This window comes from Ureibacillus sp. FSL E2-3493, assembly GCF_038077515.1.
Taxonomy (GTDB): Bacteria; Bacillota; Bacilli; order Bacillales_A; family Planococcaceae; genus Ureibacillus; species Ureibacillus halotolerans.
Genome location: NZ_JBBOPK010000001.1, coordinates 1 through 57,671, shown reverse-complemented (window position 1 = coordinate 57,671; position 57,671 = coordinate 1). Strand labels below are relative to the sequence as shown.

The following is a 57,671-nucleotide window of genomic DNA, read 5'->3' as shown; positions in this document are numbered from 1 at the left end:
AATAAGTATTGTTTTACGGAAAATCGTTTTCACTTCAATTTGTGATAACTGGGCTCCAAGGGTAATAAGGGCCAACGCTACAAAGCCATCTGATATATGATCAAGAGGTATCCGGATAGATTGGGGAATTTCAATATTTAGGACATTCAAAAGGATACCAATCACAAGAGCATGGACAATCGGCATTTTAAGAAAATCTTTTACAATTGCAACACCTGATTTTGTTGTAGAAATTAAATTATATAATCCATATGTATAGGTCGCCATATTTTGGAAAATGACTAGTATTACTTGTATAGCAACTCCTATTGGTTGGGTGGCAAAGACCATCTGAGCAACAGGAATACCATAATTTCCTGAGTTTATTAAGACAACACTATTTTTAAATACGGCTGACTCCATTCGATTTAACTTCAATAATTTCGCTATAAAATGACTTAAAAGCATCTGACTTCCAATGAAAAGACAAATAAACAATGCCACATGTCCTAATACCGACATTTGAATAGAAGTTTCATAGATATTAAGAAAAACGGCTATAGGCATAAAACAATAGGTAATTAACTGGGACATTGCTTTTAAATTAAAATTAAATTTCTTCTGTAATCCTACCCCTACCCCTAACAAGACAAGAATAGGGGCTACAATTTGGAAGAATATCATGGATAAGTAATTCATCGTTCTTCAAATCCTCTCGGTTTACTCTATTCAATTTACTTTTAAAAGTTCAAAAATGAATTTTAAATTAAAATACTACATTCAAAATTAAATAGTGAGAGATTGACCATTGATCAAATCCCTCACTATGATTATAAACCTAAAAACCCCTATATCCAATTTTTTCATTTTAGCTCTACTTTTTGTATTTTTACGTCCGATTGTAAATTGAATTTAAACTTTTGAATAAATTTATTTCTCCATGAAATGAATAATGCGGCTGCTGATTATTAGACTTATTATTGCATAAAATCGAATACAGATATTCCGTATTGAATATGGAATTCGTTAATTTAAAATAATTCGCCATTAAATATGCTATGCAGCCTGTTACATGGGCAGCAGCTATACTCGTCCCGTAACTAATACAATATCCTTTAGGAATACCTAAGTTATTATTTAAAGGGTCCATTGTTGTAAGATGAGTTGGGTAACAAGTGAGTATAGGGTCGTCTAGACTAAATTCACTTTGGTTCCAATCTCCACCTGGAGCAATAAAATCAACGGCTCCAAAATTAGAATAACTACTTTTTAAACCGTTACTATTGCTAGCTCCTATAAGGAAAACATTTTTATATTTAGTCGTAAAGTTTTTCGAAAGTTTTTTATTTTGATTGCCTGCTGCGATAACAATGATAACATTGTTTTTATTTGCTCTATCAAATACTTCACAAAAAAGTTCAATAAGTTCTTCACTTAATTTATCAAAAGGAATTGAGAGACTTAGATTAATCAAATTTACTTTACTTTTAATAGAGTGATTCATCGCCCTTAACAATTTGGAAACATCGTATGATAGATTATCCGTAATTTTATATACAATTAGTTCTACATTTGAATAACAACCCTGGATCACATTTTCTGCACATATAATTCCCGCTACCATCGTACCATGCCCTAAATTATCTGTTATATCTTGATTACCATTTGCAAAATTATATGAATCATTTAGATTTATTTTCCCATTAAATTCTGTATGCTTATAATCAATTCCACTATCAATTAAAGCAATTTTCGGCTTAAATGAATTGTTCTCTAAATGCAGGTTCTTTTTAATTTGTAATCGTTCAATATTCCATTGAAAACGTTCCATATTAAAGTTACTCTCCATTAGCAACTCCCTGTTTATAATTAGTGAAAAATTGCTCAATCTTTTTAGCTAATTGTTCTTTGTCTTCCGCCCTTTTAATAGGATGCTCTAAAATCAATTTTGACAGTTTTTCGTTGCCTTCGAAAAGTTCCTTATGCTCTTCATATAGCTTGTAAACTTCCGGATATTTCTTCGATAACTTATCCATTTTTGTATTTATTTTATGTTGAGGTGTTCCGAAACCTAAAGATGTATAAATTGAAAATGCAATATCAAAAAGTAAATCTAAAATAAACATTCTATCACCTCATAAATTAATCAAAAGATTGAGTTTGAACAAAATAGGAATATTTTTCATGACTACTCATCAGTTCATCATGGGTTCCAATACCCGTTATTACCCCATTATCTAAAAATATAATTTGATCTGCGTTTTTTACTGTCGACAAGCGATGGGCAATGATAAGCGTAGTTCGATCCTTTATTAAATTATTAATGGCTTCTTGCACGTACACTTCACTTTCACTGTCTAAACTTGAAGTAGCTTCATCTAAAAGGAGAATTTTAGGATCTCTAAATAATGCACGACCTATTGAAATTCTTTGTTTCTGTCCTCCCGATAGTTTCACACCACGTTCGCCAACTAATGTTTGATATTTATCTTTAAATTTTGCAATAAACTCTTCTGAATTTGAAATTTTTGCAATACGATGTAAATCCGCTTCTGTATAATTATTATCTATTCCATAAACTAAATTTTCTTCAATCGTTCCACCCATCAATGAACTTTCTTGCATTACATAACCAATCTGTTTTCTCCATTCATGTAATGGATATTCATTAATATTTACATTATGAAATGTTATCTCACCTTCCGACACTTGATATAGCCTTTCTAGTAAATAGAAAATGGTTGATTTTCCAGATCCAGAAGGTCCTACGATTGCGGTGATTTTTTGAGCTGGAATTTTAAAGTTTACATTTTTTAATACGATTTCCTCTTCGTTATAAGCAAAGGATACATTTTTAAATTCAATATCTCCTAAACTTTGTTCAATGTACTCATTATCATTATTTTGTTTGTTTTCAAGAAGTCGTTCTTTCTCTTCTAAATACAAATCATATAACTTCTTCGTTGCACCTTCTGTTTTCTTAAACTCAGTAAAGAAAGCAGATAATGAAGCCATTGGTGTAACCGCCTGAACTAAATAAAAAATAATAGCAACGAAGGTTCCTGCAGTTAACGTTCCGATTGAAATACGGTATACCCCATATCCAATAACTGAAAATAATACAAAAATTAAAGTAGAAGTAACAACAGGGGAAACTATCGATTGAATCTTCGCTTCCTTTAAGCTTAAATTATATAAATCTTTTAAACTCTTGTTCGCATTACTTAACTCTTTTTTTTCCGCGTTATAAACTTTCACAAGTCTTATTTCCGATAAAACTCGATTTAATAAACCAGTAAAATTCGCTAATGTGTCTTGTTTCTCCATTGCAATTTTATAAGTTAAATTACCGATTGGTATAATCACCACTAAAATAATAGGGATTGCGATAAAAATTAGCACTGTAAGTTTCCAGTCTAAAATGAATAACATCGTAATGGAGCCAACTATAATAATAACTTGAGAAATTAAATTAGTTAATTTTTCGGTTATGAAGTCATTAATCGTTTCTACATCATCAGTCATTCTGCTAATGACAACACCCGTTTCTGTTCGGTCGTAATAGGAAACGGGAAGCTTAATAATATTGGAAAAAATAGTTTCCCTTAATCCAAACATAATTTTACTTCCCAATAATTTTATTAAGTAGAACGAAGTACCACCGGCTAATCCGTTAATGGCAAAAATAACGATATATGTTATGACGTCTTTACTTGAAGCGCTATTATTCGTAAAAGCATCAATTAAATCTCTCGTTAAAATAGGTAAAGCTAAGGAGATAACCGCTGATGCAATAGAAAGGACAATGATTGTAAATAATAATGCTTTTGGCCATTTGACTAAATTTAGTAGTTTTAATAATGTCATAATATCTCCTTTACTTACTCAATCTAATCTAATAAAAATAATGCATCCCACTTTGTTTTTATTTGTTGTTGCTCAAGAAATAGTAGGGTTAAGTAAATACCCGAACTACCAGTTAGTAAACAATATTTATCCATTAAAATCACTTTTCCGTTATACTCCTCTACGTCTTTAAACCCAAATTTATACTTCGCATCATAGGAGGAAGTTAAACTATTTAACAATTGATTACTTAAAGTTGGTAAAACCTCGAAGTTTTTCATTATCTTCAGTTTTTTTATTGAAAATAATGTTCCGGCATATCCATGACAGATGCTTGGAGAAATTAGATTCATATGAATATTAGCTTCTTCATATGAATCTAAACAATTATTAGTAAATAATAATAGATTGTGATTATTTAACAATTCCGCAGCTGCTGATAAAGCATAAACAATCATTAAATCCCCATAACACCAACTTAAATTCAATTGATTTTCACTATATTGAATTTCCTTTTCTTCGAATAATTGTTCCCATTTTAATTTTTTCTCCCATACGAAACAATCGTTCCATGTAGATTTCGTATTATAGAACCATTCTGTTAATACTTTAATCGCCGGCTTTATATTCTCCTTCTTAAGCACTTTATAAAGTTTGATTAAAATTATTAATACGCCGCAAATTCCATGGGAGACACCTTGATTAAAATTACCAAGGCGATATTTTACTTTCTCCTCATTAAGAAATTGATTTTCAGCTTTAATTAACCAATTAGGGACTTTCCTGTCATTTTCAATATGATACTCGGCTAATTCGATAAAATAGTCCGTTATATCATATAGTAAAGGTAAATATTCCTTATGATCCATTTTGTAACTTAAAATATACTGAGTGATTCCTACTAGCCCCTCCATCAAGTCGAAATCAGTCATTTTCACATTATCGTTTGATAAATTTAGTTTAGCTTCATTTAATTTCTTCCGGATCTGTTCCTTTAAAACTTGATCGCAACTTTCAATAATATCACCATACATATCTTTATTCTGATTTAACGTTTCTAATACAAAACATACACCTGCTAGTCCTGACCAAAGACCAGGATTGTCAATAGATTCAATTCCTTTGCGATTAATCCCTAATTTCAAAATTTGATGGGCGTATAAAAGGTATTTCATATCCCCTGTTACTTGATACATTTCAGATAAAAATAAACAGTTCCCGATTAATCCGTTAGCAATATCGTAATATGAAAAGTTATAAAATAATTCACCAAAAGGGTGTTCAAGTTTTTGAAATTCCTCATTTGTATAATCAATGACACTTTTAATATCTCGAAAGTTTTCAGCATATGCAAACAAGCTTTCTTGTAATTTCATATCATTTTTTATCAATTATTTATCCTCATTTCTTACAGTTAGATTTACTAAAGGATTAAACCAACTTTGTAACTGTTATGTTGAGAAAAACTTTTAATATAGAAGAAAAATCAAATTTTAAAAAGCCGTGATGACGGAAATGAACTTAATGTGTAGTTAAAGCTTTATAGGACTCTTCCTTCAAATAGTAATAAATCATATTTAACATCTTTTCTTCTTCTGTATTATGGATACCTAATCTGTTTAGATGCATATGAAGAATCGATGCAATGTAATACTCGTTCATACTAAAGTTATTTAGAAAATCTTTATACTCTTTCAGCCTCTTCTTCCACATTACGCCTATATCAGAAGTGAGAAAGCTATTTAAACCTTGTTCAACTTTATCCTTTTTTCGATTCTCTTTAATTTCCTTTCGATAATCTTTATAATATTTCTTATTGATATTGAAGTTTTCACCTATCCAATTAAGTAGTTGCCCCGCTTCAATAAATTCATTTAACATCGCAGTTGAGATAATGGTTAAAATATAATATTTAATATCTTTATTAGCCTCAATTAACCTTAATAAATGTAAAACAAGGAGAGAATCTACAATAAATACATTTTCCGCTAAAGTTATTCCTTCGGGTCCACCATATCTTTCCAACTCCCTTTTATACCTTGTATAATTAGCATCATAAATTAAACGTTGTTCAAAAAGATAGTTTAAAAGTTGATGCAAATTATCTTGTACGATGTTCTTATTCCCTTCAAAAAACTTCACCCTTAGACGAATATGAGGTCTTGGATCGGCATATTTAATATAAAAAACTTCTCCTATGCCATCGATTTTCTGAATAAATTCTAATAAATTTTTCGTTAATATTTTGATATCTTTCCCTATTTGATAATAAAGCTTTACATAAAACCAATTTTCAGGATATCTATTAGTCGATAAATTTGATTCATATAAAGTTAGTTGTTTCGAAGTTTTTTGCTGTTGATTTTCATTTTTTAATTGTTTTTTAACAAAGACAGAAAACACAATTTCATTAATAAATAAATCGTTATTATTATCTTTTAAAATACTTTTATAATTTAATTCATCTGCCTCAACAATATACAGTCGCTTTTTACTGGCAAGTTCTTTAATTAAAATTTCCTTGCTATAGTTAAAGTTTAGATCAATAAGGACGAAATTATCATAATCTACAATCTTTACGAAACGAGGAACATTATATTTTGCTATAAACTGATTCACATACTCTTCAGCCTCTTTTTTGTCCTTTATTTGCAAATTCCAGCTTTTAGGTTGTATTATAAAATCCCCACATTTAATACGAGGTAAGCTAGGCTTATTATCAAGAATTCCCCAGTTAAAAGATTGCGTTGAAAAGTTATTATATAGCTCAACATCAATCATAAATCGATATATATTTGGGGTATTCATTTGATGATTTAACATATGTGAAATAGTGAATTTAAGATCTTTCCTTAACTTTTTACTATAAAACTTCAGTTTTTCACCATCTGTATAAACGTAAATATCTTCTAAATCCACTAATTCTTTTGCGGCATTATGGAATGAGGAAATGGAGATTTCATATTGATAACTTGAAGGTGCCTTCATCACATTCGAAGCCCTCGGAATAAAAGGACTCAAAGTTACATTCACTAGCTCAACATTAGAATCAATGGATAATAAATCTTCCTTTTGTTTACTTAAAAACGTTTTTACTTCTTTTTCAGGTAAACCGTATAAAAATCTTCCTGCCGTTCTTCCAGCAAATGGCGAAAAAATATTCCCTGACGGATAAATGCGGTAATGATCACCATCTTGATAAACAGATACGTAAATATCTGCACTTCCCTCTTTTAACTCTGTTGAATCAATTTCAAAATTTACTAGAAGTTCTTGTATATCAATTTCCTCAATTTTTTCATGTAGTAATAAAGTTATAAATTCATTAATAAAGTTATTTTTTTTAGGAGGTTGAAAGCTATTGGAATTGTAATATTCAAAGTCCAATACACTAGACGGATTTAAATAAGTCGGCGGCGGTCCTAATTCACTTTTATCATTAATTAATGTTTTAATAGGAACACCTACATTTATACCGTAGTTATCCATAAACTTATTTAAGTAATATTCCATTACTTTATCTCTCGAATCTAATAAAGCTCCTATTTTATACATAATTTGTGAGTACTTTATAAACTCCTTTTTTAAGGAATACGGTAAAGCTAGCTTTTTTGAATAAAAACTATCGATTTGGTAATATTCTTTTACTTCAACAAATTCTTTCATTACCTTTTCTTTTTCTAAATAACTGTCATCTAACCCCGTTACAGTAATACTATCTAAAAATAAAGTGTATGGTTTTGCAGCATCACCTAAACTGTTTAATAAATTTTTCAATTCTAAAATTTTATCTTCAACTGAGTTCGATATTCTTAGATTAGAGATTAAATACTCTTTATGTAATAAATTTTGTAAATAATTCAACGCGTCCACTTCTTCAATTTTCTGTTTACTTAAAATAGAAAGAAAACTCTCTACACGATTACCTGACTTAAAATAATTTAATGTGTATTCGAGTAAATTTGTCTTTTTCAAATTTACCTCTTTTATCGAAGTCTTTTCGTCAGCATCACTACTTGTATAATAAGCTAGATAATATGTGGAGTCCTCTTCGATTATTAAATCATTTGTTTTTAATTCTAAAGAACGAAGTATTTTAAAATCGTTTTCCAATTTTAAAATAAATCCGTTTAGCCATTCTTCGCTAATTCTTATTTGCGGGATCAAATCACTTTTTGAAATTTTCGGTAGTTCAACCTCCTGATTTTCAAAAGTTCCCAATGCAACGGATGAAAACAAACTAAAAGGAGTAGGTCTACTATAAAACCTTTTATAGTACTTTATTAGAGAATGTAATATATTATCAATTTGCTTTTTACTTTTAACCTCTAGATTTGTAAGGTTGTGGAATAAAGAGGGGCTTGCTGTTTTAATATTAAATACAAACTCATTATCTTCTAATAAAAACTTGATTAATTGGATTTTATTAAAATTATCGGAATTAAAACGATTTAAATGATCAATTAAATGATTCACAGGCCTATTTGGAAATCTAACAGTGACAAACTCACCTATTTCAAAATTTAAGGAGCTTAACATATTTTTGTATACCTCCTGATTTTCCAACGTAATTTTTTAATCATGTTTATTACTTTTAATTTTCTGAAATAATTATTATAATTAATAATTGTAGACATAAGGAGGCCTAGAATAATTTTATTTTTTTTCTTCTAAAGAATTAAATAATTTTATTTTAATTAAAAGCAGGACATAGTACAGAAACTTGTACAGTTGCATGTACAAGTAGATTTGCACGTAACTTTAGTTGCTAATTTAGTAATAACTGACCAAGTTTCTAAATCACCAGATAGCTCCATAGCGTCTGCCGTAATTTCAAAGTCTAGTGCAAAATCATCTTTACTAAATTTTAACTCAGGATTTTGTTGTAAATTCAATATAATCCGCTCCTTTTTAGTGCCTCCTTATGCCTATTTAAAATCTACCTTATTCCCTCAAAGATATAAAGATAGTTTGAAAAAAATGGTAAAAAAAGATTAGGTAGTTTCATCATTATTTACTACAAACTAAATTTAATTTTTAGAAAATTCAATTTTTAGATACACCTTATATCCTACTGTCTATTTAAATTATAAATATTGGTATTTATATAAATAAATAGACCTATTTAAAACCATTATTCCTTTTAAAAAATTATCTTCTCTCTCCCGATCTATGTATAAATCGCTATACTTGATTAAATTTTTATCATTTTTTCAATACATCTTATACTTTAATTTCAAAGTTAATGTACTTTCTCACTTTTATTTGGAAGAAAAAAATAGTAAATCAACTAATCACTTCCACCTTCCAATTTTCTTTCATGAATTAATCCAGTCTACTGAATATGATAATACTTTCGTTCTACTCAATTCCTAATAGATAAAAAAACTAAAACAATTGCCACGATTCATTTTGATTGTTACCATCAAAGTAAATCTAGAAATAAAAGAGGTCAATAAATGAAAGAACGTAAAAATAAAAGACACTTTTACATCTGTCTTTTCATCTCGGTACTGTTTACCATTAATTTGATTAGAACGTATTCAACTACTGGTGAGTTACCAGTTGGAAACGCTATTTTTACTGGTGTCATTTACATTGCAACAATTTTATCGGCCATGACATTAAAAACGAGCTCAAAAAAATAAGCCAGTGCTTAAAATGCCCCGACATCCCTGAAGTATTTAGATACTTTAGATTTTTTGTACAACGATATACAAATATTTGATATATTTTGGTTATGATTTTTCTTTGGAAGGAAGATGAGTATGCTAAAAATTGATGAGCAACTCCTCAATGAATCAAAGGGATTAATAGGACAACCTCTCGAAGATGCTATTTTCAACCTTCAGACGAAAAAATTGCATTTTGATATTTTCGGCGCTGTGCTTCCGAAAGATTTATTATTAGTTAATTTAGAAAAAGCTAGAGATCTTGTCGTATCCATTGCTCAAAAACATTGGGGAGAAGTTGATTTATTTTTACATGCAACATTACAAAAAACATCTATTGATCTTGAAAATGCAAATCAGCGGCTTATCTCCTACTTCTCTTCACCCCAAGGAACAAAAGCCCTTTTTGATTATTTGTTAGTACATCATTCAATGGAATTTGAGAACTTAATTACCCTTGTATTTGGTAAAGAAGTGAAACTATCAAAATCCGTTGGCGGATTAAGACAAATCCATCTATACAAAATCGGGAAAAAATTCTTTATACATATCATATACAACGACCATTCCTCATTTTGGAATGTATTGTTTTTGAAAAAAATTTATTCTATTTTTATACAAACACCGTTAGAGGACATCCAAAATCCGACTCAATTATTAAAACAATTTAAATTTTTGTTGGAGCAATTCTACACGCTAAATCAATCGGTTATTATTATGAATCAATTGATTTCCTATATTGATAATGAAAATATTCGTTCCTATCAATTAAAGGAATTCCATCTATTTAATTTGATCGCGCATTATAACGGAGGAAAAAGACATTTTCGCAAATTAAATGCAATGATTGAGGAAATTATTGTTAATTGGGGAAAAGGAAAATGGGCTTTATCTGAAAAGGAGTATACGCTTTTAATCTATATACAAGCCATTACGGCTTACAAACAAAGTCATGTAGACAAAGTAATTGAATATGGTAAATATTTAATTACAAAAGATCGGTTAATTAATCATGCCATTGAATTACTATTGGAATATAGTGATGTATTGCCCAACTTAAAGCCTGAGCCATCAACACTTGTAAAACGATACGATAAAAACTATTTGGAACATATCTTTTTTATATTAATCGACGCCCTTGTTCAAAATAAACAATTCAATGAAGTAATCCAACTAATTCAACAGCATGAAATGGCATCTTGTACAAGTATATATGATTATTTCAATATACTAGACATGAGACAAGAAGCATTATTTAAAATTGAAGCAACTGTTCAAAGGGATATTGCCTACATTGTCCATAACTCACCTCAATATGTATGGCAATCTATTGAAGTTTGGTTACAACAATACCAAAATGAAGAAAGTCCTTATTTCGAAATTTCAGAGATGACGTCTAAACATTTATGCAATTTGTTAAAGGCACTATTTGCAACAGAACAGTTTGAGCTTTTTGAGAAGTTAATGGAAATCTATAATAAATATTTGAAAGTAAATTCCCACTTTGACGACTTAAAAGAGTTTGTCTCTCAATATGTGAAAGTTAAGCAATAAAATAAGGAAGGGATAATTGCTTCGAATTTCTTTCATTATCACAAATATAATGTTTTATTTTTCCTTCATAAATTAACGTTAAATATGGAAAGTCCATAAAATCATTAGGTTTTATAAAAAATGGACTTCGACCACATAGGGAAAGCCCTACTTGTTCAAACAAGGTTGCAATAAACTGAGAGCAAAAAAAGGCGTTTTCCCTTTTTACTTTTAATCGACACATAACTCCAAATAATCCGATAAAATTATACTTATATGCATCTTTAAACTGTTTATAATATTGAATACTATTTTTTAACAATGTGTATTGTTCATTTGTAACAGAGCAAGCATATATAGCACAGTTTGCTTCCCCTAATAAATTCGATGAAGGATTTTCGTGAACAAATCCACCTATAAACGGATTCTTTTCCCTTTTCCTCCCAAAGCTATACATTTCTTTTAGCTCTGGATCAAGTGAAATTGAAACATGGGTAAAATGATGTTGTGTATATAAATGAATCGCCCTCGATAAAAGAGTTTTCGTTTCAGTCAAAACAATATAAACTACTTTATCCATATAATGTACCTCCTAAAAGCCAAAAACCATGTCTAGTATTAATACTAGTCAATATTTATGAAGATTTGTTACCGAAAATTATTAAGATTTCCTTAAATCGATAGACCTACTTATATGGAAATACGTTTCTAATTTGGAAAAGTTTCAAAAAAAGAGCTATCTCATAAAAATTGAGACAACTCTTTTCATGAAACCGTCAATTAATAATGTCCTGTTACCCTTTTAATTACTCCAAAACGCCCTTTTCTTTAAATCGTTGAATCTCTTCTTCTGAATATCCTAATTGAACTAAAATTTCTTCTGTATGTTCCCCAAGTTTCGCTCCTACAAATTTATAGGTTGGTTCAACTTGATTAAATTTAATTGCGGTTCCAATTTGCTTTTGCATTTTCCCATCCTTTTCTGGAACTTCTACAATCATATTACGGGCCTGAATTTGTGGGTGATGGCATGCCTCTTCGAAATTTAAAACTGGTTCTACACAGCCTTGAAAATCTTCACTGAATACCTCTAACCATTCATTAAAAGTTTTTGTTAAAAAGGCATCTTTCACCGCTTCCTTAAATCGTTTTTGTGTATAGGAGGAGTCATTGAAAGTACTTTGTATTAATTCTGGTATTTCTAACGCTTCACAAAGTAACTTTCTAAACTGCGGTTCTAAACTTCCGACCGAAAAATATCGACCATCCTTTGTTTGATAATAGTCATAGAAAGTTCCTCCATTTAATATTTCTTCCTCCGGTTTAGGTAAATGTCCACCAGCTAAAAAGGAAGTCCCGTATAGTGCATTAAAGGTAAATGCAGCATCGGTCATTGAAACATCTACATATTTTCCTTCTCCCGTTTGTTCTCGGTGAAAAGCTGCAGCTAGCACCCCTACCGCTGCATGTAAAGTTCCTCCAGCAATATCTGCAATTTGTATCCCCATAGCTACAGGTTTTTTCCCCTTCAACCGAGAATGATCAAGAACACCTGCGATAGATAAATAGTTATTATCGTGTCCTGGGCGGTGTCTATAAGGCCCAGTCTGACCATATCCAGTTATCGAGCAATAAATAATTTTCGGATTTACTGCCTTAAGTGATTCGTAATCTAAACCAAGTCGTTTCATAACACCAGGTCGGAACCCTTCAATTATAATGTCATATTCCTGAATTAAAGATTTAACAATTTTAACCGCTTCTTCCGTCTTTAAATTTAATGTAAGCGATTTCTTAGAACGGTTTAAATGTTGGTGAATATAAGATTCCTTATGCTCATCGTAGGGGGGCATTATACGCATTAAATCCACCCTTCGTGATGATTCAACGTGAATAATATCCGCTCCATAATCGGCAAACATCATCGTAGTAAATGAGCCTGGTAACATTGGTGAAAAATCGAGAATTTTTAAACCCTTCAAAAGCGTCATTTTCCCATCCCCTTTAATGTACAAATCGCTAAAAATACACCGCCTAAATTTCCATCCAATTTTTTAACAAAACGAATCTGTTTTAATACAGATTAAATAATTAATAACAGTATTATAACAGTATTTTTTTCAAATTTATACATTTTCATTGTATTTATAAAAATTATCTGAGAATTATCTGGGGTTAAATTAGGGAATATGCTAAACTCCTGAAAAAGCATTACGAAAAAAGGAGGCACAAGTTATCTTGTGCCTCCTTCTGCTTATTCGACATCTTCCTTTAGCAATTGTTCCTTACAGAAATCCAAGATGAATGCTTCTTCATCATCTTCTAATGCAAAATCTAAATAGTCGTTTTTCCCTTTATCCTTGATAAAATAATTTAGTAAATACGTTTCGCCCTCTGGCTTTTGTCCAATTAAAACACGAACCTCAATACCTGCTTCAGAATAAAGCTCATCTTCCTCATCTACTTCGACGTCCAGTAAAAATTCAAAACGTTTTCCTTCTATGATATTGGTTGGATCCTTTATTTCTTCCATTGAGAATTGTGTAATTTCCATAAACGTTACTCCCTTACTATTTAAAGCTCCTAAAGCATTATGTAACCTGCTTCCTTGGCTAGTTTATTTTATCATACACGTACTCTCGTTAAATTGTAAATTTAGATAACTGCTTTTGTAGCTCTTCTGCAAGATGGGCTAGAGAAACGGCAGCTCCAGTAATTTCTTCCATCGATGCCAATTGTTCTTCGGACGTTGCCGCTACTGAAGAAGAATTATCTGAAGTTGCTTTCGATACTTCTGACATTGCTTTCGAATGATCCGACACTTTAGAAACATCCTGTTCGATTTCATTTGTGACGACTGTAATATGATTTACTTGCGTTTGAACGTCTTGTACTGCTGCTAAAATTTCATCAAAGGTAGTTTGCGTATCTGAAGCAATTTTTAACCCTGTATTTACTCTTTCTTTCACATCATTAATAGAGCTTACGGTTTTCTCTGTATCAACATCAATTTGTTTTGCAATTTCTGTAATACTAGATACTAAACTTCTTGTTTGTTCTGCCAACTTTTTCACTTCATCTGCTACAACCGCAAAACCTTTTCCTGCTTCCCCGGCTCTAGCTGCTTCAATCGATGCATTTAAAGATAGTAAGTTTGTTTGGTCAGCTACTTCTGTAATTTTAGACAATACTTGTACAATTTCTTTTGTTTGATTGTTTAACGTAACTAAAGCACCATCCGTCTCTTCAACAGATTGATTAATTCTTTCCATTTGTAAAACAGTCTCTTTTACGTAATTCGATCCTTGTTTTGTTCTTTCACCTGTTGAAATAGATAATTCCTGTGCTAAAGTTGCTTTTTGCGAAATTTCTTTCACTGCCACTAAGCTGTCTTCCGCCGATTGAGTAGATTCAATGGACATCATTGATTGCTTTTCTGCCCCGCTAGATACTTCTTGAATCGATGTAGAAATTAATTCGGCACCTTTCATCGTTTCGTCTGCGCTGGCCATCAATTCTTCTGCAGAAGCTGCAACTTGACTAGAACTATCTTGCACATGGGTTAAGAATTCTCTCAAGTTGTTTGTCATTTTCTTAAATGCCGTTTGTAAAAAATCAATCTCATCTTTATTTTTATTGTCTTCTATTTCAATCCCTAAATTACCATTTGCAATTTCTTCTGCATTATGAATAACTTTGTAAATACGTTTCACTAGTCGATTAACCGCTATGTATGAACCAACAATTGTTTCAATTAAAAGTAAAGTCAATAGAATAACGGAAATCCAAATAATTTGGTTAATATTTTGTTGCAAATCCGCTTGCATATTTGCATATTGGGTAGAAATATTTCGTTTCAATTCAATAACATCATTAATTAAACCTTTTGTTCGAATCGATTGTCTTTTAATTTCTGCTTGGTTGTCTTCATTGACCGCTTTTGTCGATTCATCTAAAACTTCCTCATATTTCTTTTTAATTTTTTCAGCATATACTTGTTGTTCTTCATTTAATGTAGGTACTAATTCATTAAATATCGTTTGAATCGATTCCAAGTCTTGATTAATATCATTTTTGTTACTTTCAGATACATTTAGAGCATATCCACTTAAAGATTTTTGAAGACCTTTAGCAGAACTATTTAACTCTTCAACTGTAATAAGCGACTCAACAACTTCTTCAGTAGAAGACTTCAACATAATTAACTGACTAATATTAAACCCAATAATACATGTAGAAAACACTAAAGGAACAATAGCTAATAGTAATATTTTTGGTTTCAACTTCATCTTTTTATCGCTCCTACTCTAAAACGGTAATCGTACCGTTTGAAATGTCTTCAATAAATTGATCAATTTTCGTTTGCTCCGAAGGGATAAGTTCGATGGCGCGAATCGGTGCAATAGCTACTCCATTTTCCTTTAGCCCTAGTTGTTTATTTTTTTCTGCAATTTTGCCTGTTTCTACTAACTCTTTAACCGTATCATAAATAGCTACATCTACTTGTTTAACCATGGAAGAAACAACGGATTTTTCAGCTAGATAAAACTGGTCACTATCGACACCGAAGGAATAAACTCCTTGGCGTTGGGCTTCTAGTATGACCCCTACTCCCGTAAATCCTGCAGCTGGATAAATGTAATCTGCTCCAGCAGCAATCATCTCTCTCGCTATACTTTCTCCTAATTTATCATCACCAAAGGTACCGGAATATTTTGAGAGGATTTTTGCATCGGGATTGACAGCTTTTACGCCTTCAACAAATCCTTTTTCAAACTTCCGAATAAGTTCAGCCTCTTCACCGCCTACAAATCCAACCGTATCACTTTTTGTTTTCATACCTGCTACTACACCAATTAAAAATGAACCTTCCTCTTCCTTAAAAGTAATTGAATTCACATTTGGTAACTCTGATTGGGCGTCGATGATTAAGAAAGAACTATCTGGATATTTCTTTGCAACCTTTTCCATGTCTTCTTGAATGGAAAAGCCTAGTCCAATAATAAGATCATTTCCTTCTTCAACTAATTGTTCTAGCCCTTTCTCATACGTTTCCGTATCTTTTAACTCACGATAATCAAATGAAATGCCAAGTTCATCTCGAGCTTTTTCAAGTCCCATAAAGCCCATATCTGAAAAGGATTGATCACCTAACCCTGCATCAGATAACATAATTCCAACCTTTAACTGGTCGTTTTCAGTAGTTTCTTCATCATTTGAACAAGCAGATAGAACTACTATACAAATAATAAAAGTTACTAAAAAGATAACTCTCTTCATTATAAACACCCCTACTTTTGTACCTTGTTTAATATTTGATTTTCAACTAAATTCGTATAAATTTACTATTTTATGTTCTATTAGTTTACAATACTATACTCACAATGAAAACATTGAAAATGTAAAAATAGTAATAAAAAAGATAAAATTCGCCATTAAGTGACACTTTCTAATATATATGTAAAAATAGTTTTAACTGGAAATAAAAAAGGAGCAAATGATCATGAGAGAATTATTCTATTATCAAGATTCCATGATGAAACAGTTTAAAGCTAATGTTGTACGGACAGGAATCGATGGAGAAAGACCGTTTATTGTCCTTTCTAATACGGCGTTTTATCCAACAGGTGGAGGGCAGCCCCATGATACAGGTTATATTGATGACCTTCGAGTAGTTGATGTAGAAAAAATAGGTGATGAAATCCTTCATTATATTGAAGGCAATTTCGATTCTCTTAATAATGAGGTCACAGGCATATTAGACTGGGATAGAAGATTTGATCATATGCAGCAACATTGTGGTCAACATATTTTAACCGCCGCCTTTGTAGAATTGTTGAATATCCCAACAGTTAGTTTCCATTTAGGAAGTGAGCTTGTAACAATCGATCTAGCAACTGAACAATTAACTGACGAACAGCTTGCCCTTGTGGAAAAACGAGCAAATGAAATCATTTTAGAAAACCGTCCAATCGAAACTAAATGGATTACGAAAGAAGAACTTCCTAATTTCCCATTACGTAAAGACGTTTCCGTCGATGAAGATATACGCCTAGTCATTATCCCAGACTATGATTATAACGGATGTGGTGGCACTCACCCTACGTCTACAGGGCAAGTAAGCACCATTAAAATTATGGGGACCGAAAAAATGAAAAAGAATATTCGGGTATCCTTTGTTTGTGGGAATCGCGTGCTAAAACAACTCGCTATGCGAAAAAATGTTTTATCGGATGTGGCAAGACAATTAAGTGTACCGGAAGAGACGGCAGCAACAGCTCTTAAGAAAGTATTAAATGAGGTAAAAGCGACTGAAAAAGCTTTAGAAGAGGCTCAAAATCATTTACTGGAATATGAAGCAAAAGAGCTCGTGGCAAACAGTGTAAATAACATTGTTGCATGCACCTTCGAAAACCGTACTGTTCAAACATTACAAAAGCTTGGCCGCGCTGTAGTAAGTCAACATAGTGAATTAATTTGCCTTTTCGTTGCAAACAACGAAGATAAACTCCAATTTATTGCAGCCCGCGGAGCTGATGTAAAAAAGAATATGAAGGAAATTTCCACTGCCATTTTACCGTTAATCAATGGGAAAGGTGGCGGAAATGAAGGCTTTGTTCAAGGTGGCGGAGAAAAAGTCCTTTCAGCCCAAGAATTATTGAAAGAAATGAAACAAAATATATAAAGCAAATGGCGAGCTGTGACAGCTCGCCAATCTATATTCTTTCCTATATCGATTTAAGTTCAACTACTACAATTTCAGGTAAATTGAAAATACGGAATGGAAACCCACTATTTCCTAATCCACGACTAACATTCATAACTGTTTCGCCGCCTTCATAGGTTCCCGCTGTATATTTCGGGAAAAACCCTTGGCCAGGTGCAGCTAGTCCACCAATTCCCGGTATTCGTACTTGACCTCCATGAGCATGACCTGAAAAGACAAGATCTATATGATTCTCGACGTATGTAGTAAATTGTTCAGGGCGATGGGCTAATAAAATCATTAAATTCTCTGGATTTACCGTCGACAACGCTTCGTTTAACATACTTTGCGTATCATGTCCATTTAACGGATCTTCAATTCCGGCAACAGAAATACTCTGTTCTTCCCTTTTAAGGGTTACAGAAGAATTGGCCATAACATGAACGCCCATTTCCTCCATAACATTATAAATTTCATCTACTTTATTCGTAGCTACTTCATGATTTCCAATGACATAATAAACTTCAGCAATTTGAACAAACTGACGGACAGCATCTAAACTTTGCTCTAAATCATAACGGTTGCTATCAATGACATCACCCGTAATAAAAATGACATCTGGATTTGACTTTTGTACTTTCTTCACTAAATTTTGCTGATTATCGCCAAAGACGGCATCGTGTAAATCTGATACTTGGGTAATTCGAAAACCATCAAAGTTTTCAGGAACTTCTTCCGACTCATATACATGTTCCGTTGTCACAATCCAATGGTTATTTATATATAAAAATAAATAGATTACGATAATAAATAAAAATAATTTTACAATTCTTTTCAAAACATTTCGCTCGATTCGTTAATAAGTTAATGTGAATAACTAATTCACCTTATCAATAATAGTAACATGGTTTGGAACATTCAAGTAGAGAATCGTTAAACCAATTATAGAACTGTCATTAAAATCACCTATTAACCCTTTACTAAAATACTGTTCTACTAGTTGGATAGAGGGATTAAATTTATAAAAAGAAAACTGTCGTTCGGCTCTATCATAAATAACGAGTTTATTATTTAATAACTCCATTTTTTGCTCATCCATCATGTTTGTTACATCAATGCTCTCATAAACAGATGGAATTTGGTAAGTTTTTGCATAAATTTTATTAGAGTTTGGATCATCTCTATATTTCACTAAAACTTCCACCCCGTTATACTGTCCTGACGATGTTTCAAGAATTAGTTCACTTGTTGGTAACTCGTAGGTTTTCTCATCAATTAAAAACCCTCCTTTTAACTCCTTCGCTGAATTTTGAGCGATGATTTCCCAAAACTTATTTTCCTCTTGTACCAATCGTTCCGTCTCAGTCTTTGATAGTAATCTCTTTTGTTCGTTATCCGAAATCGATAAGTACAAGAAGGCAAGTAGTCCTAAAACTATGTAACAACTAATTCCTATAAATATTTTTTTAACTGTCCAAAAATTTTTCGTAAATTTCACTCCCTTTGAAACAACAACAAAAATAATACTAAGGGAGATGATTAGGAGAACGGGTAATAGGGCTACTAATGCTGTCATCTTCTATTTACCTCTTTTCTGCTGAGAATGAATATAGATGATACAAATAATAGGATACAAGTAAACAAAGCCTTTAACATAAACGATAAATAGCCTGTGTTAAAAAAGAAATTCACTAATAAAGCTTCTGGTTGTACATTTAATATCGCAGTAAATATTACAGCAAGTACAACCATTAAAATACCTAACCCTTTTGATAGTTTGAATATGGAACCTATTAAGTAACCAATTGAAGCTGCAAGTAATATAATAAAAAACGCCAGTCCGAAATGGACAAATTCAAAAAGTGTATATTCCTTCATTACAGCAATATTACCTACTAACTGAATTAATGCTATTAGAATATAAAGAGTCATGAAAGAAATAATTGTTGCGATGAAACTATACACAAAAAGTACTATGACATTTGCCAGACTAGCGGTATATCGAGTTGTTATTACAGCATAATCATCATGGCGATATCCATTTGTTTGCATTAATATGGCGATTACTAAAGCCCAAATACAGGAGAGAATTATGTAACTATCTAGCGTATAGTAATGAATGTTTATATTAACTTCATTAAATCCTCCCCCCATTGTAATATTTCCGCCTGAGAAGAGAATTGACACAGTAATTTGAATAAGAATTAATATAATAATAGACTGACTATACGCTTTCATTTTCCATTTAACCTGATTTAAGACGATTTGAGAAAATGAAATTTCATTTAAAGACATCATCTATTCCCCCTTTCCCTTTGCTTGTCATAAATTTGCATACCTCAGAAGCCGTTACTGGTTGAACTAGTATGTTCATCGTTTGTAATAACTTCTCATCAATTTTGTTACGCTCAACAACCACTTCATAGTGAAATAAATCTTCTTTTTCGAAAAATACTTCCATATCACTCGTGAGTTTTCTAATTAAATTTATATCTCCCCTTAAACGAACCAACATTTGCTGTACATCATCTAATGAAGCATGTAACTTAATTTGCCCATTATCGATCAATATAATTTCCTCAAGTAAATGTTCCATTTCATTTAAATGATGACTTGAGATAATCATTGTCCTTGGGTATGCAATATACTCCTTCAATATGGCCCGGTACATATCTGTACGAATAGACTCATCCATCCCGTTCATTGGTTCATCTAGTAATGTAATAGTACATCTCGAAGCAAGACCATAAATCAAATTGAACGTTGATTTTTGGCCTTTTGATAAATTATGATGAAAAGCATTTGTTGGGATATTCGCATAATCCAACAATCGTTTGGCAAATTCGTGTTGCCAATTCGGATAAAAATCTTTTGCCATTTTGAAAATATCTAACACTGTAAATAGTGGAGGAAAGGTCATCCCTTCTTCAACAAACATAATATTGGAGGCGGTTTTTAAGTTATTAAAAGGGCACTCCCCAAACACTGTAATCTCCCCATTAGTTGGTTTAAGATGTCCCGCTAATAGTTTCAGTAATGTCGATTTTCCTGCACCATTTCGTCCGATTAAGCCAATCAATTTTGCTTCATCGATCGAACAAGTAAGTGAATGGAGAACCCTTTTATTCCGATATCTTTTTTCGACTTGATGGCAAGTAACTTTAAACACTCCTATCCCTCTCCCCTTTGGATTTTTTTAATTAATTCAATTAATTCACTATCTGATACAAGCAACCGTTTCGCTTCTTCCACTATCTCTTTTGCTAGATTCGAAAGCTTTTCATTACGTCTCTTAGATAGAATTAATTCCTTTGAACCCTCTTGAACGAACATTCCAAGACCTCTTTTCTTGTATAAAATTCCATTTTCAAGAAGTATTGCTAACCCCTTCCCCGCCGTTGCAGGGTTAATATTGAACATTTCAGCAAGCTGATATTGTGAAAATACTTTTCCATTCTCCAATAACTGATCAGCTATTATTTCATTTTCAATCCATTCTGCAATTTGGATATAAATCGGTGTATTACTTTCTTGTTTTAAATTCAAGTTTGCTCCTCCTTCTGAGTAGCATTCATATGTTTATAACAATAGTACATTACTGTTGCAATGTACTATAATCTATAATGGATGTTTTTGTCAATAAATCCATTTAAATTCCATTAAAAATGAACACTCCTTCTTCACCTAAATATTTTTTATCCACAATTATTAGCCGAGCTATCCACTTATTACAGGTTCTCCACAGCTTTATCCTCAGTTACTCTATTTGTCCACATCATTATTTTTCATTTCCCCCGAAAATGAAAAAAGTTATGCACAAAATGAAAAACCATTCACTTTTTACATAAAAGTGAATGGTTCCCTATGTGGATAACTTATTTTTCATTCTCTTTATTTAATTCATCTGGGGAAACAGTTAAACCCTCTCCACCGAATAAAAGGGGCTTTAATTCATCTTCTCCCGATCCTTCCGCTAAAGGTACATTCGCACGATAAGCCGCGCGACAAATTAAATGGCCCGCAACAGGGGATGTAATAAAAACGAAAATAATTCCTAATATCAACCGGACACTTACATAGCCATCAACTGTCCAAAAGTAAATAAATGCCCCTAATAAACAAGCTAGAACAGCAAATGTAGAACTTTTCGATGCTGCATGGGACCTTGTATAAACATCCGGTAATTTAATTAACCCTAAAGCGCTAATGACACTTACAACAGCACCAAATAATATGAGTAAAACCGCAACCCACTCAAGAATCTCCTTTCCGCTCAACGATGACACCCCTTTCGATATATTTCGAAAAGGCAATCGTCCCGATAAACGCTAAAATACCTAAAATTAAAATCGCCTCTAAAAATGCCGTCGTACTTAAAATAATCGAAACAACCGCAATGGATGAAATTAAATTCACTCCAATTGTATCTAAAGCGATCGCCCGGTCTGGCATTGTAGGTCCTACAATTACACGATAAAGTAATAATGCAATGGCCACCATAAAAAGTAATAACGCTAGTAAAAGTATTGTTTCTTTCATCTATCGAGTCACCTCCATAATTGCTTTTTCAAACTTACCAATTGATCGAATAACCGATTCCTTTGACTCTTCTATATCCATCGCATGAATATAGAACACATCTCCACTTTCCGAAACTTCCATCACGACTGATCCAGGTGTAAGGGTTAGAAGAAGGGCTAACGTTGTTACTTCCCATTCTCCCTTTAAATTCGTTTTATACGTAAAAATACCCGGCTTAATTTGTAATTTTGGAAATAATATTTGTCTCATCACTGAAAAGCTGGATATGATTAATTCTTTAATAAAGAGCAATATTAAATAAAGTACTTTAAACAATTTTCTTAAGTAAAATTGAGTACCAAAGAATCTATGCATCACATACAAAATACCGATCCCAACAATAAATCCAGTAAAGAAGGTCGTTAATTGAGGGGTTGGTTCATCGACTAATAAAAGCCATAATAGTGCAATGAATAAATTTAGTAAAAACTGTCCAAACATTTACCTCACCCCTTTAAAATCGCATCAATATAAATAGAAGGATTCATTAATGTTTCTGCTGCATCCTTCACATAGACCGCCAATGATTCGGCCCCCATACCAACATAGACAATGGATATAGCAAACAAAATGAAAGACCAATAGGCGCCTTTAGGAATTGGCTTTCTATCTTCAAAACTAATAGTAGTTTCACCAAAGAAGGATGCTAGGAATATTCGTAGTAATGAGTATAAAACGATAATACTCGAGGCAAAACCAAGGGCTAGTAAGATGTACGATCCAGCTTCAATTGCCCCTTGTCCGATTAACACTTTTCCGACGAATCCACTTAATGGAGGAATACCTGCTAATGCAAGCATAACTAAAAAGAAAATCCAACCGAAAATAGGGTAGTTTTTAATAAGTCCGTTCATTTTCTTTACAACAGACTCTCCTGTTAAATAAAACATCATTCCGACCAATAAGAATAATAAAGCTTTCGCTAACATGTCGTGAATTAAATAATAGATGGCCCCAGCTATCGCCGATTCAGTTCCTACAGCTAAACCTATTAAAATAAAACCGACACCGATAATGACGTTATATGTTGCAATCGTATATATATCACGACCCGACAATGCCCCCATACAGCCTGCTATTATAGTCACACCCGCCATAATCCCAATAATGACATGGGTTACATCCTGATTTAGTGGGAACATAAGAGTAAACGTACGAATAAGAGCATATATACCAACCTTCGTTAGGAGAGCTGCAAATAAAGCTTGAACTACAGTCGGTGGCACACTGTAGGAACCTGGTAACCAAAAGAACAAAAGTAATCCTGCTTTTAAACTAAAAACAATTAAAAAGAGAATTGATACTGTCGTAAGTAATGGGTCCTGTCCTGCCTCAGCAACACGCTGTGCAATATGGGCCATATTTAACGTCTTTACTGTTCCATATAAAAAGGCAAGGGCAACAAGAAACATCCATGATGCTACAACATTGATTAATACATATTTTAAAGACTCCCTTAGTTGTCTCTTTTCTCCACCAAGGGCTATCAATACATACGAGGCAAGCAACATTACTTCAAAGCACACAAATAAGTTAAAAATATCACCTGTTAAAAAGGAGCCATTTACCCCTGCAATTAAAAATAAAACAAAGGGATAAAAGAACATTTTTTCGTGGCGATCTCCAATTGTTGAAAACGCATAAAGGAGACAAATCGTCGTTACAACACTTGCGGTTAAAACGAGGATCATTGCAAAGGAATCAGCAACAAAAAGAATGCCGAATGGTGGTAACCATCCACTGAAGTCTAATCGTAATATCCCTTCTGTCTGAACAATATTTAATAAAATGAATGACAATACAGTAACAAACAACATCGTAATGAAACTAATAATTCGCTGGAGAATAATATGGTCCTTTAAAAACACGAGAACCACCGCAGTAATGATTGGAATTATTAGCGGTAATACAAGTAAATTATTCATCAGGCATTCCTCTCAATTCTTGCAAATCGTCCGAACCATTCGTTTTATAAGTCCGATAAGCCAAAACAAGGAGAAATGCGGTTGTTGCAAAACTTATCACAATAGCTGTTAATATTAAAGCTTGTGGCAAGGCATCGGTAAAAGGTCCCTCGGATTGACTAAGTAATGGGACATCTCCCTTTTTTAATCCACCTACTGTTAAAATAAGCAAATGAACAGCATGGGATAACAAGGCAGTCCCTAAAATGATTCGAATCATATTTCGAGAGAGGACTAAATAGGTCGCAACGGCGACGAGAATACCAATTAAAATCATCATTAAAGATTCCATTCTACTCATCCTCACTAATACTTAAAATAATCGTAACAAGCGTACCAATAACGGTTAAGGCAACACCTGCTTCAAAAATTGTTACAGTCGTTAAATGTTTTTCTCCCAATATAGGAAATGTGAAATACGCATCCGTTTGCGATAAAAAAGGTGCATCAAAAAAGATTGAACCAATTGCTGATCCAGTTGCTAATAATACTCCTAAACCAGCAACTTTCTTAAAATCGAAGGGCATTTTTTTATGCACGGTTTCCAAATCATACGTAATATATAGCAAGACAAGACCTGATCCTAGGACAAGTCCGCCAATAAATCCGCCCCCTGGTGCATTATGTCCAGAAAAGAACAAATAAACACCAAGGGTCAAAATAATGAAAATAACGCCCTTTACAACCGTTCTTAAAATGACATCATTAATTTTCAATATCTACATCCCCTTTCTTCGCCTTTAGCTTAATGAGTGCGAAAACACCTAAGCCAGCTATAAAGAGAACGACTACTTCCAGCATCGTATCGAAGGCACGGAAATCCCCTAATATCGTATTAACTATATTTTTACCCCCAGCAAGGTTATATGAATCCTCGAAATAGGAGGAAATCGATTTGAACTTATCATAATTTACTACTGTTAATCCGATTAACGTAACCGTAGCTCCTACAAAAACAGAAATTAATCCATTAGATATTTTCACCCGTTTTGTAGATTGCTCAGGTTTTAACTCTGCAAGGAATTTAAAACAAATTAAATATAGTGCTGTTGTGACCGATTCAACAACAAGTTGAGTAAGCGCTAAATCCGGAGCTCTAAAAATAACAAAGAAAAAGGCTACGGAGTATCCAAGAACACCGTTTAATAAAACCGTCGTAATGCGAGACTTCGCAAACAAAATAGCTACTGCCGCAAAAATCATGACGAACACTAAAATTAATTCATAATTTTCGATGACAGCATCGTTAGTAGGATTCCATTCAAAGGTATCAAGGGCAATGAATGTGCCCGCAACAATTACGACAAAGCTCACATATATATAGACAAAGTAATGCGTTAAATGACCACTCATATATCGTTTTGTAAGACTTTCTGATACATTTTCACTCGATGTAATGACTTTTTCGTAAATCGCATTAAGTGTCCATTGTTTCGGGAATAGTCGGTAAATTTTAGACCAGTATTTTAAAAAACGGTACAAAATTATACCTAAAACTACTACTCCGAAAGTCATTAACAATTTTGTGTTAAATCCATGCCATGCAGAAATATGGGGTGTCATCTCTTCAGCAGATGGAAATGTTGGATAGACACTTAACATTGCAGGCTGTAAAATATATTCCCCTAAAAGATTTGGGAAGAAGAAAATCGCAATGACTAGACCAATTAAAATAAACGGAGGCAGTAACATTCCAAAGGGTGCTTCATGTGGATTTTTCTCTACGATATCTGGCTTCATTTTCCCTAAGAACGTTTTGCTTACGATAATGAGGCAGTAAACAAAGGTAAAAACACTAGCAAACCATGCTATAATCGGGATTAATAGACCAATATTTTGGATCGAGAAAATATTTAATTCTGTAATGTTCAGAACGGCTGCAAAGAACATCTCTTTACTTAAGAAACCATTAAACGGTGGCAATCCTGCCATAGAAAAACAACCGATTATAGCAATAGTGAACGTAAAAGGTAAAATGGTCATTAACCCACCTAAACGTCGTATATCCCTTGTACCGATTTCATGGTCAACGATTCCAACCATCATAAACAAAGCACCTTTAAAAGTTGAATGATTGATCAAGTGAAAAAGTGCAGCAAACGTTGCTTGAGTATAGATAACCGTTTCTGTAGAGTAGCCTAAATAGACCGCAACAGAACCTAACCCGAGCAAACTCATAATAAGGCCAAGCTGACTTACCGTTGAATATGCTAAAATGGCCTTTAAATCTACTTGTCGAACAGCATTAAAGGACCCCCAAAATAAGGTGAATAACCCTACACCGGTTATAGTCCAAAACCAAATCATTTCCCCACCAAATATCGGTGTAAAACGTGCTACTAAATAAATTCCCGCTTTAACCATCGTAGCGGAGTGTAGGTAGCTACTTACAGGGGTTGGCGCTTCCATCGCATCAGGGAGCCAAATATGGAATGGGAATTGGGCGGATTTTGTAAAGGCACCTAAAAGAACTAATAATAGCGCAGGAATAAACAATACATGCCCACTTATAGCATCTATACTATTTATAATTTCTCGAATACTAAATGTTCCCGACATAGCATACAACATTAAAAAACCAACCAACATGGCAACGCCGCCAGAAACAGTAATCGTCATCGATTTGCGCGCACCAGCTCTAGAAGCTTTCCGATGATGCCAGAAGGCAATTAATAAAAAGGATGAAACACTTGTTAACTCCCAAAATGCATATAAAACCATTAAATTATCTGAGAATACAACACCTAACATTGCTCCCATAAATAGTAATAAATAGCAATAAAAATGATGAAGGGATTCCTTCACTGATAAATAAAAAATGGAATACAAAATGACTAAACTTCCGACACCGGTTATTAATAAACTAAAGATTAAGCTTAAACCGTCTATGTAAGTCGTAAAATTTAGATGAAACGAGGGGATCCACTCATATGTATGTGAAAAAACTTCACCTTTTGCAACACGAGGGATATACGTAGTTAATAAAAGGAATAAACTAACAGGAATTATAAGGACGACCCAACCAATCACGTTTTTCCTCAGTCGCCTATAAAAAATGGGAATAAGTGCTGCCATAATAAACGGAGTTAGTATGATGGCAATATCAATTGTCACAAGCTAATACCTCCTACTTCTTTGTAACATAATGCAATTTAAAAAATTAGAATTAGTATATCTACTTGACTTCCAAAAATACTCACTTCATAATAATGTGTCATAAAGATAAAGCGATAATTTCCAATTTATACTATTTTGCAAAAATGTTAGTTTTAATAATTATTTGATAAAACGATAATAAACATTACTATTAAAAGTATACAGTAAGAATGGCATAAATGCACTTAATTCGCATTCACTTTAGCTTTTTTATACAGTTTTTCGCTAAAAAATAGAAAATTTTATATTTTGATAATGAACAAATTTTAAGAGGAGCAAACTACGATGAAGCATGTTAAAAGAACGGATGAAAGTATTTTAGTATGTGTATATTACGGACTTAATGGTGAGCGTCTTATTCGTAGAGGCCATAAACTTGCGACGTTACTTGATTGTCCACTCTATATATTGACAGTTGATACAAAACCCCTTGATGCGTTTGACGCTGAAAAATCTGGTTATATTGAAAGATGGACTGCGCTAGCGGAAGAACTAGAAGTAGAGAAATTTATTATTAAAGATAACGAAAAACGTCCTATTCAAAAAATCATCGCTGAAGTTGCAAGGGAAAATAATGTAACACAAATCATTGTTGGGCAAAGTGCTCAAAGTAGATGGGAAGAAATTACAAAAGGATCCTTTTTAAATGTTTTACTAAAGGAAGTACCTTTCGTTGACTTCCATATCGTAGCCGTTAAGCGCCCTATCGAAGATGAAACCTCTGGAACCTTTGAAAAAGGCGTGCGTGCTTATGTCATTCAAGATCTTGAGAACTATAAAATCGTTTTTACATGCCCTAAGTTTCCATCCATTGAAGGCATTTTCTTTAAAGAAATTGGTACAGATTTTGATAATGGTATCTTTAAATTTTCCTTTGAAAATAGAATGCATGAAGTGAAAATAAAAGAAGGATTCGTAAGTAATCCTCACCTTATCCATTCCATTTATGGCATTTCCAAAAAGTAAATAGTTAAAACAGCATCCCAATGGTTAGAAATTTGCTAACTATTGCGATGCTGTTTTTGTTCTCCTTAGAAAAGTTTGCATATAGTTATTATCTTTCGCTCATCTTAATAAAAGAACGAAAGGAGTATTTATATGCATGCTTTTGAACATATTCATTTTTTTGAAATGATTTTACGATCTACTTTTGCCTTTGCTACTATTCTTATCGTTGCTCGGGTTATTGGAAAAAAACAATTAAGCCAATTAACCTTCTTCCATTACATTACAGGTATTACTATTGGGTCAATTGCAGCTGAAGTTTCTACCCAACATCGAACAGATTTTTGGGACGGATTTACTTCTTTAATATGGTGGGCACTCCTTACCCTTTTTATTAGTTTTATTTCATTAAAATCTTCTAAAATACGCGTATTAGTAGATGACCGACCAACTATTTTAATTCAAAATGGAACGATTATTAAAAGTGGCATGAAAAAAGCTCGACTCCATATAGATGAACTTAGTATGCTTTTAAGAGAACAAGGAATTTTCTCCTTTGATGAAGTGCATTATGCTGTATTTGAAACAAACGGAGAACTTAGTGTATTGAAAAAACCTGCCAATAGTGCAGCGACAAAACAAGATGTAAAAGCAGATGTTTCACTACCCGAACATATGCCTACAGAACTTATTTCAGATGGGAAAATTAATCAGAAAAATTTAGGTGAGTTGAATTTAACGGAGGAATGGTTATTTAATAAATTAAAAAAGAAAAACGTAAAAGATATTAAAGACGTTTATTTTGCCCAATATCTTGAAAATGGTTCCCTTTATATTAGCTTAAATAAACAGGCTGAAAAAAAGGAATCATAGTACGTTCTAAAATATTCATTTACATGGGGAAATATGAAACCAAATATAATAAAAGGTCGTCTCAACAAATGAGACGACCTTTTATTATAACCATTCTTTTATATCATCAAAATGAGGAAGTGCCGTTAAAGCACCTGGCTTTGTAGCAGCTAACGCTCCTAACTTATTGCCAAATTTCACACATTTAAATAAATCTTCTTCAGTTGTCGGCAAGCCATTAAAGTGGACAAAGCGTAATACACCGGCCATAAAGGCATCTCCAGATCCAGTTGTATCTACGGCATTTACTTTATCTGTTGGAACGTGAATCGTTTCACCATTTAACACGGCATATGCTCCGTTTGCCCCTATTGTAATTAATACAATCGGTACTAAATATTGGTTTAACTTTGCAATACCCTCATGTAAATCATTCGTTTCAGTTAAAAAGAATAATTCTTCATCTGTTAATTTAAGGATGTGGGCATCCTCAAAAAATGATGTAATCGTTTCACGACAAACTTCTTCACTACTCCAACGTAACGGACGGATGTTTGCATCGATGGCAATGATGGCACCTTTTTCTTTTGCCATTTCAACGCCCTTTCTTGTCGTCGCAAGAGCTGTTGGATGAAACATTGTACCGGAACAAACATTAAATACTGAAGCTCTTTTGAAAGCCTCTTCATTTAATTGCTCAGGTGTAACTTGTAAATCAGGTGTTTCGTCAACGTAATCTTTGAAAATACGTTCACATTCCGCTGTTAAATGCACGTATACGCCACTTACTCGCTTTTCCGGTAATATGATTGCGTAATCCAAATTGACGCCTTCTTTATCAAGTTCTGATTGAACAAATTGGGATGTATGATCATCACCTGTAATGGTAATTAAAGCTGACGGCGCTCCGATTCTACTAATTCCCGCTGCAACATTGACTGTTGCTCCACCTAAATATGTTGTAAACGATTTGTTCGTTATATCATCCGCTATAAAATCAACAAAAGCATCTCCGTATACTAATACGAAATCTTTATTTGACTCAACCATGAGTTGTTAGACCTCCGAATATTTGCTTTATTAAGGTTATCATAAAATGTACCCACATCGAAACTTTAAAACTATTCAGACAGTGAAAAGGTCATATCTTCCTTCAATAATTTGTTATAATTTTTCCATAGTATAGACTAAAGTTGGAATTTACAGGATTTTTATGGAAATCCCTTAAAAGGGAGGTCTCTATCCCCTATTAGTGGTAATATAATACAAAACTATTATTTTCGAGAGGTTCTTGAAATTTCATATCGGAATTTTAGACAATTACGCTCGAATCGTTTTATCATATGATGAAATGAACTAAATTGAAATTAGAATGTAGGTTATAACAGCATGAAATTACAACTATTTTATCCATTATCTATCGTCATAGCATCTAGTAGTTATGGCATATTATCTACCATTATTAAAGTGGCAATGGGTTATGGTTTCACTTCCCCCGAAGCAGTAACAAGCCAGTATTTTATGGGATTTTTATTAGCTTTACTCTTATTTAGTGTAACGCAACGAAGTTTACCAAAGTTAAACTTCTCAGGTTTTATTACAATTCTGTTAGCTGGTATTTTTACAGCGACAACAGGAATTGTTTATGGACATGCTTTAGAATACATAACAGCATCCCTTGCAGTCGTATTATTCTTCCAGTTCACGTGGATCGGCCTATTCATCGACTGTATTTTGCATAAAAGATGGCCAAACCGTTTTGAAACTAGTTCGTTATTATTTTTATTTTCAGGTACTATTTTAGCAGCCGGCGTTATGGATACAGATCTTTCTACAATCCCTTGGCAAGGATGGGTATATGGACTAATTGCAGCTACAAGTTTTGCGATATTTATTCAAATTAATTCTAGAAAAGTAGAAGGCATTACGACTGTCACTCGTACTCTCTTTATGTCCATTGTAGCTTTCCTTATGATTTGTATTTTTTCAGCACCTGAAGTAATTTGGAGTGGAAAATTATTTAACACAGAATTATGGATTTTTGGGATTGTGTTAGGGATTTTCGGCATTATTTTACCGATTTTCCTATTTTCCATTGCCGCGCCTAAAGTAGGTGGGGCACTTTCATCAATTTTAAGTGCAATGGAATTACCTGTAGCAGTCATTGCATCCGTTATTGTATTACATGAAACACTATCTATCCTACAAATTTCCGGTATTGTATTAGTACTTATTGGAATGATACTACCAACTGTCCTAGCCCAATTAAAAAATACAGCTTAACATTTAATAAGTATAAGTCATTTTCTTCTTACCTCTTATTAAAAATCGCACCTACCCTTAGGTTAACTTTTTAATATGAAATTAAGAATGGAAAGGTATTTTTGCGGAGGCGATTCTATGATGTTTCAAGATTATAAAAGCCGAATTAAAGAAATTGAGGGCAGTCAATTTCCTTCTAATAGTTATCGTCAAATGGTACTTCAACCAGCATACGATGAAGCGAAAAAGCATTTTTTAAGAGCAATGGTACACATACATATTGCTCATTTAAAAATGCTTGAAGAACAACAACTAATTACAGAAAATGAGGCAAAACAAATCGGGCAGGCTATCGCGAAGCTTGATTTGAATTACTTTGAACATCGAGATTACAATCCACAATTTGAAGATTTGTTTTTCCGCATAGAAAATAAATTAATTGAACTTGCCGGTGATGTGGCTGGTAATTTGCATATAGGTAGAAGTCGTAATGATATGGGGATTGCTATTTATCGCATGACATTACGAAAAAAATTACTCACTCTTATGAATGAATTGCTTGCTCTTCGCTCTTCTTTAATTGTCTTTGCAGAGGAGCATATCGATACTATTATGTTAGGCTACACACATACACAACAAGCACAGCCAACAACTTTTGCCCATTATTTAAAAGCTGTCATTGATCAGCTGACCCGCGATTTCAAACGGATGCAAGCAGCCTTTCAAACGATTAATCAAAGCAGTATGGGAGCAGCAGCCCTTACAACAACAGGATTTAAAATTAATCGTGAACGGATGAAAGAGTTACTTGGATTTGATGGAATAATTGAAAATGCATGGGACGCTGTTGCAGGGGCCGATTATATAGCAGAAGCAGCCAGCGTTGTGCAACTTGCTGCCTTGAATCTTGGGCGTACATCACAAGATTTCTTACAATGGGCAACCCAAGAATTTAACGCTTTTAGCCTAGCAAGCCCCTACGTCCAAGTAAGTTCCATTATGCCGCAAAAACGAAATCCAGTATCTATCGAACATACACGCTCTTTACTATCATCGGTTGTAGGCGATGCTTCAACTGTTTTACAAATGATTCATAATACACCTTTTGGAGATATTGTGGATACCGAGGATGATATGCAACCTTATCTATGGCGAGCTGTGGAAAAACTTCGTGGTATCTATAAACTATTTGGTAGTTTAGTTGTTACGATGGATGTAAATAAAGAAAAACTTCTAAAAAGGGCCGAAAATAGCTTTGCCAACGTAACGGAGTTGGCCGATTCCCTTGTTCGTTCTGAAAACATTTCGTTCAGACAATCCCATCGCATCGTTAGTAGTTGTGTGAAAACTTTATTAGAATCAAAAAAGGATTCTCTTCAAAGTTTAACTTGGGAATTAGCTAATGAAAAATCCATTGAAGTAACAGGAAAACCTTTAAAAATATCAAAAGAACAATTTTATAATGCATTAAAGCCCGATTTCTTCGTTAAAGTTCGTACATTAAAAGGCGGTCCAGCGCCAGCAACGATGCGAAACTCCCTTTTTCAAGCTCAAGCAGTTTCGCCTTTATTAGAACATTGGGTAAAAGAAAAGGATGAACAAATAGTACAATGTGAAGAGCAACTACAAAAGTTTTTAGAAGGTTGGAATAAAGAATGAAGGAATCAATCATTTTAGCTGTCGATGGTGGTGCAACGAAAACAACTTTAACGATACGATCTGAAAAAGGGGAAAATTTTTTTGAACAAACCACAACCGGTTCCAACTACCAAACGATAGGAGAAAATGGTGCCATACAAGTATTGAGCGAGCTACTTTCTAAAGCCTACCATTCTACAAATTTAAAACAAATTCATTTGGCTGCCTTTGCCATTGCTGGAATGGATACTGAATTAGATTTTAAGATAATTAATAGGATTATACAGCATAGCATAGAAAAGTCCTCGTTTAATGTGGCGAACATGATTGTAGAAAATGATGTCCACGCCACATTACTGGGTTTAGTAGGGAATCACCCTGGGGCATTGCTTATTTCGGGAACTGGCTCTATTGCCTTTGCTACTAATGGAAATGGGAAGATTGTTCGCACAGGCGGATGGGGACACCGCGCAAGTGATGAAGGCAGTGGTTACTGGATTGGCCAAAAAATATTAAATACCCTTTTTCGTATAGAGGACGGCCTACTTGCTGGACCAACCATCTTGCAACATCTTGTTTTTGAAAAACTACAAATTACAACGATGGAAGAGCTGATGGCATGGCTCTACCACCCTCATTATACAAATGCTCAAACAGCTAGCATTAGCTCAATCTTGCCAAAGGCCGTTTCCCTAGGTGATGAGCATGCTATAACAATTGCTCAAAATGCAGCCTATGAACTCTATTTGTTAGCAAAAGCGACTTTATGTAAAATCCATTATGAAAATGAAACATTCCCATTCTATTTAAATGGTGGCGTTTTAAAACACCATCCAATGATTTTAAAGCGGTTCAAGCAATTAATTTACCAATCCTTCCCCTCTATTTCGATTGAACTATGTACCGAAGAACCGATTGAATATGTTGTAAAAAGAGCCCTTCATTATGTAAATCCTGAGTAGTGACGATACTATTCAGGATTTTTATTTTTAAATTTGATGTTAACAGTTTTAATCTATGAATCTAACTGATCAACAAATACTTCAATTTTGTAACCTGCCATACCACTGGAATCTAGTTGCTCTTTAAAGAAATTATAAGTGTCTTCTTTATGTTGAATAGTATCTATTCTTACTGTTAAAGTCCGTTCTTCAATGGCTCCCCCCATCGCATGTAAGCCAAACTTAGTTGCCGCTTCATCAAATAACGAATCATTCAAAACCTCTTCTATCCCTAGTTCTTTTACACTCGATTTCATTTCAGATTGAATAAAGATTACTAGTATCATTACTAATAAAAAACCAAATCCAATTACTTTCTTCAAAAAATCATCCCATCCTTCAGAAAATTCTCTATCATAAAATGCTCTAATATTTCCGTTTTAATAAATTATTTAAATTCTCTTTCACCCTATTCCATTCTTCATCAAGAATGCTATAAAACACATTGTCGTGCATCGTACCATCACCTTTCATACGATGTTTGCGAAAGATTCCTTCCTTTGTAGCCCCTATTCGTTTTATCGCCTTTTGCGAACGTTCATTTTGTCCGCTAACTGAAAATTGAACCCGTATGACTTGTAACTCTTCAAAACAATATTGAAGCATAAAAACTTACATTCAGTATTTGCCCCCGTTCTCCAAAATGAAGGGGAAAGCCACGTCCAACCAATTTCTACACTTCGATTAACTAAATCTATGTCTCCAATTCGAGTAGTTCCAATTACTTTTCCGCAAACTTTATCTTTAATGATGAAAGGGATTTGTTTACCTTCTTCTTTATTTTGAATAGCCGCCATAAAAATTGGCTCAAAATCATCAATTGTTTTAACTTCTCGCCAAGTATATTTCCATACTTCCGGACTTTTTAATGCTTCAAATAACGAATCTTTATATTTCATTTCAAGGGGAATAAGAACAATTGAATTACCTTCTAATAATATTTCAGTCTCTATTTTCATTTTAGTATGGATTTCCTTTATCGCGAAAATAGTCTCACATTGTACTTATTCAATTAAAAAAGAATTATCCTTCCGGATTCTTCCCCCCCTTCGATAAACCCTATATCCGAAAGGTTTTTTAGTTCTCTTATATATTTATAGTTCTTATAAAGTTTATTTCTTACTAAAATAGACAAATTTTTAGTGCAATTCTGAAAATTTCTTTGTATTATAGTAATAATTTTATATTTCTTTATTAGGAGGATTTTACTGTGAAGAATTCAATTAGATGGAGAATTATATCCATAGTCCTAGTCATCATCATTTTAGGGTTGGGGACATTGTCTACCATTAGTTCTGTTTTAATTACTTCCAAAACCGAAGATAGTATGGTAGATCAAAGTGAAGTAGTAGTTAATGGGCTTTCTTCAACTATTACAACATTTTTATCAACTTACGAGAAAAGTATATTAAAATTAGCTTCTTCTCCAGACGTACAAAATTTCCATTTCAACTCTAAGGTATATAACGACAGTGCCGATCGTCTATATCGTTCAGATTTAGCTGACTATTTATCAATCTATGATGCGGCATCAGGTATCTACTTTACTGATGGGGAATACACAATTATTGAACCCCATTTTGACGGTATAGCAGATTTAGATATTCAATCCCGTCCTTGGTATACTAATGCCGTTCAACATCCAGATCAATTTGTATGGTCATCTCCTTACATTGATAGTGTTTCTGGTGAGTATGCGATTACAGGTTCAGTTGCTGTTAAAAATGGAGATGAAGTTATAGGTGTTTTAGGTGTAGATATTTTATTATCCCAACTGACGGATATGTTATCAACTATCGAACTAGGGTATAATGGCTACCCTTTCATTCTAGATAATACTGGTGTAGCAATCGTTCACCCTACAAAAATGGGAGAAAACTTAAGCGAAGAAAAGTTTGTTCAATCGATTCAATCGGATAAAAAAGAGACAAACAATTTACATAGTTCAATTGATGGAAAAGAGTCAATTACTGTTTACAGTAAAATACCAGAGGTTGGTTGGACTGTAGCAGCAGTTTATGAAAAAGATGATATTCATGCACTATCGAATAGTCTTCAAAAAGTGATTATCATTGTGGCTGTTGCCATCGTAATCGTCACTTTAGTCGTGTTATACTTCTTCATTTCTCGTACTATAAAACCTATCCATCAATTAGGTAACCTAATGGAAGAAGTATCAAAAGGTGATCTATCTGTCAATATCGATATAAAATCGAAGGATGAAATTGGTGTCTTGTCGCAACACTTTAATTCCATGATTAAAAATATGAAAAACATTATTCAAGTGATTCAAGAGTCATCGAGCCATGTTGAAGAACAATCCCAACATTTAAGTGCCCTAGCTGAAGAAACGAGCGCTTCCAGTATGGAAGTATCAAAAGCTGTTAATGACATTGCAATCGGTGCTACGACTTCATCGGAAAATGCGGATTTAGTAACAGAAACAACAAGTCAATTAGGTGAAAAAATAAATGGTATGAAGATTCAAACAAACTCACTCCATGATATTGCAAACGAAGCTGACCAATTAAATATTATCGGTCATGAAAAAATGAGAAACTTACTCGGCTCCTTTGATCACTCGAAATCTGAATTAACGAATATGGTTTATGCAATTAATAATCTAGAAAATAAAGTGGCTGCAATCGGCACGGTGATGAACACAATCTCTGAGATTTCAGCTCAAACAAATTTACTTGCCTTAAATGCAAGTATAGAAGCTGCCCGGGCAGGTGAACATGGCAAAGGCTTTGCTGTTGTGGCAGAGGAAGTTAGAAAATTAGCCGAACAATCGGCAGCCGCAACGGAACAAGTTAAATCAACGATTCATGAATTACAATCAGAATCCCTTCAAGTAACACAACAAATGGAAGGGATTCAAAACACATTCGATAAGCAAGGAATCGTTGTAGAAGACACAGGTTCCCTATTTAAAAACCTTTCTTCTCTTATTGAGAATATGGAGAGCACCTTTAAAAATGTGATTTCTGAAATGGAAGGAATTATCAACTATAAAGATCGAGTAGTACAAACGATTGAGGAAATGTCACTGACAGCCCAATCTACTGCGGCTGCATGTGAAGAAGTAAGTGCCTCTAGCGACGAACAACTTACTGCTATTCAATCTGTTGCAAAAGCTTCTGAGCAACTAAATCACTTAAGCACCGAATTAGCGACTACAATTAGTCAATTTAAAATAGATTAGAGTTTTTTTCTGTTTAGCTAAGTAAATAAGGAAGAGGCTGGGACATAACTAGCTTCAAATAGTGAGAAAGGTGAATTTGAGGAAACTCAAATTCACCTTTCTCTTTTTTTGTGCGTAAATTCTTCTTTTTCTTTAGTTAATGGCCGTGAATTTTCTTAAATTTACAGCCATTAATGCGAGGCCCATTTCGTTTTCTACCTTCGATTTTCCTCGTACAGAAAATCGAGTGAAACGCAAATTAGCCTTCAAGAATCCAAAAACTGGTTCCACATCGATTTTGCGTCTTCGATAAATGGCACTTGTTTTCTCTTCTGAAAGCTTTGCTCTTACGTATTCTTTTTGCTGTTCCCATTTTTCATTCACCTGTAGTTTTCGATTGTTGCCTTCTTTTGCTTTGGTACAGGATAAACGGAATGGGCATCCCGAACAGTTTTCACACTCGTAAATCTTAAGCTTCCGTTGGAAGCCTGTACGGTCATTACGAACAGAATAATATTGAAATTCAAGACGTTTTTTATTTGGACAGGTATATGTATCTGTTTCTTCATCATACGTCCAGTTGTCGGGATTAAATTTGTTTTGCTTATACTTTTTCTTTTGTTCTTTCAAATACTTACTATAAGTAATAAGAGCTTCTCGTTTTCTGTTTGAAAGGATATCATGAAAGTTTTGTTCACTACCGTAACCTGCATCTGCGACAATGTGTTTTGGTAATTCAAAATAATGCTGCTCAATCTCATCTAAGAATGGAATTAACGTACGTGTATCTGTTGGATTTGTATATATACTATAAGCAAGCGTATATTGACCTTCCGTTGCGATTTGTACATTATATCCAGCTTTTAATTGTCCGTTTTGCATATAATCATCTTTCATTCGCATAAACGTCGCATCTGAATCTGTCTTAGAATAGCTATTGCGTGTACCAAAGATTTCAAAGTCTCTTTCGTATTTTTGTTTACGTAGGACAAAATCAATCAACTGCTTGCGTAATTGTTTCGGGTATTTACGTTTATTTCTTAAGGCTTTTCGTTCTAGAACATCTGATGATGTTTCAATTTGTTTATCATATTCAGTTACGACATCGTCCACTTTTTGAACTAATTGAGCGAGTTCTTCCAATGATAACTGTTTATCGCTTTCACGTTGAATTTCAGGTATGATTTCACTCTCTAGTAGCTCATTGTATAGCTGGTTTGACTTTTCAATTAAATTTTGGTGATATTTTTCAATGGTTTTCTTCCAAACAAACGTAAATTTATTCGCATTTGCTTCAATTTTTGTACCATCGATAAAAATCGCTTCTTGATCAATAAGCTTTTCTTCAATCAATTGGCAACGGAATTGAACGAAACATTGACGAATTAAATCTTTCACTTCTGGTTGAATACGGAATCGGTTGATTGTACGGTAGCTTGGTTCATATCCTTGGGCTAGCCACATCATTCGGATACTGTCTTTTAATAGGGCTTCAATTTTCCGTCCTGAGAAGATAGATTGTGTATAGGCACATAAGATAATTTTAAGCATCATACGTGGATGATAGGCAGGACACCCCTCATTTCGTAGAAATGGTTCGAACGCTTCATGAGGGATACTTTCAACTAGATGATGGATATGGAAAGCAATATCATTATTTTGTAATTTTACTTCTAAATCTAAAGGCAAAATGAGTTGATTCATGTTATAATCTTTAAACATAAGGATCCTTCTTTCTGTATAATTTTGTTGTGGTGACTTAATTTTATCAGAAGTGGTCCTTATTTTTTATTTAAAATAATCAAAGCCGGTGAAATTTTACTTATCGTAAAATTTCACCGGCTTTTCATTTCAGAGGTGGGTTTTGTCCCAGCCTCTTTCTCATTGTGTATGTTTTATTGTTTATGAATTATTGGATAGTAAATAGAAGCGTTTCCATTAGAACTTCTCTTTTATAGGTCTAAAGAAATATTTTAATAGAGGTATAACAAACCATCTATTGACATAAATTAACACTTGATGTATAGGTAATAATATATACATTTAAATATGCAAATAAGATACTCTTTTTTAAAAGAGACTAATTTTGTTTTCATTTAAAGGAAAGAAGGGACTTATGATTAAGAAAAAGAATCAAACGATGACCCAGATTGCTCTAGGAATAGTGGTAATGTCTATTGTAGTGACATTGTTAGGGCAGTATACAGACACATTTAAAATGTCTGAAAGTTCAATATGCGGTCTGGGGTTATTAACAAACAGCACTATTCACAATTTAGGAATTATTATTTTAGTTGCTATTCCTACCCTCCTCTGTATAACATCTTTAATCTTATACAAGTTAAGTGGTGGTCTTCACAAATCCATCCCACTGTTCAACACGTTAACATTAACCTTTGGAAGCATTGCGTTAATTTCTGGTTCAGGTGGAATGTCGGAATTCCATTTTTCTATCTTTATGGTAGTTGCAACTTTAGCCTACTATCAGAAAATTTACCTTGTAATCGTAATGACAGTCATTTTTACGCTTCAGCATATCATCGGATTACTGTTTGCTCCTCTTTTTGTATTTGGAGTAATAGAGTATCCACTAACAATGGTAATCGTACACGCAGTATTTTTAGTTTTAACTTCCGGTGTAGTCATATGGCAAATCTATAACTCTCAAAAATATGAAAAAGAAGTTGAAATCGAAAAGGAACGCCAAAAACAAAATGTAACCCAAAGTATCATTCAACGTATTTCTTCAACAATGACAAGTTTAGCAGAAACATCTAAACAACTCGTTTCGGAAAATGAACAAACATTAGGAATAAGTCACAATGTAGCGAACTACGTTAACGAAGTTTCTGATGGTGCCAAACTGCAACTCAATAAATATAAAGAAAATGTGGTGAGGGTATCCGAAGTAAGAAAATTAGTTGAAGATATAGAAAATCTATCTTTAGAAGTAGATAAAGCGAGTGCAGACTCTTCATTACAAGCAAAAGACGGGTCCCATTCGATTGCTAATCTAAATCAACAAATGTCCAAAACAAATGACACTATCGATGAATCCGTAAAAATTATTAATGATTTACATCATCATTCGAAAACCATTAGTCAAATACTAACAATGATTTCTGAAATCGCAGAACAAACAAACTTTTTATCGTTAAATGCATCCATTGAATCGGCTAGAGCTGGAGAACACGGTAAAGGATTTGCTGTCGTTGCCAATGAAGTTCGTAAGTTGGCTGATCAATCTAAACAATCGACAAATAAAATAAAAGAAATCGTCTCCGTTTTATCTTCCGGCATTAATCATACGGTGACGAAAATGGCTGAAGTAAAAGAAGGATTCAAGATAGGCGTTCAATATTTAAAAGAAGCAGATCAATCCTTCAAAGGAATCATCCATTCTACAATCGATGTAGAAGAAAAAGTAAAGGGCGTAACCGTTGCAATAACTGATATTAGTAAACGAGTGAATGACATTTCTGACTCGATATTAGAAGGAATGGACCTTGCCACATCAGCTTCCCAAAATACCGGCAATGTAGTAAGAAGCTCAAATGAACAATTAACCTATATTAATGAAGTAGCTCATATTGCACAAATTTTAAAAGACTTAACTAACGAGTTAGAGGAAGTAATCGAAACTTTAAAAGTTTAGGAGTAGCACCCTTTTAATTATTAATCAGCCAGAATACCCCTGGCTGACCTCCTCTTATAAGTTTCTTCACATGTCATGAATAAAGGATTGTACCCTATCTAAACCCGAAATAATTTACTTAAATTTGGATTGACTAAAATAAATAAGAAGGCAACCTATAGGCGCCTTCTCTATTTTATAACTCCAATTTTTTCAAGCCTTCCTCTGTAGAGAAATATAAATATCCATCTTCTACAAATAAATTATCGACTTCTCCCCGATATAAAGTAGATTCATCCGAGCCGTCCGTTCGGATTTTCGTTAAATAGGCGCCATTGGAATAATTACTAAAATATATCCATTCACCAGCTCCTACAATGTATTGGGCACGGCTATTTGTTAATGGCGCCGTCTCACCAGTATTTAAATCCATTCGATACAACAAATTATTGTCATCTACATTACTATAATAGATAACCCCATCCTGCTCATAGGCGTGATCGATTTGTGCCATAAACTCAAACTTGGAACTTTTCGCTTCTGGGTAATCGGAGTGGATCCATGTATGGTCAAGCTTTAATTTATCATCATTCACTAAAAAATACTCGTAACGGACGATATTTTTCCGGTCTGGTGTCGGGTCATTCCACGTTGTATCAAGGTGGTACCATTCACCATCAACCTTTACTAAATTCCATGCATGTCCTCCAGTATATACTTCACCGACAACATATTTTGTTTCAACACCTAATGCTTGTAGCATTTTTAAAGCTAGCAGCGCATACCCTTGGCAAACTCCTTTATTTTCTTGTATTACTGCGTATGCACTATGGGGACTGGCTGCCGTGTTTGTACTATATTCCGTATTTTTTACAATATAATCATTAACAAATTTCACCTTTTGGAAATCCGACATTGATTCCGCATCCACGGTTGAAAGAATGCTTGCTACTTTTTCATTTACAACGTCCTCTTGGGCTGGATTTGTTAAATACGTTTGATGCACCTTTATCTTAGCATCAAGGCTGCTATATTCATATTTGATTGTGCGCTCAGCCAAATGGCCAAAAATATATTGATCACGACTTGCTGCATCATCGATTGCTTTTTGAATAATGTTTTCAATATCTGCTGTACTACCAACATAGTGAATTTCAAAATTCGTTTCCCAACGGCTTAAGTAATAATAGAAACTATCAGCTAACTCTTCCGTCGTTTGAACACTATTAGGCAATTCAACGTCTACCGTAGTTAGTGCATTGGCCGCTGTATTTACAAGGGTTTCTTTCGCAGAAGAAACAGAAGATAAAACTTCAAAACTTGCATCTTCAATTTTCACTTCATGATTATTTAAAAATTGCATCACATCGTCGTACCATTGGGAGCCGAAATCATATATCGGCTTAATCAGTACGATGGCAATGACGAGAAATGTTATTCGTTTTAACAAAGTACAATCACCTCTACATGATTTCAACTTCCTGGCATTACGAAATGTTAGATTTCATATTCAATACTTGGTTCGTATTTTTCGCCAAAAATGTTCTTTAATAGTTCATGGGCTTCTTCTTTCATTTCATCTGTAATGGAAGAATAAATAACGGAAATCGCTTTTGTAATAATGACAATATCGTCAGCCAAACCTACAGTTGGTAAAATATCTGCAATAAGGTCAATAGGTAAGATAAAGTATCCAAGCACTCCTAAAATCATCAGTTTATGCTCTTTAGGCATATCCGGACTTTTCAAAGCACAATATAATATGGCAACACCGTATAAAACTCTAAAGCCTAAATTCATACCGTACTTTTTAACTTTATTCAAAAATTTATTTGGTGAATAGTATTTTTCTTTTCCTCTAATGGTTGTTTCTAACTGTAAGTTTTCCTCCAATTTAACTTCCTCCTCTAAAAACGATAACCTATTGTTTTTCCATAGTACTATCATTACCAATTAATTAAAAAAGTACTACATAAAAGAATACTCCCTATAAAAAATAGTAGTTCCTTTTGTAGTACTAATCAGTTAGTACGAAAAATCTTTTAAAGTCTATTACTTGGAATCATTATAGGATCCTTTTAAAAGGAAGGAATGCTTACATATCTATTATAGTATCTTGTCCAAGGAGTGTAAAAGATTGTTCCCTAAAGAACAAACTCTCTAATTAAACAAGCTTTTTCGACGTGTTTTGCTAAACAATTTCAACCGGGATGTGTTGGAAAGTCCTCACATTAAATAACCCCGTATCCGTTAATTTTAGCTCAGGAATAACTGGCAAACTTAAGAAAGATAAAGTTAAAAAGAAGTGAAAGTGTAAATCTGAATGAATGTCGTGAAGTGCCTTATGTATATCCTCCAGCTTCTTCACAGCTTCTTCTGCATTTAATGAAGTCATAAGACCAGCTATAGGTAATGCAAGGGACCCGATTACTTCCCCCTCATCTACTACAACAAGCCCACCTTGCATCGCCTGTAATGCTTCAAGGGCTACAAGCATATCTTGATCATTTGTCCCAACAACAATTGCGTTATGAGAATCATGGGCAACTGTAGTCGCTACTGCTCCCTTTTGCAAACCGAACCCATGAACAATTGCTAATCCTTTTGTACCGAGAGAATGATGACGCTCGATGACTGCAATTTTTAATAAGTCCTTTTCAATAGAAGGAACAAAATAACCATTTTCAATATCTACTTCTTTTTCAATATGCTTCGTTATAATTTGATTTGGTATAATTTCGATAACATTTGCTCTATTTCCTTTACTAAATGTTATGGCCAAATCTTTTTCAGTTAGTTTTGGAATATGGACGGATTGGAGAATTGTTTGACCGACCGTTGTTTTCTTTTTTTCCTTCTGGAATGCTTTACCTTTTTCGGCAACCTTCACCCCATTTTTCCATACCGTAGCAATTTCCATCGTTTGTAAATCCTCTAGCATGACAAGGTCAGCAACATATCCTTCTGCAATAGCCCCTCTATCATAGAGGCGGTAACACTCTGCTGCATTTAATGTGGCAATTTGAATTGCTTGTAGTGGGGTCATACCCTGTTTAATCGCAAGGGACACGGCAAAATTAATACTGCCCTCTTCCATTAGTTCATCCAAATGTTTATCATCTGTACAAAAGGCAAAACGTCGCGCATTGGCAGGTGTGACAGCTGGCAATAAATCCACTAAATTTTTTGCAGCCGAACCTTCTCTCATCAGTACATACATACCTTGTTTAATTCGTTCCCGTGCTTCTGCTGCCGTTACACATTCATGATCTGTTTGAATACCTGCAGCGCGATAGCCTCGAAGTTGTTCTCTATTTAAGCCAGCTCCATGGCCATCAATAAGTTTATTTGCCTTTTGAACAAGGCTTAACTTATCTAGCATGTCCGAATCCGTTTCTAGAACGGCCGGAAAGTCCATTACTTCTGCAAGGCCAAGGACTCGTTCATGTTGCAAAAAGGGTACTAAATCCTTTGCTTTCATGACCGCTCCAGAATTTTCAAAAGAAGTACTTGGAACACTGGAAGGCAACATGAAATAAATGTCCATTTTCGCATTTTCTGCATCTTCTAACATGTATTCCATTCCTTTAGATCCTGAAACATTGACGATTTCGTGAGGATCAGTAATAACAGAAGTAATACCATGGGGTAATAAAATTTCGCTGAATTGGGATGGAGTTAACATTGAAGATTCAATATGAATGTGTGCATCGATTAATCCTGGAATTACGTATTTCCCTTCTGCGTCTTCTATAACGGATGCTGTAAACTCGTCTTTCTCATCAAGGGCTATAATTTTCCCCTCTGCTACAACGATATTTGCCCTTCTCCAACATAGAGAAAAGACATCTGCAACATAAGCATTTTTTAAAATAAAATCTGCTTCCATTTTCTTTTGGGATATTTGAATGGATTTTTTTATCGTTTGGTCGCTCATTTTAACAGCCCTTTCCCTATGGAATTGTTTATTCCTACTATCATACAATATATTTTTATAAATTTCGTAATATAACTGTCAAAGAAATGAAAAATCCCTTTGAACATATTCCGCGTTCAAAGAGATTTCTATTTTTATAATTCATGTCGAGGCACTGCTACCCAATGACTTGGAACTATTTCTTTTAATACAGTATTTTGGACATCGTATTTATTTGCACTCGACTCTTTATCTAAAAGACGCTTCTTTTTCTTTTCAATACCTGGGTCCGGAATCGGTATCGATTGTAAAAGGCTCTTTGTGTAAGGGTGCTGAGGATTGGAATACAACTCTTCACTTTCCGCTAACTCGACAATTTTCCCACCATACATAACTGCCACTCGATCACTTATATGTTTGACCATCGACAAATCATGGGCAATAAATAAATAAGTTAATCCTAATCGATGTTGTAAATCTTTTAATAAATCGACAATTTGCTTCTGAATCGATACATCAAGAGCAGATAACGGTTCATCGCAGACAATAAAGTCTGGCTCTACAGCTAAAGCTCTAGCAATTCCAATCCGTTGGCGTTGACCACCGGAAAACTCATGGGGATAACGGCTAGCATGGGCTTTATTTAAACCTACTAGTTCAAGCAACTCCTCTACCCGCTCTCTCCGCTCTTCCTTATTTTTCACAAGTCCGTGAAGATCTAATGCTTCTCCTATAATATCCAACACTTTTTTCCGCGGGTTTAAGGAAGAATAGGGATCTTGGAAAATAATTTGCATATGTCTTCTCATCGTTTTTAATTGTTTTTTAGATAAACGTGTAATCGGAATCCCTTTGTATAAAACATCTCCGTCTGTCGGTTCATGCAATTGCAAAATAGTACGTCCTGTTGTTGATTTACCCGAACCGGATTCTCCTACTAAGCCTAATGTTTCTCCAGGGTAAATTTCAAAGGATAAATCATCTACCGCTTTTACTATTTCCCCTTGGCCAAGATCAAAATGTTTTTTTAATGATTGTATTTCGAGAAGAGGCTTAGATAAATTAAAGTCCATATTATTTAAAGGTGCTTTTTTTGGTTCCTTTTTTTCATGGAGTTTTGGAAGTGCATTCAATAAACGTTGTGTATAGGGATGTTGAGGATTGTTGAAAATTTCTTCCGTCGTTCCCTCTTCAACAATTTCTCCTTCCTTCATTACAATCACTCGGTCGCACATTCCAGCTACTACACCTAAATCATGAGTAATTAAAATAATAGATGTGCCTAAACGCTCCTGCATACTTTTCATTAGTGATAAGATTTGCGCTTGGATTGTAACGTCTAATGCGGTTGTTGGTTCATCTGCAATAAGCAATGAAGGATTACATGCTAATGCCATCGCAATCATTGCCCGTTGTCTCATCCCCCCAGAAAACTCATGAGGATATTGTGTGTAGCGTTTTTCACTATTTTTAATTCCTACTAGCTCTAACAATTCAATTGTTTTTTTATATGCTTCATTTTTAGAGACTTGTTGGTGTTTTTTTAAACTTTCTGAAATTTGTTCGCCGATTCGAATAGTTGGGTTTAAAGACGTCATCGGGTCTTGAAAAATCATACTAATATGTTGACCTCGAACAGATTCCATTTCCTTTTCGGACTGTTCAACTAAATTTTTTCCTCGGAAATGGATTTCACCAGACTTTAAGAAACTAGGTGGGGATGGAAGTAAGCGCATAATAGAGCGGGCCGTAACACTTTTTCCACTTCCAGACTCACCTACGATTCCGACTGTCTCCCCTTTATTGACATGAAAACTTACACCTTTAACCGCTTCAAACTCCTTATCGTCGACGATAAATGAAACACGGAGGTTATTCACCTCTAATATTGTATTGTTCATTTTTATCATCCTTTATAAAAATAAATTTTATTGACAATCATTTACTCATATCATACTATACCACTAGGAATAGTTTAATATGGTAATTCGTTTATTTCAAGATAAAGATATTTATATTCTTCGAGAAAGGAGGACTTCAATGAATCAAAAGGGAATTACCCATTCTTCCAAAACAACATCCATTTTTGACAGTACCTTTAAAAAACTATCGAATAGAAGAAGCTATTTGATGCTTTTATTTATACTCGGGCTGCCAGTACATATCGTAACGTTCATCCTATTCCATTTGAAAAAAGAACAATACCAACAGCCTTACAGAAAAGCTTATGAAATCAGTAAACAGGAAATTGTTTCTAAGGGACACGTTGAAGCATGGAAGCAACAATTTTTGGAACAGGAAAATAGAAAAGCTTCCTTCTTTCATGAATCTTTATCAAAGGAACAAATAAATAAGAACGTTGATCTGCTTGTACAAGAGAAGCTTCAAAAAGAAGTAGAAAAACAAGTGGACTTATTAGGATTAGAGGAATATACGTATCAAAATTTCTTTATCCATCTCTTACAAAATAAAAAATTTTTAATTGTTTCTGCTATACCTGGGCTATTGATGTATAGTTTTTTACTTCTTTATAGTAATCCGTTCGTACAATTCATTTTTGAACGGGTCATCCAAACTCTTTTCGTTATATTAGGTGTAGCAACACTTGTTTTTACGATTCTTTATATTTCACCATTAGATCCGGCTCGAAATATTCTTGGAGTCGAAGCAACTCCAGAACAAATTGAAAACTTTAATCAACTTTATGGCTTAGATCAACCTTATTTCGTTCAATTATGGCATTCCCTTTCTGGACTATTTACTTTCGACTTAGGAACTTCCTTTGCAGGAAAAGAAGATATTATGGCTAGTATTGCAAATAAGTTTCCTGTCACACTCGAAATTGCTGTATTTTCACTTTTGATGTCCATTATCATTGCCATACCAGTTGGCATCATTTCAGCTATCCGTCCAAACTCATTTTTAGACTATTCTTTTATGATTTTGGCGCTAATTGGGCTTTCCATCCCTGCTTTTTGGCAAGGATTGATATTTATTTTAACGTTCTCTTTAGAGCTTAATTGGTTCCCTGCAACGTATAATCCACAAAACTGGTTATCACTCGTATTGCCAGTCGTTGTTCTTGGAACATCCTTAACAGCGTCCATCGCTCGAATGACGCGTTCTTCAATGCTAGAAGTCATACATGAAGATTACATTATTACAGCAAAAGCAAAGGGATTAAATGAACGAAAAGTCGTTTTCCAACATGCGATTCGAAATGCGATGATTCCGATTATTACTGTTATTGGGCTCTTGTTTGGAGGAATGCTAGGCGGTGCTTCCGTAACAGAGAAAGTCTTTAATATTAGTGGGATTGGAAGCTATATCGTTGATAAACAATTCATCCCAGACATCCCTGCCATTTTAGGTGGTGTTGTTTATATCGCTATTACGATATCCATCGTTAACTTAATCATTGACATTACTTATGCATTCTTTGATCCACGAATTCGCTCAAAAATGAAAAAGGAGGGGTAATGTGAAGGTCATCTCAAATGTAAAACTGCTTTTAAAAATAACACAGGAATATGGAAATGCTCATTTTACATTATCCTTTTCTGCTATTTTTTCATTCTTGTTTTTTCTTTACAGTTTTAATTTTAATAGCCAAACCGTTCGACCTATCGTTTTAACTCTATTCCTTATTTATCTCTTAACCACTTTATATGTTTGGTTTATTTCGAAACAGATAAAAAGAGACTTAGCAACTAGTAGAGAAATTCAAAAGCGTACCCGATTACTCGGTATCCCTTTAATATTCACGATACTGGTAGGGAATATTTTTTCGAGTAGCTACGGATTTACACTTATAACAAAAAATAAGACGCCGGAATATATTTTCGCCATTTACGCTTTTTTAACTCAAATTCTGATTATTGGCATTTCCGCTCTTAATCTATTTAAACCTTATGTCGTTGATTCATTTTTATTAGCTATCAGTCTATTTATTGCTCTAACGATTTTCTATGGATTTATGCTTGTACTCGTTGCCAACCTTGTAAGTTCAACCTTTGCCCCTAAATGGATGTTACCTATTGGGATTGTTCTATTATTCCCATTATTAACTGGGAACTTATTTTCCTTTCTATTAGGAATTGGACTAATCAAAAAAGCACGTAATAAAGATGCTTCTTCCATTGAAAAATGGCAAAAAATGTGGCGAAAAATTTTAAGTAATTCTATGGCTGTATTTGGTCTGTTTTTTATTATTTTTATGTTTTCATTATCCGTTATAAGTCCTTGGACCTTTGACTATGATTTTGCAACTGAAAATAATTATAGTGCTATTTTGCAAACACCCACCCTTGAATATCCCCTTGGAACTGATGACTTCGGTCGTGATTTATTTTCAAGGATTGTATTTGGGGCCCAAATTTCATTAATTGTTGGTTTTTCCGCTACCGTTATTCCAGCTGTTATTGGAGGAACACTTGGCGCACTTTCAGGTTATTATGGCAAGAAAACGGATAACATCATCATGCGTTTGTTAGATATTTTATATGCTATCCCTGGAATTTTATTAGCGATTGCCATTATCGCTGCGTTCGGTGCAAATACTGTGAATTTAATTATCGCCCTTAGCGTTGGTTCGATCCCTACTTATGCACGTACAATGCGTGCAACCGTGATGCAAATCTCTAACTATGAGTTTGTAGAATCCGCTAGAGCGTTAGGAGCCTCCGATAGTTCGATTATTTTTAAACATATCGTACCTAACTCGTTAGCACCGATGATTGTAAAAGCAACTTTAACAATAGGTGGAGCTGTCATTTCAACAAGCAGCTTAAGTTTCCTCGGCTTAGGAGTAGAACCACATATTCCCGAATGGGGGAATATTTTAAAAATCGGTAGCACTTACCTTGAAACCCATTCATATTTAGCAATTTCCCCTGGGGTTTGCATTATGTTACTCGTACTATCATTTAACTTCTTTGGTGATGGTTTACGTGATGCATTAGACCCTAAAACAAATTAAAAAACTATTTTTTGGAGGTTCATATGAAAAGACTATTTGCCCTTTTACTTGTAGCAGTTCTCGCTCTTGCAGGCTGTGTACAAACGAAAAAGGATGTTGAAGGTGGAGGAGATGCTGATACATCGACTTCTGGTGAAAAACCATCTGTTGAAATTTTAGGAATGGCTTCAAACGAAAATGATATAAATATTTTACGTGACCAATTAACGAAAAACGGCTTTGATGTAGTGTTAAATATTCAACCGGATTATGGTTCTTTTTCAGCTCAAAAAGACGCTGGTAACTACGATGTCGCTCTATCTAGTTGGACTACAGTAACAGGTAACCCTGACTATGCTGTGCGTGGTTTATTCAAAACAGGCGGAGACTACAGTGTTGTTAGTGATTCAAAATTAGATGAATTAATCGATAAAGCAAGTACATTAACTGGCGATGAAGCAAAAGAAGCTTATAAAGAGCTTGAACAACTTTTAGTATTTGATCAAGCTTATATTGCCCCCCTATATATTTCGAATAAAGCACAAGGTATTTATTCAGCGGAAGTAAATCCTGAAACGGTTCGTCTTCCTAAATCCCGTGCACAAGTATGGGAATCCATTTCTTTTAATGATGAGTCTCTAAACGAAAGCGAAACGCTCGTATTACATCAAGCAATTTCAACGCTTACTTCTCTTGATCCTATTAAAGGGAATGACGGTTCTATCAATACATTAAATACAAACATGTATGTACGTTTAGTAAACTTAACGGATGATGATAAAGTCGTTTCAGATGGTTCATTATCTTACAACCACGTAATGGCAGATGGCAACTCTGAATTTTACTTCATTTTACGTGATGATATTAACTTTGCAAAGGTAGAAAACGGAACAGCAGTTGACACGAAAGAGCTTGTATCAGCGGAAGATGTTGTGTTCTCTTTAAACCGCGCAAAAGATCCAAACTCAGTTCCAGACCACCGCACATATAGTATTCATGAAAATATTGAAACTGTTGAAATAGTGACGGATTTAGCTGAATTACAAAATGGAAAAGTTGCAGGTTCTGACGAAACAATTTTAGATGCTTTATCAAAAGGTTTACCAGCACCAGTAACAGAATTAGTCGATTCAAAAGAGGAAGTTGATAATGCCTCAGGGAAATACCAAGTGGTTAAAATTACAACGCCTAACCCATTCCCACAAGTATTAAACTATTTAGCTCACCAATCCGGTGGCATCGTTTCTGAAAAGCAAGTTTCAAGTATTAATACTTATGACGTAGCAAACTATGATCCAAAGAAAGATGTTGCCTATGGTGACCAAGCAACTGTGACAGAAGGCGACTCATATAACAACCATTTATATGCGAGCGGCCCATACATTTTAGTGAAAAAGAATGATTATGAAGCAACATTCGTGAAAAATCCTGCTTACCGAGTAGGTAGTGAATATGAACCAAAGATTACGAATATTTCTGTACGCTTTATTGATGATAACGATAGTGCATTATCCGCATTACGTAATGGGGAAATTCATGTACTTCAATCCGTACCAGAAACGAAATACGATGTCGTTACTTCAGATAAAAACTTAACTTTAAACCAAGCTGATAGTAACGCGGTATCGTACTTACAATTCAACACATCAGGTCGTGAAGTTTCAGATTCAGCTGATTTACGTAAAGCTATTCTTTACTCAATAAACCAAGAAGAATTTATCACTTACTATCAAGGTAATAAGCGTCCAGCTGTTTCAACAGTATCGCCATTAATTGATACTGGCTTAAAACTTGAAGCAGATAAAGAAAAGGTTGCAGAATTCTTAAATGCTTATAACGAAAGTAAATAATCGTCATCTTTAACCATCATAAAAACTCGAGTATACTAAAATACTCGAGTTTTTTATTTTTAATGGGTTTGTCCAATCAATAACAGTTCCTCTTTAAACGACTGTAGAGCTAGTTCTTGATTTACTTCCACCCCTAGCTCATGCAATACTTCCCCTACGCTTCGAATTGCTTGTTCTAGCATTTCCGCAGTTGTATTCCCCATATGACCAATGCGGAAAGCTTTGCCTGCTAAGTGGGCCAAAGCTCCAGCGACAATAATTCCTTTATGGGAAAGTAACGTTCGAAAAGCTACATCATCTACCCCTTCAGGATATAAAATACAACTTAAAGTAGGGGCTGACACTTCTTCATTAGCTAAAGGTTTCATACCGAACGTACGTAGGGCAGCACGTATCCCTCGCCCAAAAGCAATATGACGTTGCTCCCTTTGTTTTATTCCTTCTTCTAGCACTATATCCATTGCCTTTTGGTATGCATAAATTAAGTTTACTGGTGGCGTTGCGAAATATTTCGATGGATCTTGCATAATAGGGATCCAATTCTTTATATCACAATAGTAGGCAGCTACTTCGCCTAAGGCATCCCTTGCTTTTAAGGCTGTTTGATTGAAAGCTATGATCGCAAGACCCGGTGGAATACCAATCGCTTTTTGGGATCCAGTTAATACAATATCAATCTTATATTCTGCATTTCCACCATAAGACTTACTCATATTCTCATCAAGGGCAGCCGTAGCAACTACTCCATCCAATATAACTAAGGCACCTGTTTTTTTAATTAATGGTACGAGGATGTCTAAGTCTGAAAGAACCCCCGTCGAAGTATCTGCATGCGTAATTGTTACCGCTTTATATTCTTTTTGTGTCAATGTTTCCTCTACAAGTAATGGATCCACTTGCTTGCCCCACTCTGCTTGCAACACATCTACTTCAATTCCATAAGCTTTTGCTAAAGGTTTAAATCGATCACCAAAATAACCATGGCTTATTACAAGTAGTCTTTCTCCTTTTCCAATCGTATTAACGATTGCCATTTCCATTGCCAAAGTTCCTGATCCTGCAACAATAAATACCTCCCCATCGGTTTGAAGCAACTGTTTCGTCTGTTCAATAGCATTTTTATAAATTGCTACAAACCGAGGATCCGTATGTCCCCTAGTTTCATTCGCTAAAGCATCATAAATCTCATCTATAACCGGTGTTGGTCCTGGCACTAAAAGCAATTCCTTATTTTTCATGTGACACCTTCCCTTTATGTACGTTTTTCTATCCTTAACCTTTTCTCCAATAATCGATGATTTCCCTTCTTTAAAACAAAAAGAATGTCTTACTAGCTATTACACTAGTAAGACACCCATCCCCATGTCGAACAATTAATTTATATATAATCCCCTTAGAACGAAGGAATAAATAAAGGAGGCAACCTTTTCATCCCTTTTGTAAATTAGCTTATTTTTTCATAACCCGGTAAAGTTAGAAATTCAATAAACTCGTCTTGCTCGATTAAAGTTTTAAACAGTTCCGCCGCCTCTTCGTAACGACCACTGTTATAAGCCTGTTTCCCAACAGCTTCTTTAATTTTTGCAAGCTCTTCATTTAATACTTCCAGTGTTAACTCCAATGTCACTTTACGTCCATCTTCTAAAATTCCCTTTTCATGACGAATCCATTGCCATACTTGGGTACGGGAAATCTCAGCAGTTGCTGCATCTTCCATTAAATTATTAATAGGTGCAGCACCATTTCCTCGTAACCATGATGCAATATATTGTACACCTACACTACAATTGATACGAAGACCTTCTTCTGTAATTGTACCTTTTGGTACGGCAACAAGATCCTCTGCCGTTACTTTAACATCTTCACGTTTTTTATCAATTTGATTCGGTGTTTTCATAATCGCATCGAATTGTTCCATGGCAACCGGAACTAACCCTGGATGAGCAACCCAAGTACCATCATGACCATCCGTTGCTTCACGACGTTTATCTTCCGCAACTTTTGCAAAGGCAAGTTTATTCGCCTCTTCGTCATTTTTCACCGGAATTTGGGCTGCCATACCGCCCATCGCAGGGGCATTCCGTTTATGGCAAGTTTGAATACATAAGGATGTATAAGCCTTCATAAACGGAACGGTCATTGTTACTTGACCACGGTCTGGCAAAACAACATCCGGCTGATTTCGTAATCGTTTAATAAAGCTGAAAATATAATCCCAACGACCACAATTTAGTCCTGCTGAATGCTCCCGCAGTTCATATAAAATTTCGTCCATTTCAAAGGCAGCAACGATTGTTTCAATTAATACAGTTGCTTTAATTGTACCTTGTGGAATATTTAAATATTGTTGGGCATAAACAAACACATCGTTCCAAAGTCTTGCCTCTAAATGACTTTCAAGCTTCGGTAAGTAAAAGTATGGACCGGATCCGTTAGCCAATAATTCTTTTACGTTATGGAAGAAATACAAGCCAAAGTCAAAGAAGCTACCGGACATAGGTTCCCCATCAACGAGTACATTTTTTTCAAGTAAATGCAAACCACGCGGCCGAACTAAAAGAACAGCGGTTTGTTCATTAAGTTTATACGTTTTCCCATTCGATTCTTGGGTAAACTCAATAGTACGACGGACGGAATCCCGCATATTAATTTGACCAGCAATCATGTTTTCCCATGTTGGCGTCGATGCATCTTCAAAACATGCCATAAACATTTTGGCACCAGAGTTTAATGCATTAATAACCATTTTGCGGTCTACTGCCGGCCCAGTAATTTCTACACGACGATCTTGTAAATCTTTTGGAAGGGGGGCAATTGTCCAATCTCCTTGACGAATTTCCTCTGTTTCTCGTAAAAATTCTAGTTGCTCACCCCCATCAAGTCGCTTTTGCCTTTCATTCCGTTTTTCTAATAATTCCTTTCGTCGCCCATTAAACTTATCATGAAGTGAAACAATGAATTCAAGTGCCTCAGGCGTTAAAATTTCCTTTGCTTGTTCTGTTAGTTCCCCAACAATTTTAAGCTTTTGTGATGTTGCCTGTTCCATTTTCAAAATCCCCACCCTTATATAAATAACATTATTCAAATCATGCCTAGGCAAATTTCAAACATTCGTATTATACGAATTGTTCTGCTTCTGTAGATCCCGCCATTGCAGTTGTTGACGATGTACCACCAGAAATTGTTTGTGACACTTCATCAAAGTAACCAGTACCTACTTCACGTTGATGTTTTGTAGCTGTATAGCCCTTCGCTTCTAAATCAAACTCCGCCTGTTGAAGTTTTGAGTATGCAGCCATACCATTATCTTTATAGTCTAATGCAAGTTCAAACATCGATTTATTAAGTGAATGGAAACCAGCTAATGTAACGAATTGGAATTTATAGCCCATTTTCGCAATCTCGCGTTGGAATTCTGCAATTTCTTTATCTGACAGTTTCGCTTTCCAGTTAAAGGAAGGTGAACAGTTGTAAGCTAACATTTTGCCTGGGAATTTCGCATGAATCCCTTCTGCAAATTGACGAGCTTCTTCTAAAGATGGATTGGAAGTTTCACACCAAATTAAATCCGCATACGGTGCGTACGCTAAACCGCGGGCAATTGCTTGCTTAATGCCTGCTTTCGTACGGAAGAATCCTTCTGGCGTACGTTCCCCTGTAATAAATTCTGCATCTCGAGGGTCAATATCACTAGTTACCATGTCCGCAGCATCGGCATCTGTACGTGCAATTAAAATTGTATCTACTCCCATTACGTCCATTGCAAGACGAGCAGCAATCAAATTACGAACAGCGTTTTGAGTAGGAAGTAATACTTTCCCGCCAAGGTGACCGCATTTTTTCTCAGAAGCAAGCTGGTCCTCTAAATGAACGCCAGCAGCACCCGCTTCAACCATTGATTTTACAAGTTCGAACACATTTAAAGGTCCGCCGAATCCAGCCTCTGCATCTGCAACAATTGGTGCAAACCAGTCGAAGCCATCATTTCGCCCTTCTGCATGATCAATTTGATCTGCTCTTTGTAACGCTTGATTAATACGTTTTATAACTTGAGGCACTGAGTTAGCTGGATATAATGATTGGTCAGGGTACATTTGGCCAGCAAGGTTCGCATCTGCAGCTACTTGCCATCCAGATAAATAAATCGCTTTCAAACCAGCCTTTACTTGTTGTACCGCTTGGTTACCAGTTAACGCACCTAAAGCATTAATAAAGTCTTCTTCATGCAATGACTTCCAAAGACGAGCCGCACCTCTTTTGGCTAAAGTTTGTTCAATTACTACAGAACCTTGTAATTTTACAACTTCTTCAGCAGTATATGTTCTTTCAATCCCTTTCCAGCGTGGGTTTTCTGCCCAATCCTTTTTTATAGCTTCAATTTTTTCTTGTCTTGTTGACATGAATATTCACACCTTCCCCTTTGTTTAAATACAATCTGTTAAAAATTTTTTGAATTTACTGTTCCATAACAGAAGTATTTGATGTAAATTAATATATAACAGAGTATTTTATTTTTCATTATTTTCTGACGAAACCTTTAGAATTTGGGATGAACTGGTATTAATTCGTGATGAAGTATTTAGATTTAGTTATAACACTTAGGGGGATTCTAAATATGAAAATAGGAAATTTGAATGTATCTAAAGAGGGCTTAGAGCAATTCAAACTTATTTTAGAAGATTGGCTACCAAAGGATGCATCTTTAGCCATTGCAACGGATAATACGTATATTTACTATTGTCCTAGCATTCATCATATTCATTTAAAAACGGGGGAATATGTTCATCCAGATAGCATTGCCGCACAAGTCCTGAAGCATCGTAAAAAAACTGAATTGGTACTTGATGCGTCCACCCTTGGAGTACCCTATTATACAATGGGATATCCTATTACGATTGATCAACAAGACGCTGCCTTAATTATTATTTTGCCTTCCACATATTTTCCGGAAAAACAACAATCCTTTAAATTTTTAACTGGGAAACGAGATGAAGATTGGACTCCTATCCCCGTTAAGCAAATATCCTATATTGAAAGTCTGCAAAAACGAACTTGGTTTTACACCGACAATGAACAATTTAAATCAAATATGACATTAAAGGAACTCCAAACTAAACTTCCAGAATATTTTTTGCGCATTCATCGATCCTATATATTAAATATTTACTATATAAAAAAAATCTCTCGAGACTTAACGTCAAACTTTGTTGTTGAACTTAAAAATGGAGAAGAACTACCCGTTAGTCAGTCTTATATCCATGATTTGAGAAGAGCACTAGAGTTTTAATCTTTTTATAAATATAATTTTGTTAAAATTTAGTAACTACCATCTTTGTAGATGACATCGAATCGTTTATAATTACTATTAACTTAATTGGAGAAGAGGCGATGTCATGAAAATAAAAGATATTTATAGTGATCTCCCAATATTGGAAACAGAACGTCTAATCCTTCGAAAAATAACTCTCGATGACTTAGAAGAAATGTTTCATTATTGTTCTAATGATGAAGTTACAAAATATTTAGTGTGGGATACACACAAAACGATTGAAGATACGAAAGCCTTTATCGACTTCTCATTAAAAAGATATAAAGCTCATCAACTTTCTCCTTGGGGCATCGTAGACAAAGAAAATAAAAAATTCATTGGAACCATCGATTTTATAACATGGGACACAAAACATAAAACAGCTGAAATCGGATATGCCCTTTCTCATGAACATTGGGGGAAAGGGATGATGACGGAAGCAGCAAAGCAAGTGATTTCTTTCGGCTTTGAACATATGGACCTTACTCGTATTCAAGCACGATGTTTTGTAGAAAATTTTGGTTCAGAGCGGGTTATGCAAAAATCGGGCATGACTTTTGAGGGCATCCTCAGAAAATCGATGTTTGTTAAAGGAGAACATAAAGATTTAAAAATTTACTCCATATTAAAGGAAGAGCATGAACAAAATTAAGTTTAAAGAGACCACTGAATTTTCAGTGGTCTTTG

Annotated in this window: 50 protein-coding genes (1 of these 50 running past the window's edge); 15 read left to right on the top strand and 35 right to left on the bottom strand. The window is 34.3% G+C overall.

The features are described from left to right. The 7 genes from MHH69_RS00250 to MHH69_RS00220 form a co-directional block, all read right to left on the bottom strand. Positions 1 to 678, bottom strand: partial view of an AEC family transporter gene (locus tag MHH69_RS00250; protein ID WP_341361436.1) — the 5' portion only. 252 nt of this gene lie to the left of the window's left edge; 678 of the gene's 930 nt are visible here — the first part of the coding sequence; its start codon is at positions 676 to 678; its stop codon lies beyond the left edge, outside the window. A gap of 190 nt (positions 679 to 868) precedes the next feature. After that, on the bottom strand, positions 869 to 1,810 hold the full coding sequence (locus MHH69_RS00245; protein WP_341361435.1) for a S8 family peptidase: 942 nt from the start codon (positions 1,808 to 1,810) through the stop codon (positions 869 to 871). A gap of 7 nt (positions 1,811 to 1,817) precedes the next feature. Further along, positions 1,818 to 2,105 carry a hypothetical protein gene (locus tag MHH69_RS00240; protein WP_122973388.1) on the bottom strand — a complete coding sequence of 96 codons (288 nt, stop codon included), beginning with the start codon at positions 2,103 to 2,105 and terminating at the stop codon, positions 1,818 to 1,820. 16 nt (positions 2,106 to 2,121) lie between these two features. Next, entirely contained in the window at positions 2,122 to 3,846 is a 1,725-nt protein-coding gene (locus tag MHH69_RS00235) for an ABC transporter ATP-binding protein (RefSeq protein WP_122973387.1), read from the bottom strand. 23 nt (positions 3,847 to 3,869) lie between these two features. Then, positions 3,870 to 5,216 carry a lanthionine synthetase C family protein gene (locus tag MHH69_RS00230; protein ID WP_341361434.1) on the bottom strand — a complete coding sequence of 449 codons (1,347 nt, stop codon included), beginning with the start codon at positions 5,214 to 5,216 and terminating at the stop codon, positions 3,870 to 3,872. Between the two features lie 130 nt (positions 5,217 to 5,346). Then, complete coding sequence (locus tag MHH69_RS00225; RefSeq protein WP_341361433.1) at positions 5,347 to 8,364, bottom strand: lantibiotic dehydratase; 3,018 nt, start codon at positions 8,362 to 8,364, stop codon at positions 5,347 to 5,349. A 158-nt stretch (positions 8,365 to 8,522) separates the two neighbouring features. Beyond that, positions 8,523 to 8,720 carry a hypothetical protein gene (locus MHH69_RS00220; RefSeq protein ID WP_341361432.1) on the bottom strand — a complete coding sequence of 66 codons (198 nt, stop codon included), beginning with the start codon at positions 8,718 to 8,720 and terminating at the stop codon, positions 8,523 to 8,525. Positions 8,721 to 9,284: 564 nt separating this feature from the next. Here MHH69_RS00220 and MHH69_RS00215 point away from each other — a divergent pair. Together MHH69_RS00215 and MHH69_RS00210 are read left to right on the top strand one after the other, a co-directional pair. Continuing rightward, positions 9,285 to 9,473 (top strand): hypothetical protein, encoded by a 189-nt coding sequence (locus tag MHH69_RS00215; RefSeq protein WP_122973383.1) that lies wholly within the window; start codon positions 9,285 to 9,287, stop codon positions 9,471 to 9,473. Between the two features lie 120 nt (positions 9,474 to 9,593). Further along, positions 9,594 to 11,051, top strand: coding sequence for a hypothetical protein (locus MHH69_RS00210; RefSeq protein ID WP_122973382.1), 1,458 nt, complete (start codon positions 9,594 to 9,596; stop codon positions 11,049 to 11,051). Here MHH69_RS00210 and MHH69_RS00205 read toward each other — a convergent pair. The 5 genes from MHH69_RS00205 to MHH69_RS00185 all read right to left on the bottom strand — a co-directional run bounded on the left by MHH69_RS00205 (position 11,041) and on the right by MHH69_RS00185 (position 16,310). After that, positions 11,041 to 11,610, bottom strand: a complete 570-nt coding sequence (locus MHH69_RS00205) for a hypothetical protein (RefSeq protein ID WP_341361431.1) — start codon at positions 11,608 to 11,610, stop codon at positions 11,041 to 11,043. The two genes, MHH69_RS00210 and MHH69_RS00205, sit on opposite strands and share 11 nt — an antisense overlap. 226 nt (positions 11,611 to 11,836) lie before the next feature. Continuing rightward, positions 11,837 to 13,021, bottom strand: coding sequence for a CaiB/BaiF CoA transferase family protein (locus MHH69_RS00200; RefSeq protein WP_341361430.1), 1,185 nt, complete (start codon positions 13,019 to 13,021; stop codon positions 11,837 to 11,839). 263 nt (positions 13,022 to 13,284) lie between these two features. Then, positions 13,285 to 13,584: a DUF6509 family protein gene (locus MHH69_RS00195; RefSeq protein WP_341361429.1), complete on the bottom strand. Its 300-nt coding sequence runs from the start codon at positions 13,582 to 13,584 to the stop codon at positions 13,285 to 13,287. Between the two features lie 88 nt (positions 13,585 to 13,672). Beyond that, positions 13,673 to 15,319 carry a methyl-accepting chemotaxis protein gene (locus MHH69_RS00190; protein WP_341361428.1) on the bottom strand — a complete coding sequence of 549 codons (1,647 nt, stop codon included), beginning with the start codon at positions 15,317 to 15,319 and terminating at the stop codon, positions 13,673 to 13,675. Between the two features lie 13 nt (positions 15,320 to 15,332). Continuing rightward, on the bottom strand, positions 15,333 to 16,310 hold the full coding sequence (locus tag MHH69_RS00185; RefSeq protein WP_122972710.1) for a BMP family lipoprotein: 978 nt from the start codon (positions 16,308 to 16,310) through the stop codon (positions 15,333 to 15,335). Positions 16,311 to 16,533: 223 nt separating this feature from the next. Between MHH69_RS00185 and MHH69_RS00180 the strand changes: the two genes are divergently transcribed. After that, positions 16,534 to 17,715, top strand: coding sequence for an alanyl-tRNA editing protein (locus tag MHH69_RS00180; RefSeq protein WP_341361427.1), 1,182 nt, complete (start codon positions 16,534 to 16,536; stop codon positions 17,713 to 17,715). A gap of 43 nt (positions 17,716 to 17,758) precedes the next feature. Here MHH69_RS00180 and MHH69_RS00175 read toward each other — a convergent pair whose 3' ends face one another. The 12 genes from MHH69_RS00175 to MHH69_RS00120 form a co-directional block, all read right to left on the bottom strand. Further along, entirely contained in the window at positions 17,759 to 18,574 is an 816-nt protein-coding gene (locus MHH69_RS00175) for a metallophosphoesterase (protein ID WP_122972708.1), read from the bottom strand. A gap of 39 nt (positions 18,575 to 18,613) precedes the next feature. Continuing rightward, entirely contained in the window at positions 18,614 to 19,312 is a 699-nt protein-coding gene (locus tag MHH69_RS00170) for a hypothetical protein (protein WP_341361426.1), read from the bottom strand. Further along, a complete protein-coding gene (locus MHH69_RS00165; RefSeq protein ID WP_341361425.1) occupies positions 19,309 to 20,031 on the bottom strand; it encodes a hypothetical protein in 723 nt (240 codons plus the stop codon). Before MHH69_RS00165 ends, MHH69_RS00170 begins: the two co-directional genes overlap by 4 nt. After that, on the bottom strand, positions 20,018 to 20,905 hold the full coding sequence (locus MHH69_RS00160; protein WP_341361424.1) for an ABC transporter ATP-binding protein: 888 nt from the start codon (positions 20,903 to 20,905) through the stop codon (positions 20,018 to 20,020). The genes MHH69_RS00165 and MHH69_RS00160 overlap by 14 nt, the downstream gene beginning before the upstream one ends. Positions 20,906 to 20,907: 2 nt before the next feature. Further along, entirely contained in the window at positions 20,908 to 21,282 is a 375-nt protein-coding gene (locus MHH69_RS00155; RefSeq protein ID WP_341361423.1) for a GntR family transcriptional regulator, read from the bottom strand. Between the two features lie 329 nt (positions 21,283 to 21,611). Continuing rightward, a complete protein-coding gene (locus MHH69_RS00150) occupies positions 21,612 to 22,013 on the bottom strand; it encodes a Na+/H+ antiporter subunit G (protein ID WP_122972703.1) in 402 nt (133 codons plus the stop codon). Next, the gene (locus MHH69_RS00145; protein ID WP_122972702.1) at positions 21,991 to 22,275 is read right to left on the bottom strand and encodes a Na(+)/H(+) antiporter subunit F1; all 285 of its coding nucleotides are present in this window, start codon (positions 22,273 to 22,275) and stop codon (positions 21,991 to 21,993) included. The genes MHH69_RS00150 and MHH69_RS00145 overlap by 23 nt, the downstream gene beginning before the upstream one ends. Next, complete coding sequence (locus tag MHH69_RS00140; RefSeq protein WP_122972701.1) at positions 22,276 to 22,758, bottom strand: Na+/H+ antiporter subunit E; 483 nt, start codon at positions 22,756 to 22,758, stop codon at positions 22,276 to 22,278. 5 nt (positions 22,759 to 22,763) lie between these two features. After that, positions 22,764 to 24,242, bottom strand: coding sequence for a Na+/H+ antiporter subunit D (locus tag MHH69_RS00135; RefSeq protein WP_122972700.1), 1,479 nt, complete (start codon positions 24,240 to 24,242; stop codon positions 22,764 to 22,766). Continuing rightward, on the bottom strand, positions 24,235 to 24,573 hold the full coding sequence (locus MHH69_RS00130) for a Na(+)/H(+) antiporter subunit C (protein WP_122972699.1): 339 nt from the start codon (positions 24,571 to 24,573) through the stop codon (positions 24,235 to 24,237). Before MHH69_RS00130 ends, MHH69_RS00135 begins: the two co-directional genes overlap by 8 nt. A 1-nt stretch (position 24,574) precedes the next feature. Continuing rightward, entirely contained in the window at positions 24,575 to 24,997 is a 423-nt protein-coding gene (locus tag MHH69_RS00125; protein ID WP_122972698.1) for a Na(+)/H(+) antiporter subunit B, read from the bottom strand. Continuing rightward, positions 24,987 to 27,395, bottom strand: a complete 2,409-nt coding sequence (locus tag MHH69_RS00120; RefSeq protein WP_341361422.1) for a Na+/H+ antiporter subunit A — start codon at positions 27,393 to 27,395, stop codon at positions 24,987 to 24,989. Before MHH69_RS00120 ends, MHH69_RS00125 begins: the two co-directional genes overlap by 11 nt. Before the next feature lie 327 nt (positions 27,396 to 27,722). Here MHH69_RS00120 and MHH69_RS00115 point away from each other — a divergent pair, with 327 nt between their 5' ends. Both MHH69_RS00115 and MHH69_RS00110 read left to right on the top strand, forming a co-directional pair. Continuing rightward, positions 27,723 to 28,403 (top strand): universal stress protein, encoded by a 681-nt coding sequence (locus tag MHH69_RS00115; RefSeq protein ID WP_122972696.1) that lies wholly within the window; start codon positions 27,723 to 27,725, stop codon positions 28,401 to 28,403. A 132-nt stretch (positions 28,404 to 28,535) separates the two neighbouring features. Beyond that, positions 28,536 to 29,255 (top strand): YetF domain-containing protein, encoded by a 720-nt coding sequence (locus MHH69_RS00110; protein ID WP_174232693.1) that lies wholly within the window; start codon positions 28,536 to 28,538, stop codon positions 29,253 to 29,255. An 84-nt stretch (positions 29,256 to 29,339) separates the two neighbouring features. Here MHH69_RS00110 and MHH69_RS00105 read toward each other — a convergent pair whose 3' ends face one another. Next, positions 29,340 to 30,284 carry a carbohydrate kinase family protein gene (locus tag MHH69_RS00105; protein WP_122972695.1) on the bottom strand — a complete coding sequence of 315 codons (945 nt, stop codon included), beginning with the start codon at positions 30,282 to 30,284 and terminating at the stop codon, positions 29,340 to 29,342. 339 nt (positions 30,285 to 30,623) lie between these two features. Between MHH69_RS00105 and MHH69_RS00100 the strand changes: the two genes are divergently transcribed. The 3 genes from MHH69_RS00100 (at position 30,624) to MHH69_RS00090 (ending at position 34,096) form a co-directional block, all read left to right on the top strand. Then, on the top strand, positions 30,624 to 31,517 hold the full coding sequence (locus tag MHH69_RS00100; RefSeq protein ID WP_122972694.1) for an EamA family transporter: 894 nt from the start codon (positions 30,624 to 30,626) through the stop codon (positions 31,515 to 31,517). 117 nt (positions 31,518 to 31,634) lie between these two features. Continuing rightward, positions 31,635 to 33,155, top strand: a complete 1,521-nt coding sequence (gene argH / locus MHH69_RS00095; protein WP_122972693.1) for an argininosuccinate lyase — start codon at positions 31,635 to 31,637, stop codon at positions 33,153 to 33,155. Beyond that, complete coding sequence (locus MHH69_RS00090; RefSeq protein WP_341361421.1) at positions 33,152 to 34,096, top strand: N-acetylglucosamine kinase; 945 nt, start codon at positions 33,152 to 33,154, stop codon at positions 34,094 to 34,096. Before argH ends, MHH69_RS00090 begins: the two co-directional genes overlap by 4 nt. Positions 34,097 to 34,149: 53 nt before the next feature. Here MHH69_RS00090 and MHH69_RS00085 read toward each other — a convergent pair whose 3' ends face one another. After that, a complete protein-coding gene (locus tag MHH69_RS00085) occupies positions 34,150 to 34,458 on the bottom strand; it encodes a hypothetical protein (protein ID WP_122972691.1) in 309 nt (102 codons plus the stop codon). Positions 34,459 to 34,653: 195 nt separating this feature from the next. Continuing rightward, positions 34,654 to 35,094, bottom strand: coding sequence for a GNAT family N-acetyltransferase (locus MHH69_RS00080; RefSeq protein ID WP_241559346.1), 441 nt, complete (start codon positions 35,092 to 35,094; stop codon positions 34,654 to 34,656). A gap of 251 nt (positions 35,095 to 35,345) precedes the next feature. On the opposite strand from MHH69_RS00080, the gene MHH69_RS00075 reads away from it, so the two are divergent. After that, entirely contained in the window at positions 35,346 to 37,340 is a 1,995-nt protein-coding gene (locus MHH69_RS00075; protein ID WP_341361420.1) for a methyl-accepting chemotaxis protein, read from the top strand. Positions 37,341 to 37,472: 132 nt separating this feature from the next. On the opposite strand, the gene MHH69_RS00070 is transcribed toward MHH69_RS00075, so the two are convergent. Beyond that, positions 37,473 to 39,041, bottom strand: a complete 1,569-nt coding sequence (locus MHH69_RS00070; RefSeq protein WP_341361419.1) for an IS1182 family transposase — start codon at positions 39,039 to 39,041, stop codon at positions 37,473 to 37,475. Between the two features lie 394 nt (positions 39,042 to 39,435). Between MHH69_RS00070 and MHH69_RS00065 the strand changes: the two genes are divergently transcribed. After that, positions 39,436 to 40,974, top strand: coding sequence for a methyl-accepting chemotaxis protein (locus MHH69_RS00065; protein WP_122972689.1), 1,539 nt, complete (start codon positions 39,436 to 39,438; stop codon positions 40,972 to 40,974). 175 nt (positions 40,975 to 41,149) lie between these two features. On the opposite strand, the gene MHH69_RS00060 is transcribed toward MHH69_RS00065, so the two are convergent. The 4 genes from MHH69_RS00060 to MHH69_RS00045 form a co-directional block, all read right to left on the bottom strand. Beyond that, the gene (locus MHH69_RS00060) at positions 41,150 to 42,403 is read right to left on the bottom strand and encodes a DUF5050 domain-containing protein (RefSeq protein WP_341361418.1); all 1,254 of its coding nucleotides are present in this window, start codon (positions 42,401 to 42,403) and stop codon (positions 41,150 to 41,152) included. A gap of 47 nt (positions 42,404 to 42,450) precedes the next feature. Continuing rightward, positions 42,451 to 42,846: a YkvA family protein gene (locus MHH69_RS00055; protein ID WP_241559345.1), complete on the bottom strand. Its 396-nt coding sequence runs from the start codon at positions 42,844 to 42,846 to the stop codon at positions 42,451 to 42,453. A 298-nt stretch (positions 42,847 to 43,144) separates the two neighbouring features. After that, a complete protein-coding gene (gene ade, locus MHH69_RS00050; RefSeq protein WP_341361417.1) occupies positions 43,145 to 44,890 on the bottom strand; it encodes an adenine deaminase in 1,746 nt (581 codons plus the stop codon). Positions 44,891 to 45,024: 134 nt separating this feature from the next. Beyond that, complete coding sequence (locus tag MHH69_RS00045; RefSeq protein ID WP_341361416.1) at positions 45,025 to 46,770, bottom strand: ABC transporter ATP-binding protein; 1,746 nt, start codon at positions 46,768 to 46,770, stop codon at positions 45,025 to 45,027. A 139-nt stretch (positions 46,771 to 46,909) separates the two neighbouring features. Here MHH69_RS00045 and MHH69_RS00040 point away from each other — a divergent pair, with 139 nt between their 5' ends. The 3 genes from MHH69_RS00040 to MHH69_RS00030 are packed head-to-tail and all read left to right on the top strand — an operon-like array spanning position 46,910 to position 51,676. Next, a complete protein-coding gene (locus MHH69_RS00040; protein ID WP_122972686.1) occupies positions 46,910 to 48,349 on the top strand; it encodes an ABC transporter permease in 1,440 nt (479 codons plus the stop codon). 1 nt (position 48,350) lies between these two features. After that, positions 48,351 to 49,847, top strand: coding sequence for an ABC transporter permease (locus tag MHH69_RS00035; RefSeq protein ID WP_122972685.1), 1,497 nt, complete (start codon positions 48,351 to 48,353; stop codon positions 49,845 to 49,847). Positions 49,848 to 49,870: 23 nt separating this feature from the next. After that, complete coding sequence (locus MHH69_RS00030) at positions 49,871 to 51,676, top strand: ABC transporter substrate-binding protein (protein WP_341361415.1); 1,806 nt, start codon at positions 49,871 to 49,873, stop codon at positions 51,674 to 51,676. Between the two features lie 59 nt (positions 51,677 to 51,735). On the opposite strand, the gene MHH69_RS00025 is transcribed toward MHH69_RS00030, so the two are convergent. The 3 genes from MHH69_RS00025 to aceA all read right to left on the bottom strand — a co-directional run bounded on the left by MHH69_RS00025 (position 51,736) and on the right by aceA (position 56,076). Continuing rightward, positions 51,736 to 52,914: a pyridoxal-phosphate-dependent aminotransferase family protein gene (locus MHH69_RS00025; protein ID WP_122973715.1), complete on the bottom strand. Its 1,179-nt coding sequence runs from the start codon at positions 52,912 to 52,914 to the stop codon at positions 51,736 to 51,738. Positions 52,915 to 53,120: 206 nt separating this feature from the next. Continuing rightward, positions 53,121 to 54,722 carry a malate synthase A gene (aceB, locus tag MHH69_RS00020; protein WP_122973714.1) on the bottom strand — a complete coding sequence of 534 codons (1,602 nt, stop codon included), beginning with the start codon at positions 54,720 to 54,722 and terminating at the stop codon, positions 53,121 to 53,123. Positions 54,723 to 54,792: 70 nt separating this feature from the next. Beyond that, the gene (gene aceA, locus MHH69_RS00015; RefSeq protein WP_341361414.1) at positions 54,793 to 56,076 is read right to left on the bottom strand and encodes an isocitrate lyase; all 1,284 of its coding nucleotides are present in this window, start codon (positions 56,074 to 56,076) and stop codon (positions 54,793 to 54,795) included. 215 nt (positions 56,077 to 56,291) lie between these two features. On the opposite strand from aceA, the gene MHH69_RS00010 reads away from it, so the two are divergent. Then, positions 56,292 to 56,963, top strand: a complete 672-nt coding sequence (locus MHH69_RS00010) for a LytR/AlgR family response regulator transcription factor (RefSeq protein WP_122973712.1) — start codon at positions 56,292 to 56,294, stop codon at positions 56,961 to 56,963. Positions 56,964 to 57,069: 106 nt separating this feature from the next. After that, positions 57,070 to 57,636, top strand: coding sequence for a GNAT family N-acetyltransferase (locus MHH69_RS00005; RefSeq protein ID WP_122973711.1), 567 nt, complete (start codon positions 57,070 to 57,072; stop codon positions 57,634 to 57,636). The last annotated feature ends 35 nt before the right edge of the window (positions 57,637 to 57,671 follow it).

Bases quoted from the DNA above. Each gene is read 5' to 3' on its own strand.
- MHH69_RS00190 (WP_341361428.1), bottom strand. From the start codon at position 15,319: ATGAAGTTGAAACCAAAAATATTACTATTAGCTATTGTTCCTTTAGTG.
- MHH69_RS00040 (WP_122972686.1), top strand. From the start codon at position 46,910: ATGAATCAAAAGGGAATTACCCATTCTTCCAAAACAACATCCATTTTT.
- MHH69_RS00205 (WP_341361431.1), bottom strand. From the start codon at position 11,610: ATGGATAAAGTAGTTTATATTGTTTTGACTGAAACGAAAACTCTTTTA.
- MHH69_RS00080 (WP_241559346.1), bottom strand. From the start codon at position 35,094: ATGAAAATAGAGACTGAAATATTATTAGAAGGTAATTCAATTGTTCTT.
- MHH69_RS00130 (WP_122972699.1), bottom strand. From the start codon at position 24,573: ATGGAATCTTTAATGATGATTTTAATTGGTATTCTCGTCGCCGTTGCG.
- MHH69_RS00025 (WP_122973715.1), bottom strand. From the start codon at position 52,914: ATGAAAAATAAGGAATTGCTTTTAGTGCCAGGACCAACACCGGTTATA.
- MHH69_RS00090 (WP_341361421.1), top strand. From the start codon at position 33,152: ATGAAGGAATCAATCATTTTAGCTGTCGATGGTGGTGCAACGAAAACA.
- MHH69_RS00235 (WP_122973387.1), bottom strand. From the start codon at position 3,846: ATGACATTATTAAAACTACTAAATTTAGTCAAATGGCCAAAAGCATTA.
- MHH69_RS00210 (WP_122973382.1), top strand. From the start codon at position 9,594: ATGCTAAAAATTGATGAGCAACTCCTCAATGAATCAAAGGGATTAATA.
- MHH69_RS00065 (WP_122972689.1), top strand. From the start codon at position 39,436: ATGATTAAGAAAAAGAATCAAACGATGACCCAGATTGCTCTAGGAATA.
- MHH69_RS00140 (WP_122972701.1), bottom strand. From the start codon at position 22,758: ATGTTTGGACAGTTTTTACTAAATTTATTCATTGCACTATTATGGCTT.
- MHH69_RS00195 (WP_341361429.1), bottom strand. From the start codon at position 13,584: ATGGAAATTACACAATTCTCAATGGAAGAAATAAAGGATCCAACCAAT.
- MHH69_RS00225 (WP_341361433.1), bottom strand. From the start codon at position 8,364: ATGTTAAGCTCCTTAAATTTTGAAATAGGTGAGTTTGTCACTGTTAGA.
- MHH69_RS00030 (WP_341361415.1), top strand. From the start codon at position 49,871: ATGAAAAGACTATTTGCCCTTTTACTTGTAGCAGTTCTCGCTCTTGCA.
- aceB (WP_122973714.1), bottom strand. From the start codon at position 54,722: ATGGAACAGGCAACATCACAAAAGCTTAAAATTGTTGGGGAACTAACA.
- MHH69_RS00005 (WP_122973711.1), top strand. From the start codon at position 57,070: ATGAAAATAAAAGATATTTATAGTGATCTCCCAATATTGGAAACAGAA.
- MHH69_RS00215 (WP_122973383.1), top strand. From the start codon at position 9,285: ATGAAAGAACGTAAAAATAAAAGACACTTTTACATCTGTCTTTTCATC.
- argH (WP_122972693.1), top strand. From the start codon at position 31,635: ATGATGTTTCAAGATTATAAAAGCCGAATTAAAGAAATTGAGGGCAGT.
- MHH69_RS00105 (WP_122972695.1), bottom strand. From the start codon at position 30,284: ATGGTTGAGTCAAATAAAGATTTCGTATTAGTATACGGAGATGCTTTT.
- MHH69_RS00010 (WP_122973712.1), top strand. From the start codon at position 56,292: ATGAAAATAGGAAATTTGAATGTATCTAAAGAGGGCTTAGAGCAATTC.
- MHH69_RS00100 (WP_122972694.1), top strand. From the start codon at position 30,624: ATGAAATTACAACTATTTTATCCATTATCTATCGTCATAGCATCTAGT.
- aceA (WP_341361414.1), bottom strand. From the start codon at position 56,076: ATGTCAACAAGACAAGAAAAAATTGAAGCTATAAAAAAGGATTGGGCA.
- MHH69_RS00240 (WP_122973388.1), bottom strand. From the start codon at position 2,105: ATGTTTATTTTAGATTTACTTTTTGATATTGCATTTTCAATTTATACA.
- MHH69_RS00245 (WP_341361435.1), bottom strand. From the start codon at position 1,810: ATGGAACGTTTTCAATGGAATATTGAACGATTACAAATTAAAAAGAAC.
- MHH69_RS00165 (WP_341361425.1), bottom strand. From the start codon at position 20,031: ATGTCTTTAAATGAAATTTCATTTTCTCAAATCGTCTTAAATCAGGTT.
- MHH69_RS00110 (WP_174232693.1), top strand. From the start codon at position 28,536: ATGCATGCTTTTGAACATATTCATTTTTTTGAAATGATTTTACGATCT.
- MHH69_RS00070 (WP_341361419.1), bottom strand. From the start codon at position 39,041: ATGTTTAAAGATTATAACATGAATCAACTCATTTTGCCTTTAGATTTA.
- MHH69_RS00115 (WP_122972696.1), top strand. From the start codon at position 27,723: ATGAAGCATGTTAAAAGAACGGATGAAAGTATTTTAGTATGTGTATAT.
- MHH69_RS00180 (WP_341361427.1), top strand. From the start codon at position 16,534: ATGAGAGAATTATTCTATTATCAAGATTCCATGATGAAACAGTTTAAA.
- MHH69_RS00135 (WP_122972700.1), bottom strand. From the start codon at position 24,242: ATGAATAATTTACTTGTATTACCGCTAATAATTCCAATCATTACTGCG.
- MHH69_RS00170 (WP_341361426.1), bottom strand. From the start codon at position 19,312: ATGACAGCATTAGTAGCCCTATTACCCGTTCTCCTAATCATCTCCCTT.
- MHH69_RS00185 (WP_122972710.1), bottom strand. From the start codon at position 16,310: ATGAAGAGAGTTATCTTTTTAGTAACTTTTATTATTTGTATAGTAGTT.
- MHH69_RS00145 (WP_122972702.1), bottom strand. From the start codon at position 22,275: ATGAAAGAAACAATACTTTTACTAGCGTTATTACTTTTTATGGTGGCC.
- ade (WP_341361417.1), bottom strand. From the start codon at position 44,890: ATGAGCGACCAAACGATAAAAAAATCCATTCAAATATCCCAAAAGAAA.
- MHH69_RS00045 (WP_341361416.1), bottom strand. From the start codon at position 46,770: ATGAACAATACAATATTAGAGGTGAATAACCTCCGTGTTTCATTTATC.
- MHH69_RS00200 (WP_341361430.1), bottom strand. From the start codon at position 13,021: ATGACGCTTTTGAAGGGTTTAAAAATTCTCGATTTTTCACCAATGTTA.